Source organism: Flavobacterium oncorhynchi (genome assembly GCF_002217355.1).
Taxonomy (GTDB): domain Bacteria; phylum Bacteroidota; class Bacteroidia; order Flavobacteriales; family Flavobacteriaceae; genus Flavobacterium; species Flavobacterium oncorhynchi.
Genome location: NZ_MUHA01000028.1, coordinates 57,672 through 115,342, shown reverse-complemented (window position 1 = coordinate 115,342; position 57,671 = coordinate 57,672). Strand labels below are relative to the sequence as shown.

The 57,671-nt window shown below is 31.9% G+C and carries 55 protein-coding genes (2 of these 55 cut by a window edge); 27 read left to right on the top strand and 28 right to left on the bottom strand.

The genetic code is table 11. The features are described 5' to 3' along the window. Positions 1-147: the end of a 1-acyl-sn-glycerol-3-phosphate acyltransferase gene (locus B0A75_RS18270; protein ID WP_089055701.1), read on the top strand. It extends 405 nt beyond the left edge of the window; the window shows 147 of its 552 coding nt (coding positions 406-552); its start codon lies beyond the left edge, outside the window; its stop codon occupies positions 145-147. 84 nt (positions 148-231) lie between these two features. Here the strand turns inward: B0A75_RS18270 and B0A75_RS18265 are convergent, their stop codons facing one another. Continuing rightward, positions 232-705: a helix-turn-helix domain-containing protein gene (locus B0A75_RS18265; protein ID WP_089055700.1), complete on the bottom strand. Its 474-nt coding sequence runs from the start codon at positions 703-705 to the stop codon at positions 232-234. A gap of 313 nt (positions 706-1,018) precedes the next feature. Here B0A75_RS18265 and B0A75_RS18260 point away from each other — a divergent pair, with 313 nt between their 5' ends. The 4 genes from B0A75_RS18260 (at position 1,019) to B0A75_RS18245 (ending at position 5,955) form a co-directional block, all read left to right on the top strand. Then, positions 1,019-2,173: a M14 family metallopeptidase gene (locus tag B0A75_RS18260; RefSeq protein WP_089055699.1), complete on the top strand. Its 1,155-nt coding sequence runs from the start codon at positions 1,019-1,021 to the stop codon at positions 2,171-2,173. Between the two features lie 77 nt (positions 2,174-2,250). Beyond that, the gene (locus B0A75_RS18255; RefSeq protein WP_007805990.1) at positions 2,251-2,730 is read left to right on the top strand and encodes an Lrp/AsnC family transcriptional regulator; all 480 of its coding nucleotides are present in this window, start codon (positions 2,251-2,253) and stop codon (positions 2,728-2,730) included. Between the two features lie 93 nt (positions 2,731-2,823). Then, positions 2,824-5,409 (top strand): phosphoenolpyruvate carboxylase, encoded by a 2,586-nt coding sequence (locus B0A75_RS18250; RefSeq protein WP_089055698.1) that lies wholly within the window; start codon positions 2,824-2,826, stop codon positions 5,407-5,409. Positions 5,410-5,439: 30 nt separating this feature from the next. Continuing rightward, positions 5,440-5,955, top strand: a complete 516-nt coding sequence (locus B0A75_RS18245) for a DinB family protein (RefSeq protein WP_089055697.1) — start codon at positions 5,440-5,442, stop codon at positions 5,953-5,955. Positions 5,956-6,117: 162 nt separating this feature from the next. Here B0A75_RS18245 and recQ read toward each other — a convergent pair whose 3' ends face one another. The 5 genes from recQ to aroB all read right to left on the bottom strand — a co-directional run bounded on the left by recQ (position 6,118) and on the right by aroB (position 12,640). Next, the gene (gene recQ / locus B0A75_RS18240) at positions 6,118-8,241 is read right to left on the bottom strand and encodes a DNA helicase RecQ (RefSeq protein ID WP_089055696.1); all 2,124 of its coding nucleotides are present in this window, start codon (positions 8,239-8,241) and stop codon (positions 6,118-6,120) included. A gap of 133 nt (positions 8,242-8,374) precedes the next feature. Then, positions 8,375-8,782, bottom strand: coding sequence for a DNA primase (locus B0A75_RS18235; protein ID WP_089055695.1), 408 nt, complete (start codon positions 8,780-8,782; stop codon positions 8,375-8,377). 9 nt (positions 8,783-8,791) lie between these two features. Beyond that, positions 8,792-9,760, bottom strand: coding sequence for a deoxyhypusine synthase family protein (locus B0A75_RS18230; protein ID WP_089055694.1), 969 nt, complete (start codon positions 9,758-9,760; stop codon positions 8,792-8,794). Between the two features lie 110 nt (positions 9,761-9,870). Then, positions 9,871-11,274 (bottom strand): type III PLP-dependent enzyme domain-containing protein, encoded by a 1,404-nt coding sequence (locus B0A75_RS18225; protein WP_089055693.1) that lies wholly within the window; start codon positions 11,272-11,274, stop codon positions 9,871-9,873. 298 nt (positions 11,275-11,572) lie between these two features. Next, positions 11,573-12,640 carry a 3-dehydroquinate synthase gene (gene aroB / locus B0A75_RS18215; RefSeq protein WP_089055692.1) on the bottom strand — a complete coding sequence of 356 codons (1,068 nt, stop codon included), beginning with the start codon at positions 12,638-12,640 and terminating at the stop codon, positions 11,573-11,575. A 270-nt stretch (positions 12,641-12,910) separates the two neighbouring features. Here aroB and B0A75_RS18210 point away from each other — a divergent pair, with 270 nt between their 5' ends. Further along, the gene (locus tag B0A75_RS18210; RefSeq protein WP_089055691.1) at positions 12,911-14,080 is read left to right on the top strand and encodes a proline dehydrogenase family protein; all 1,170 of its coding nucleotides are present in this window, start codon (positions 12,911-12,913) and stop codon (positions 14,078-14,080) included. A 67-nt stretch (positions 14,081-14,147) separates the two neighbouring features. Here the strand turns inward: B0A75_RS18210 and B0A75_RS18205 are convergent, their stop codons facing one another. Then, positions 14,148-14,744, bottom strand: coding sequence for a 3'-5' exonuclease (locus B0A75_RS18205; RefSeq protein WP_089055690.1), 597 nt, complete (start codon positions 14,742-14,744; stop codon positions 14,148-14,150). Between the two features lie 2 nt (positions 14,745-14,746). Further along, positions 14,747-16,660, bottom strand: a complete 1,914-nt coding sequence (locus B0A75_RS18200; protein ID WP_089055689.1) for a DUF294 nucleotidyltransferase-like domain-containing protein — start codon at positions 16,658-16,660, stop codon at positions 14,747-14,749. Between the two features lie 445 nt (positions 16,661-17,105). On the opposite strand from B0A75_RS18200, the gene B0A75_RS18195 reads away from it, so the two are divergent. From B0A75_RS18195 to B0A75_RS18160, 10 genes are all read left to right on the top strand, one after another. Next, complete coding sequence (locus B0A75_RS18195; protein WP_089055688.1) at positions 17,106-18,182, top strand: protein rep; 1,077 nt, start codon at positions 17,106-17,108, stop codon at positions 18,180-18,182. After that, positions 18,179-18,457 carry a hypothetical protein gene (locus B0A75_RS18190; protein WP_089055687.1) on the top strand — a complete coding sequence of 93 codons (279 nt, stop codon included), beginning with the start codon at positions 18,179-18,181 and terminating at the stop codon, positions 18,455-18,457. Before B0A75_RS18195 ends, B0A75_RS18190 begins: the two co-directional genes overlap by 4 nt. Before the next feature lie 52 nt (positions 18,458-18,509). Next, complete coding sequence (locus B0A75_RS20550; protein WP_165765143.1) at positions 18,510-18,683, top strand: hypothetical protein; 174 nt, start codon at positions 18,510-18,512, stop codon at positions 18,681-18,683. 122 nt (positions 18,684-18,805) lie between these two features. Then, positions 18,806-19,528, top strand: a complete 723-nt coding sequence (locus tag B0A75_RS18185; protein WP_089055686.1) for a hypothetical protein — start codon at positions 18,806-18,808, stop codon at positions 19,526-19,528. A gap of 3 nt (positions 19,529-19,531) precedes the next feature. Then, the gene (locus tag B0A75_RS18180) at positions 19,532-20,044 is read left to right on the top strand and encodes a hypothetical protein (protein WP_089055685.1); all 513 of its coding nucleotides are present in this window, start codon (positions 19,532-19,534) and stop codon (positions 20,042-20,044) included. 117 nt (positions 20,045-20,161) lie between these two features. Next, positions 20,162-20,380, top strand: coding sequence for a hypothetical protein (locus B0A75_RS18175; protein WP_089055684.1), 219 nt, complete (start codon positions 20,162-20,164; stop codon positions 20,378-20,380). A gap of 120 nt (positions 20,381-20,500) precedes the next feature. Beyond that, positions 20,501-20,674 (top strand): hypothetical protein, encoded by a 174-nt coding sequence (locus tag B0A75_RS20545; RefSeq protein ID WP_165765142.1) that lies wholly within the window; start codon positions 20,501-20,503, stop codon positions 20,672-20,674. Then, positions 20,652-21,209 carry a hypothetical protein gene (locus B0A75_RS18170; RefSeq protein ID WP_123872400.1) on the top strand — a complete coding sequence of 186 codons (558 nt, stop codon included), beginning with the start codon at positions 20,652-20,654 and terminating at the stop codon, positions 21,207-21,209. The genes B0A75_RS20545 and B0A75_RS18170 overlap by 23 nt, the downstream gene beginning before the upstream one ends. A 119-nt stretch (positions 21,210-21,328) precedes the next feature. After that, positions 21,329-21,901 (top strand): hypothetical protein, encoded by a 573-nt coding sequence (locus tag B0A75_RS18165; RefSeq protein ID WP_089055682.1) that lies wholly within the window; start codon positions 21,329-21,331, stop codon positions 21,899-21,901. A gap of 16 nt (positions 21,902-21,917) precedes the next feature. After that, the gene (locus B0A75_RS18160) at positions 21,918-22,430 is read left to right on the top strand and encodes a hypothetical protein (RefSeq protein WP_089055681.1); all 513 of its coding nucleotides are present in this window, start codon (positions 21,918-21,920) and stop codon (positions 22,428-22,430) included. A gap of 751 nt (positions 22,431-23,181) precedes the next feature. On the opposite strand, the gene B0A75_RS18150 is transcribed toward B0A75_RS18160, so the two are convergent. Then, entirely contained in the window at positions 23,182-23,604 is a 423-nt protein-coding gene (locus tag B0A75_RS18150; RefSeq protein ID WP_089055679.1) for a hypothetical protein, read from the bottom strand. Between the two features lie 117 nt (positions 23,605-23,721). Between B0A75_RS18150 and B0A75_RS18145 the strand changes: the two genes are divergently transcribed. Further along, positions 23,722-24,951: a multidrug effflux MFS transporter gene (locus tag B0A75_RS18145; protein WP_089055749.1), complete on the top strand. Its 1,230-nt coding sequence runs from the start codon at positions 23,722-23,724 to the stop codon at positions 24,949-24,951. Between the two features lie 139 nt (positions 24,952-25,090). On the opposite strand, the gene B0A75_RS18140 is transcribed toward B0A75_RS18145, so the two are convergent. The 4 genes from B0A75_RS18140 to B0A75_RS18125 form a co-directional block, all read right to left on the bottom strand. Beyond that, positions 25,091-26,350: an NAD(P)/FAD-dependent oxidoreductase gene (locus B0A75_RS18140; RefSeq protein WP_089055678.1), complete on the bottom strand. Its 1,260-nt coding sequence runs from the start codon at positions 26,348-26,350 to the stop codon at positions 25,091-25,093. Positions 26,351-26,434: 84 nt separating this feature from the next. Next, positions 26,435-27,769 carry a DEAD/DEAH box helicase gene (locus B0A75_RS18135; protein WP_089055677.1) on the bottom strand — a complete coding sequence of 445 codons (1,335 nt, stop codon included), beginning with the start codon at positions 27,767-27,769 and terminating at the stop codon, positions 26,435-26,437. Between the two features lie 205 nt (positions 27,770-27,974). Further along, complete coding sequence (locus B0A75_RS18130) at positions 27,975-29,513, bottom strand: DEAD/DEAH box helicase (protein WP_089055676.1); 1,539 nt, start codon at positions 29,511-29,513, stop codon at positions 27,975-27,977. A gap of 109 nt (positions 29,514-29,622) precedes the next feature. Continuing rightward, a complete protein-coding gene (locus tag B0A75_RS18125) occupies positions 29,623-30,156 on the bottom strand; it encodes a DUF6155 family protein (RefSeq protein WP_089055675.1) in 534 nt (177 codons plus the stop codon). 104 nt (positions 30,157-30,260) lie between these two features. On the opposite strand from B0A75_RS18125, the gene B0A75_RS18120 reads away from it, so the two are divergent. Together B0A75_RS18120 and B0A75_RS18115 are read left to right on the top strand one after the other, a co-directional pair. Further along, positions 30,261-30,548: a DUF3817 domain-containing protein gene (locus B0A75_RS18120; RefSeq protein ID WP_089055674.1), complete on the top strand. Its 288-nt coding sequence runs from the start codon at positions 30,261-30,263 to the stop codon at positions 30,546-30,548. Continuing rightward, the gene (locus B0A75_RS18115; protein ID WP_089055673.1) at positions 30,541-31,800 is read left to right on the top strand and encodes a mechanosensitive ion channel family protein; all 1,260 of its coding nucleotides are present in this window, start codon (positions 30,541-30,543) and stop codon (positions 31,798-31,800) included. The genes B0A75_RS18120 and B0A75_RS18115 overlap by 8 nt, the downstream gene beginning before the upstream one ends. A gap of 80 nt (positions 31,801-31,880) precedes the next feature. Here the strand turns inward: B0A75_RS18115 and ettA are convergent, their stop codons facing one another. From ettA to holA, 3 genes are all read right to left on the bottom strand, one after another. Then, positions 31,881-33,572 carry an energy-dependent translational throttle protein EttA gene (gene ettA, locus B0A75_RS18110; RefSeq protein ID WP_089055672.1) on the bottom strand — a complete coding sequence of 564 codons (1,692 nt, stop codon included), beginning with the start codon at positions 33,570-33,572 and terminating at the stop codon, positions 31,881-31,883. A 62-nt stretch (positions 33,573-33,634) separates the two neighbouring features. After that, positions 33,635-33,817, bottom strand: a complete 183-nt coding sequence (locus tag B0A75_RS18105) for a CAL67264 family membrane protein (protein WP_071637907.1) — start codon at positions 33,815-33,817, stop codon at positions 33,635-33,637. A gap of 66 nt (positions 33,818-33,883) precedes the next feature. Next, complete coding sequence (gene holA, locus B0A75_RS18100; protein WP_089055671.1) at positions 33,884-34,888, bottom strand: DNA polymerase III subunit delta; 1,005 nt, start codon at positions 34,886-34,888, stop codon at positions 33,884-33,886. Between the two features lie 98 nt (positions 34,889-34,986). Here holA and B0A75_RS18095 point away from each other — a divergent pair, with 98 nt between their 5' ends. The 3 genes from B0A75_RS18095 to B0A75_RS18085 are packed head-to-tail and all read left to right on the top strand — an operon-like array spanning position 34,987 to position 37,350. Next, positions 34,987-35,433, top strand: coding sequence for a type I restriction enzyme HsdR N-terminal domain-containing protein (locus tag B0A75_RS18095; protein ID WP_089055670.1), 447 nt, complete (start codon positions 34,987-34,989; stop codon positions 35,431-35,433). Positions 35,434-35,462: 29 nt separating this feature from the next. Next, positions 35,463-36,482 (top strand): glycosyltransferase family 2 protein, encoded by a 1,020-nt coding sequence (locus tag B0A75_RS18090; protein WP_089055669.1) that lies wholly within the window; start codon positions 35,463-35,465, stop codon positions 36,480-36,482. Positions 36,483-36,516: 34 nt separating this feature from the next. Beyond that, complete coding sequence (locus B0A75_RS18085) at positions 36,517-37,350, top strand: OmpA/MotB family protein (protein WP_089055668.1); 834 nt, start codon at positions 36,517-36,519, stop codon at positions 37,348-37,350. A 243-nt stretch (positions 37,351-37,593) separates the two neighbouring features. On the opposite strand, the gene B0A75_RS18080 is transcribed toward B0A75_RS18085, so the two are convergent. The 4 genes from B0A75_RS18080 to B0A75_RS18065 form a co-directional block, all read right to left on the bottom strand. Then, on the bottom strand, positions 37,594-38,631 hold the full coding sequence (locus B0A75_RS18080; RefSeq protein WP_089055667.1) for a carboxypeptidase-like regulatory domain-containing protein: 1,038 nt from the start codon (positions 38,629-38,631) through the stop codon (positions 37,594-37,596). Between the two features lie 80 nt (positions 38,632-38,711). Continuing rightward, positions 38,712-39,332 (bottom strand): L-threonylcarbamoyladenylate synthase, encoded by a 621-nt coding sequence (locus tag B0A75_RS18075; protein ID WP_089055666.1) that lies wholly within the window; start codon positions 39,330-39,332, stop codon positions 38,712-38,714. A 129-nt stretch (positions 39,333-39,461) separates the two neighbouring features. Beyond that, positions 39,462-41,798, bottom strand: coding sequence for an ATP-dependent helicase (locus B0A75_RS18070; RefSeq protein ID WP_089055665.1), 2,337 nt, complete (start codon positions 41,796-41,798; stop codon positions 39,462-39,464). 363 nt (positions 41,799-42,161) lie between these two features. After that, on the bottom strand, positions 42,162-42,929 hold the full coding sequence (locus tag B0A75_RS18065) for a sulfite exporter TauE/SafE family protein (protein WP_089055664.1): 768 nt from the start codon (positions 42,927-42,929) through the stop codon (positions 42,162-42,164). A 127-nt stretch (positions 42,930-43,056) separates the two neighbouring features. Here B0A75_RS18065 and B0A75_RS18060 point away from each other — a divergent pair, with 127 nt between their 5' ends. After that, positions 43,057-43,578: a DUF7935 family protein gene (locus B0A75_RS18060; protein WP_089055663.1), complete on the top strand. Its 522-nt coding sequence runs from the start codon at positions 43,057-43,059 to the stop codon at positions 43,576-43,578. Positions 43,579-43,628: 50 nt separating this feature from the next. Here the strand turns inward: B0A75_RS18060 and B0A75_RS18055 are convergent, their stop codons facing one another. The 3 genes from B0A75_RS18055 to B0A75_RS18045 form a co-directional block, all read right to left on the bottom strand. Beyond that, positions 43,629-44,357, bottom strand: coding sequence for an SIMPL domain-containing protein (locus B0A75_RS18055; protein ID WP_089055662.1), 729 nt, complete (start codon positions 44,355-44,357; stop codon positions 43,629-43,631). A 48-nt stretch (positions 44,358-44,405) separates the two neighbouring features. Beyond that, a complete protein-coding gene (locus tag B0A75_RS18050) occupies positions 44,406-45,305 on the bottom strand; it encodes a patatin-like phospholipase family protein (protein WP_089055661.1) in 900 nt (299 codons plus the stop codon). A gap of 114 nt (positions 45,306-45,419) precedes the next feature. Further along, positions 45,420-47,480, bottom strand: a complete 2,061-nt coding sequence (locus B0A75_RS18045) for a M1 family aminopeptidase (RefSeq protein WP_089055660.1) — start codon at positions 47,478-47,480, stop codon at positions 45,420-45,422. A gap of 95 nt (positions 47,481-47,575) precedes the next feature. Here B0A75_RS18045 and B0A75_RS18040 point away from each other — a divergent pair, with 95 nt between their 5' ends. Beyond that, entirely contained in the window at positions 47,576-48,319 is a 744-nt protein-coding gene (locus B0A75_RS18040; RefSeq protein ID WP_089055659.1) for a Dph6-related ATP pyrophosphatase, read from the top strand. 140 nt (positions 48,320-48,459) lie between these two features. Here the strand turns inward: B0A75_RS18040 and B0A75_RS18035 are convergent, their stop codons facing one another. Then, a complete protein-coding gene (locus B0A75_RS18035; protein WP_089055658.1) occupies positions 48,460-49,002 on the bottom strand; it encodes a DUF1697 domain-containing protein in 543 nt (180 codons plus the stop codon). 159 nt (positions 49,003-49,161) lie between these two features. Beyond that, positions 49,162-49,596 carry a hypothetical protein gene (locus B0A75_RS18030; protein ID WP_089055657.1) on the bottom strand — a complete coding sequence of 145 codons (435 nt, stop codon included), beginning with the start codon at positions 49,594-49,596 and terminating at the stop codon, positions 49,162-49,164. A 263-nt stretch (positions 49,597-49,859) separates the two neighbouring features. Here B0A75_RS18030 and recG point away from each other — a divergent pair, with 263 nt between their 5' ends. After that, positions 49,860-51,968: an ATP-dependent DNA helicase RecG gene (recG, locus tag B0A75_RS18025; RefSeq protein WP_089055656.1), complete on the top strand. Its 2,109-nt coding sequence runs from the start codon at positions 49,860-49,862 to the stop codon at positions 51,966-51,968. A 241-nt stretch (positions 51,969-52,209) separates the two neighbouring features. Here recG and B0A75_RS18020 read toward each other — a convergent pair whose 3' ends face one another. The 3 genes from B0A75_RS18020 to B0A75_RS18010 all read right to left on the bottom strand — a co-directional run bounded on the left by B0A75_RS18020 (position 52,210) and on the right by B0A75_RS18010 (position 54,418). After that, positions 52,210-52,812, bottom strand: a complete 603-nt coding sequence (locus B0A75_RS18020) for a PAS domain-containing protein (protein ID WP_089055655.1) — start codon at positions 52,810-52,812, stop codon at positions 52,210-52,212. Positions 52,813-52,935: 123 nt separating this feature from the next. Continuing rightward, positions 52,936-53,790, bottom strand: a complete 855-nt coding sequence (locus B0A75_RS18015; protein WP_089055654.1) for a hypothetical protein — start codon at positions 53,788-53,790, stop codon at positions 52,936-52,938. A gap of 28 nt (positions 53,791-53,818) precedes the next feature. Beyond that, the gene (locus B0A75_RS18010; RefSeq protein WP_089055653.1) at positions 53,819-54,418 is read right to left on the bottom strand and encodes a DUF6436 domain-containing protein; all 600 of its coding nucleotides are present in this window, start codon (positions 54,416-54,418) and stop codon (positions 53,819-53,821) included. Between the two features lie 578 nt (positions 54,419-54,996). Between B0A75_RS18010 and B0A75_RS18005 the strand changes: the two genes are divergently transcribed. Together B0A75_RS18005 and B0A75_RS18000 are read left to right on the top strand one after the other, a co-directional pair. Next, a complete protein-coding gene (locus tag B0A75_RS18005) occupies positions 54,997-56,055 on the top strand; it encodes an efflux RND transporter periplasmic adaptor subunit (RefSeq protein WP_089055748.1) in 1,059 nt (352 codons plus the stop codon). A 121-nt stretch (positions 56,056-56,176) separates the two neighbouring features. Continuing rightward, a protein-coding gene (locus tag B0A75_RS18000; protein WP_089055652.1) for an efflux RND transporter permease subunit crosses the window boundary here: on the top strand, positions 56,177-57,671 show its beginning. It continues 1,604 nt past the right edge of the window; the window shows 1,495 of its 3,099 coding nt (coding positions 1-1,495); its start codon is at positions 56,177-56,179; its stop codon lies off the right edge, out of view.

Below are 57,671 nucleotides of genomic sequence, written 5' to 3'. Positions count from 1 at the left end.
CCAGTCGCTTTTGATTGGGGAAAGAAAATAGTTGATCTAGGGAAAGCTTTTTTTCCAACTGGAAATTACGAAGCTGATCTCGAAATCTTAAAACAACACTATAAAGGTGTTTTAGGAAAGATTCCTGAAAACGGAATTCAAATCTAAATTTTAGATATTTTCTTTAATTGCGTGAGAATCGCTTAAATCAAAAATAATTTTAAAATTTTTCAAATACGCGAAAATTTCAAATTAAGGTGTGTACACTTTAAAAGTTCCGTTTTTATAGAAAAAGACTATTTTTTCTATTTCATCTTCCTCAACATTGAAATTAGAGTTTTTGTTTAACTCTATTTTTTTTGTCTGAGGATTTTCTGCTTTATATTCGATTTGAGAAAATAAATTCTCCCCGGCAGAATTTTCAGTCGACGGAGCAGGGGAGTTTTGATTTTTATTTTCTACAAAATTCTCTGCTTTTGAAACTACATCTCCATCATCTGATTTTGGAAAATTTCCTTTCCCATTTAAAATCCAGTATAAATCTACATCAGGAAAAACATCCAAAATTTTCATTACAAAATCTAAACTTGGTTTATTTCTTCCAGAGAGCAGGTGAGACATACTTGATCGCTGCACACCAATTTTATCTGCAAATGAAGAAGCATTTAAACCATAATAATCCAGTATACTCTCCAGTCGTTTTACAAAATCATCTATGTTTACCATTGTAAATTACAATTTAAAATTAACTTGTTTACAAATGTAACTAATTTGCAATGATTTAGCAATTTTAGAGCTGTAAATATCTAAACAAACAACTATATATCGACATAAATACTTTAAATAAAACATCATAAAATATTGAAAATAAGTAACTACATCAACAAAATTAACTTTTGTAATTTTCAATCCAGTATTCAACTTAAAAAGACCATAAAGCTTTGAAATATCTGTTTACAATTCTGAATTTTATTTCTTTTTATGAATTTACAATTGTAAAAATAAAGATGTTTACTTTTGTAAACTAATCACAAAGACAATGAATTTAGAAGAATTATTCATCCAAAATAAAGAAGAATCTATTTCAGGACGTTACCTGACATTAGATCATATCAAGCCGCTTTTAGAAAAACTAAACACCAATAATCAAGTTAAAATTATTGGTAAATCTGTTTTAGGAGAACCTATATATAGCTACGAAATAGGAACAGGAAAAACTCGTATTTATTTATGGTCACAAATGCACGGTAACGAAAGTACAACTACCAAAGCACTTTTTGATTTCATAAATGTTCTAAACAACAAATCTGAGTTTGCCGAAAAATTACTTAATACTTTTACATTCTATAGTATTCCAATTCTAAATCCAGATGGAGCACGTCTTTACACACGTGAAAATGCTAATAAAATTGATCTAAATAGAGATTCTCAAAATCTAACGCAGCCAGAAAGCAATGTTTTGCGAGAAGTTTTTGAAGCTTTCAAACCAGATTACTGCTTTAACCTGCACGATCAACGTACTATCTTTGGTGTAGCCGATACAGGAAAACCTGCAACAGTCTCTTTTTTAGCACCTTCTTATAATGAAGAACGCGAAATAAATGACAATAGATTAAAAGCAATCAACCTAATTGCTGGTATCAATGACGAATTACAAAAACACATTCCTGGTCAAATAGGCCGATTTGACGATTCGTTTAATATAAATTGTATTGGTGATACTTTTCAGTTTTTAGGAGTACCGACTATTTTATTTGAGGCTGGACATTTTGCGGGAGATTATGAGCGCGAAATCACTAGAAAGTTCATATTTTTCTCACTTATTCAGAGTTTTAAACTGCTTAGCGAAAACGATTTAGTTTACAATAGAATTAATGATTATTTGAATATTTCACAAAATAAACCTGTTTTTTATGATTTTATGTATAAAAACATCAAAATAAATTATGATGGTATCGAAATTATTACGAATTTTGTCGCACAATACAAAGAAGAATTGATTGAAAATAAGATTCATTTTAATGCCTACATAGTTGAAGCAGGCGATTTGGAAAATTATTTTGGACATTACGAATATGATGGAAATGGTGCTGTTTATTCTGATGACTATAGTGGTTTTCCGAAATTGAATCAAAAAGCAGATTTTTATTTAAATAAAAATATTAAATTTGTTAACGGGTTGATAAAAAGTTAATTTTTATGTGAATTTGTTGTTTTTTATATATATTTTTATACTTTGTAATAGCAATTAGTAATATTAATTAAAGAATTATGAGTAAATTTCGTTTAGATGAAGTAGATCACCAGATTTTAGATATGTTAATAGACAATACGAGAGTTCCGTTTACTGACATTGCAAAAAAATTATTGATATCTGCTGGTACAGTACATGTTAGAGTAAAAAAAATGGAGGATGCAGGAATAATCATGGGATCTTCATTAGCCTTAGATTACGATAAATTAGGGTATTCATTTATTGCTTACGTTGGGGTATTTCTTAATAATACATCTCAAACTAAATTTGTATTAGAGCGAATCAACCAAATTCCGTTCGTAACAGTTGCATCTGTAACGACAGGAAAATTTAATATCTTTTGTAAAATTAGAGCAAAAGATACAAAACATGCAAAAGAAGTTATTTTCATGATCGATGACATTGAAGGTGTTTACAGAACTGAAACTATGATTTCATTAGAAGAAAGTATTAACGACAAGAAGCGTTTGATGCATACTATTTTCAAAAATATGTAAGAATTCCTCTTGAATGCTATATTAAAAATATAACCTCAAGTTTATTCTTGGGGTTTTTTTATGACTAATTAACCAACCAACTACAACACAATTATGTACACGTTGCCAAAAATTGAACGTTTTAATCGAGATGTTCTTTCTAAATATCACATTTACAACAGTGTTTTTATAACATTACCTTTTGATTCTATAGATAATACAGGCGTTTTACTGCCATTATTTACAGAAACTTGCGAAACTGGTTTTAAAAAACAAGAAACACCAAAAGAAATTTTTGATTTCTTTTCAAACAAATTCCTAAATAACGCTTCTGAAACTGAAAAAATCGACTTAATGTTTCGATTTATTCAATATATAGAGCGTCAAATTGTATTGTTTGATGCAATTGAAGATGCCGCTTTTCCAGAAGTAAACAATATGGAAGGAAGAGGTTCTTTGAGAGATATCAAAGAAAAATCAGATGCTAAGGAGAAAGACGACGAATTAATTCAGTTTCTAGAAGATTTTAATGTAAGAACTGTTTTAACAGCGCATCCAACTCAATTTTACCCAGGACCAGTTCTTGGGATTATTAATGATTTGACTGAAGCAATTCGTCAGAATGATTTATTACAGATAAAACAATTACTGGCGCAGCTTGGTAAAACTCCTTTTATTCAAAATGAAAAACCAAATCCTTACGATGAAGCTGTAAGTTTGATCTGGTATCTTGAAAATGTATTTTACGCTACATCTGGAGAAATTGTACATTATCTTCAAAAAAACATACTTAACGGAAATGCGATTCAAAATCAATTAATCAAATTAGGATTTTGGCCGGGCGGAGATAGAGATGGAAATCCTTTTGTAACTACCGAAATAACCCTTAAAGTAGCAGAACGTTTGCGTACTTCTATTTTAAAGTGTTATTATGTTGAAATGCGAAACCTTAAACGTAAGTTAACATTCTCAGGAGTAGACACTTTAGTAGCAGAACTTGAACATAAACTTTATCGTTCTGTTTTCTATTCAAAAGGTGAAATTTACATTACTTTAGATGAACTTTTAAGTCAGTTGAATAAAATTAGAAGTATAATTATTGAAAAACATCAATCATTATATCTAGATGAATTGGAAGCTCTTTTAGTAAAAATCAATTTATTCGGATTCCATTTTGCGACATTAGACATTCGCCAGAACAGTAAAATTCACAACGTTGTTTTCAAAGACGTTGTCAATTTCTACTTAAACTCTGATTCAAATGTATTTCCAAAAAATTATTTTGAATTAACGGAAAATGAAAAAATTAGCATTTTATCTAAAGTAAAAGGAGATTTAAATCCAAGCGATTTCGAGAATGAAATTACAAGATCTACTTTAGAATCTGTACAGGCGATAAAAACGATTCAAGAAAATAATGGAGAGGAAGGAGCCAATCGTTATATTATCAGCAATAATGAAAGTGCTTTAAATGTAATGGAAACTTTTGCAATGATTCGTTTGAATGATTGGGAAGATCCAACAGTTGATATTATTCCGCTTTTTGAATCAGTTGATGATTTACAAAATGCACATTCTATTATGGAGCAGTTGTATACTAATCCAGAATACTCTAAACATTTACAAGCTAGAGGAAATAAACAAACTATAATGCTTGGTTTCTCTGATGGAACAAAAGACGGCGGCTATTTAATGGCGAACTGGAGTATTTATCAAGCTAAAATTTCACTAACTGAAATTTCTAGAAAATACGGAATTAAAGCTATTTTCTTTGATGGACGTGGCGGCCCTCCAGCTCGTGGTGGTGGAAAAACACATAAATTTTATGCTTCTCTAGGTCCAAAAATCGAAAACAACGAAATTCAAATTACGGTTCAAGGTCAAACCATTAGTTCTAATTTTGGAACTTTAGATTCTTGTCGTTACAATATCGAAAACTTATTAAGTGCGGGTGTTACAAATCAAGTATTTAGCAAAGAAAAGAACGAACTTACTGCTGAAGAAACTCAAATTTTAACTCAATTAGCTGATTTAGGATATGAGAAATATTTAAACTTTAAGAATCATCCAAAGTTTATTCCGTATTTAGAAAAGATGAGTACTTTGAAATATTACTCTAAAACAAATATTGGAAGCCGTCCTTCAAAAAGAAGTAAATCAGAATCATTAGATTTTGCTGATCTTAGAGCAATTCCATTTGTAGGTTCTTGGAGTCAGTTAAAACAAAACGTACCTGGATTCTTTGGAGTTGGTACTGCTTTGAAACATTTTGAAGACACTAACCAATGGGATAAAGTAAGCGATTTGTACCATAATTCTTTATTCTTTAAAACACTGCTGGAAAATAGTATGATGTCGTTGGCAAAATCATTTTTACCATTGACGGCTTACATGAGAAATGACCCTGAATTTGGTGAGTTTTGGCAGATTATCTACGACGAATTTTCAGAAACAAAACGTATGTTATTGAAAATTGCTGGTCATAAAACCCTTATGGAAAATTATCCTGATGGTATAGCATCGATTCAAATAAGAGAGCGTATCGTATTGCCTTTGTTGACAATACAACAATATGCTTTATTAAGAATTAATGAATTAAATAAAGACGCAGCTAAGAATGAAGAGCTTATTAAAGTTTACGAAAAAATTGTAACTAGATCACTTTTCGGAAATACAAACGCAAGTAGAAATTCAGCATAAATTAAATTTAGACCTTTAATTTTTATAAAAATGTACAGCAATCAATTAGCAGAAAATGAATATTCAGGGCATTTCGGTACGTATATCAAACAAGCTGGTGACGGAAAATTAATAGAGGAATTAGAGATTTCATTACATGAATTTATAAGATTTGTTCAAAATATACCGCTTGATAAATTTGATTACCAATATGCAGAAGGTAAATGGACAATCAAAGATATTATTCAGCACATTATAGATTCTGAACGTGTTTTTGCTTATCGCGCTTTGAGGTTTTCAAGAAATGACAAAACACCTTTGTCTAGTTTTGAAGAAAATGATTATGCCGATAACGCAAATTCAAACAAAAGAAGTATTCAAGATTTATTGACAGAATTGTCTGCATTGAGACATTCCACTTTATTGTTTTATAAAAGCTTATCTGAAGAGCAACTTAAAAATATTGGAACAGCATCGAACAATCAAATTTCTGTTCGCGCTTTGGGTTTTGTAATAATTGGACATCAAAAACACCATCAAAAAGTTTTTGAAGAAAGATATTTGTAAAAGCTTGAAATAATTTTAAACAAAAAATCCTGTGAAGTATTTCACAGGATTTTTTTATTTCACCTCAATCTTGTCATTTCGACTGAAAGGAGAAATCACACTAGAAATTCCACAAAGATTGGCAATTAACTTTGTCGAATTTCTAGTGTGATCTTTCCTTCGTCAAGATGACAAAATAGACTTGTTATGTTTTCTTTCTAAAAACGCCAAACCAAACCGAATTTTATCATAAGACATTTTTTCTTCAAAATAATCAAAATACGGTTTTAAAGCACTTGGTTTTTCTAATTCTATTTGGGCTTTTTCAATTGCTGCAATTTCGTCTTCAGAAACAAATTGGCTTAAATCGAAATCTTGACCATCTACATATAGTTTTGCTAGATGCGAAACTATCGTTGTTTTACTTACGCTTCTTCGTTCAGCAATTTCTTCAACCGAAAGTCCGCTTAAAAAAAGTTCTAAAGTTTTAGCGTAGGTACTTTCTTTTTTTTCTTTTTTTACTGATTTATTTTTATGAAACTCAATTATTGCATTTATAAAATCTGAACCATATTTTTCGAGCTTAACTTTTCCAACACCATCAACAGCAAGAAAATCATCATCAGTCATCGGTCTTAAAATTTCCATTTGTCTTAAAGCAGCATCACTAAAAATTACGTAAGCAGGAACTTCTTCTTCCTGTGCTATTTCATAGCGTAATTTTCGAAGCGTTTCAAAAAGAGAATTTTTGACTGGTTTTGCTTTTGCTTCTTTAATTTCATTTTTATCGATTACTTTTTTGACAACGGTTGTTAGTTTTACCTTTTCACCTTCAAATAAAACTTTCTTTGCAAAAGGAGTCAATAAGATCTTGTTATGCTGGTGAAATGCAATTTCGCAATAACCAAGATTTATTAACTGAATTAAATATTGATTCCAATCGTACCAAGAAATGTCAGCGCCAATTCCGTACGTTTTTAGCGTTTGATAATTTTTTTCATAGATATACGCGTTTCTCGAGCCTCTTAAAAAATCTACAATTACTGCCAAAGGTTCTGATTCTTGTAAACGAGTAATAGCCGATAGTGCTTTTTGTGCTAAAACAGTTCCGTCAAAAAATGTTGGAGGATTTTTGCATATATCACAATTACCGCAATTTTCGATTACTAGTTCTCCAAAATACGAAAGAAGAATTTTTCGTCTGCAGCTTACAGCATCTGCATATTGTTTCATTCGTTCTAATTTTGCGAGCTGCACATCAGAGTTTAATCCTTCAGATGCAAATTTCTGAAGTTGTATTACATCTGCATAACTTTCAAAGAGAACCGTTTCAGCTGGAAGTCCATCACGACCGGCACGACCAATTTCCTGATAATAACCTTCAATATTTTTTGGAAGATTATAATGAATTACCCAGCGAACATTCGATTTATCGATTCCCATTCCAAAGGCAATTGTGGCACAAACAACCGAACAATCATCATTTATAAATTCATCTTGTGTTTTTGCACGAAGCTTATTATCTAAACCTGCATGATACGCTTTTGCTGTAATTCCATTTTTTTGAAGTTTTTCTGCGAGCTCTTCCGTAGTTTTTCGGCTTAAGCAATAAATTATTCCAGATTCATTTGGTTTTCTTTCGACAAAATCAATAATTTGTTTTACACGATCTAAAGCCGGACGCACTTCTAAACTTAAATTTTTCCGATCAAAAGAGGCAACAAATGTTTTTGGATTTTTAAGATTAAGCTGTTTTGTAATATCAGTTCGCGTTGCTTTATCGGCCGTTGCCGTTAATGCTAAAACTGGAGTAGAAGGGAAGCGGCTTTTTAAATAACCCAAATTTGTATATGCAGGACGAAAGTCATGACCCCAGGAAGAAATACAGTGCGCTTCATCAATCGCTATCAAGCTAATTGTCAATTCATTGAAAACTGAATCTAAGTAAGATAAACTTTCGGGTGCAATATATACCAGCTTAAAAGTATTAGATCTTAGATTGTCAATATAAAATTGCTGTTCTTCACTTGATTGACTGCTGTTGATATAACATGCCGAAATTCCGTTGGTTTTCAAACTATCAACTTGATCTTTCATTAAGGCAATCAAGGGTGAAATTACGATTGTAATTCCTGGTAAAACTAAAGCCGGCAATTGAAAACAAATCGATTTCCCGCCGCCAGTTGGCATAATTGCCAATGTGTCCTGACCAGAAAGTATCGTTTTAATAATCGTTTCTTGGTTTGGTCTGAATTTTTCGAAACCGAAATTCTCTTTTAATTTGGCGTGTAGTAATTCTGAAGTCATATGGTAGATAATTTATGTTTTGCGAATAGTACAAAACAATAAATATAGTAATTTTCTTATATTTAAATTATTATGAGTAATAAAAAAAAGGAACCCTAAAAGAGTTCCCTTATTTTATTTAAAAAGAAAATGACTAATCTTCATCATCTTCGTCTTCGTCGTCGTCAGCTATATCATCTTTGTCTTCATCATCCTCGTCATCGCCGCCATCTGAATCAGGTTTGTCTTGATTATCATCATCTTCGTCATCATCGTCGTCATCATTATCAAGATCAATTCCTTTTACCGGCTCGATTGTATCTACATCAAGATCGATATCGTCATCTTCGTCGTAATTTTCGATTCTATCTGCAAGTTTAGTACTAATTTTTACTAAATAAATAGTGTCTTCAGTACGAACTTCAACAGCTTCTACTAATTCGTTTTTAGCGTTTCTAAAACGGATAACATCCGAATCATCATAACCATCAGGAAATTTTTCTACTAAAAGGTTTAAAATTTCATTGGTAAGTTTAGCGTAGTCTACTATAACTCTCTTCATAAAAATATCCTATAAATCTAATAAATATGCAAAAATTAATGGAGCAACAATTGTAGCATCCGACTCAATAATAAATTTTGGAGTTTTAATATCTAATTTACCCCAAGTAATTTTTTCATTTGGAACTGCTCCAGAATATGAACCATAACTTGTTGTAGAATCTGATATTTGACAGAAGTAACTCCAGAATGGAACGTCATGCATTTCCATATCTTGGTAAAGCATTGGTACAACGCAGATAGGGAAATCTCCTGCAATACCACCACCAATTTGGAAAAACCCGATACCGTTTTGGCTGTTTTTTGAGTACCAGTCCGCTAGGAAAGTCATGTACTCAATACCTGATTTCATTGTTGAGGCTTTTAATTCTCCTTTAATAACATATGATGCGAAAATATTTCCCATTGTACTATCTTCCCATCCTGGAACGATAATTGGAAGATTTTTTTCGGCAGCTGCATACATCCAGCTGTCTTTTAAGTCAATTTCGTAGTATTCTTCAAGAACGCCTGATAATAACATTTTGTACATGAATTCATGTGGAAAATAACGTTCTCCATTATCATCAGCATCTTTCCAAATTTTGTAAATGTGCTTTTGTAAACGTCTAAAAGCTTCATGCTCAGGAATACAAGTATCTGTAACACGATTCAAGCCTTTTTCAAGCAAAGCCCATTCGTCTTCTGGTGTCAAATCACGGTAGTTAGGAACTCTTTCGTAATGCGAATGAGCTACTAAATTCATAATATCCTCTTCTAGATTGGCTCCAGTACATGAAATAATTTGTACTTTATCTTGTCTAATTATTTCAGCAAAAATTTTACCAATTTCTGCAGTACTCATTGCTCCAGCCATACTTACCAACATCTTAGATCCATTTGCTAATTGTTGCTCGTACTCTTTGGCTGCATCTACTAGTGAAGCAGAATTAAAGTGTAAATAATGTTTTTCAATAAACTGACTGATTGGTCCTTTCATTTGTTTTTGTTTTTTATTTTTTTTTTGAATTAAAAGCTTTTAACCTTCTTACGTTGTTATGCAAATTAATAATTTTTTAAGTATGAACTTTTAATTTGCATTCTTTTTTTTTACAATTTTTTCTTGTACCCTAAAATCTTCAATACATCGTCTGAAGTCTGCTGTTCAGAGAAAACCTCTGTAGCCAGTATACCATTTTCATCACGATCAATTAAAATATGTTTAGGCTGTGGAATTAAACAGTGGTGTAAACCTCCGTAACCTCCAATAGTTTCTTGATACGCACCAGTATTAAAGAAACCAATATAAAGCGGTTTTTCTTTGTTGTATTTAGGCAGATAAATCGCGTTCATATTCTGCTCTGAATTGTAATAATCGTCACTATCACAAGTCAAACCACCTAATAAAACCCGTTCGTAAGTATCATTCCAGCGGTTAATTGCCAGCATAATAAAACGTTTGTTTATAGCCCAAGTATCTGGCAAAGTTGTAATGAATGATGAGTCGATCATATTCCATTTTTCTCTATCATTTTGTTGTTTTTGATACAAGATTTGATAGATAGCTCCGCCGCTTTCGCCTACTGTAAACGAACCAAATTCAGTGAAAATATTTGGCACATCAACTTCGGCTTCATCACAAGCAATTTTAATTTGATTGATAATTTCATCAATCATATATTGATAATCATATTCGAATGCAAGTGAGTTTTTAATAGGGAAACCGCCTCCAATGTTCAAACCATCTAGAGTAGGACATTCCTTTTTAAGTGCAATGTATACTTTAATACATTTTACAAGCTCATTCCAGTAGTATGATGTATCATTAATTCCGGTATTAATGAAAAAGTGAAGCATTTTAAGCTCTAATTTATCATTTTCCTGAATCTGTTTTTTGTAGAATGAAACGATATTTTTGTAACCAATCCCTAATCTAGAAGTATAAAACTCAAATTTAGGCTCTTCTTCGGCAGCGATACGAATTCCAATTTTGAATTTTCCTTTGATTTCACCCTGAAGTAAATCAAGTTCTTCGTAGTTATCAATAATCGGAATAGTATTTTTATGCCCGTTATTGATTAATCTAGCGATATTAGTAATATACTCGTCTCTTTTAAAACCATTACAAATTACATAAGTACTTTTGTTGATTTTTCCGTTTTCTAATAAGTTCTCAACTATGTTAACATCAAAAGCAGACGATGTTTCGATATGAATATTGTTTTTGAAAGCTTCATTCATGATATATTCAAAATGAGAACTTTTTGTACAATAACAATAGTAATACTTTGCTTCGTATTTGTTTTTTTCCATTGATTTTCTGAACCAAGCTTTTGCTTTATTGATGTTTTCAGAAATCTGAGGAAGATAAGTAAACTTTAATGGCGTACCATATTGTTCTACCAATTTCATCAAATCGATATTGTGAAACTGAAGATTGTCTTTGTTTAATTTAAACTCCGCTTGTGGAAAGTAGTATGTTTGATTTATTAGATCAGAATATTTTGTATTCATTTATTTTTCAATATTTTAAGTTGTAATTTTTTAATTTAGGATACTGTGCTAAATCTAAAATTCAAACTCTAATATTGGCAAATATAATTTGCAGTTTTTCGTGTTCGGCTTTTGAACATTGGAAAACATCAAAACAGAACGGACTTTTACTATTATAAAAACGGTTCAACATTCTTAGTAAAGAACTGTTGAGACGGTTTCTGTAAGAGCTGAATTGTCTTTGTTTATTGTTTGTTTTCATCGTGGCAAATGTAAAAAATAATATATACCTAAAGCAATGCTTTTTATTAAAAAAAGTTTAAGATTTATAATCTTGAAACGCCTCTAGAATCAATTTATTTTCAACGGATTGATTAATTTTTATTTTACCGATTCCTTCAATCAAGGCAAATTGAATTAAACCGTATTCATTTTTTTTGTCGTGAACGAGCAATTCAAGGATCGGATCTATGTCATTTTCTTCTACTTTTACATCATCATAAATACTCTTAATTGCAGTTTTAATCTCGTTGTATTCAGCTTCAGAAATTAAGTTTTTATGTAAAGAAATATAGCTTTCTAGTATCATACCAATTGCAATTGCTTCACCGTGCAATAAAGTTGTTTTATTTTCACTTTCTAAAAAGTAACTTTCTATCGCATGACCTAAAGTATGACCAAAATTCAATGCTTTACGTATGTTTTTTTCTGTTGGATCCTGAATTACGATTTCATTTTTAATCTCTACAGAACGATAAATCAGTTGATCTAGAGCCTCGTAATCAATCTCTTTTAAGTCTAAAAATTGTTTCCAATATGCTGCATCGTATATTAAGCCGTGTTTTAACATTTCGGCCAAACCTGAACGCATTTCACTTTGTGGCAGAGTTTGAAGGTAATCTGTATCGATTAAAACCATTTGCGGTACATTAATAACACCTATCTGGTTTTTTAGATTCCCTAAATCTACTCCCGTTTTTCCTCCAACCGAAGCATCTACCATAGACAATAAGGTAGTTGGAATATTAATAAAATCGACACCTCTTTTAAAAGTACAAGCTACAAAACCGCCTAAATCTGTAACAACACCACCACCAAGATTAATTACAAGTGATTTTCTGTCGGCACCAAGTTCAGTAAGCACATTCCAGATTTGAATACAAGTTTCTATATTTTTGTTAGCTTCTCCAGCCTCAAACTCAATAATTTCGATATTAAGATCTGTTTCAATTACCGGCAAAAGCTTAGGCAGACAAAATTCATTTGTTTTATCATCTACAATTATAAAAAGATTAGAATATTTGTTCTCTTTTAAATGTTTATTTAAAGCTTCGTATGCATTTTGGTTAAAATGTACCAGATAATTATTGGCTTGAATAGACTTCATAAGTTCTTAGGTTAATTGAAAGCGCAAAATAAGGCATTTTTAAGCAATAATTATTCAATTTTTGATGCTATTTTGTTTTAAAATCAAGCTTTACGACAGTTCTAAAAGCAGAAAACGGACACTTTTATAAATACATATTTCTTTAAAAGTAATTTTTTACTTAAATAATTCAATATTTCTAAGAATGTTATTAACGATACCGAAAAATTTGCCCCTGTTTAGTAAATAATATTCAAAACACTCTTTATATTTGCATAAAAACTAAACTTAATGGAAAAAATATTCGATAACACACAAGTTGCATTTTCACTTAAAAGTGATACTGAACTTGATAGGGCTTATTTTCTTTTTAAAATGATTGACAGTGAGCCTTTAGTAAGAATTGGAACTGCTGTTACTAATTTTGCAATCAAAGCACATCTTCCTGTTGAAGGATTAATCCGTGCTACTGTTTTTGACCATTTTTGCGGTGGTGTAAACGAAGACGATTGTATTACAGTAGTAGATAAAATGTTTACAAAAGGAGTTTCATCTGTACTAGATTACTCTGTTGAAGGAAAAGAAGAGGAAGAGCAGTTTGATGCTGCTTTACAAATGACCTTAAAAACTATTGAATTTGCAAAAGAACGTTTAGCAATTCCTTTTGCCGTTTTTAAACCAACTGGTTTAGGACGTTTTGAATTATATGAAAAACTAGGAGAAAAACAAACATTGTCTCCTACAGAGCAAACTGAATGGGATAGAGTAGTAGCTCGTTTTGACCAAGTTTGCAGCGAAGCACATAAAAAAGATGTTGCATTATTAATTGATGGTGAAGAAAGCTGGATGCAAGATGCAGCTGATGATCTAGTAACCGAAATGATGCGTAAATACAATAAAGAGAAAGCAATTGTATTTAACACATTGCAAATGTATCGTTGGGATCGTTTGGACTATTTGAAAAAACTACATGAAATTGCTAAACAAGAAGGCTTTTTTATTGGAATGAAATTGGTTCGCGGTGCTTACATGGAAAAAGAAAACAAGCGTGCAGAAGAAAAAGGTTATGTTTCGCCAATTTGTGTTTCTAAAGAAGCAACAGATGTGAATTATGACAGCGCTGTACATTATATGTTAGATCATTTAGAAACGATGTCAATTTTTGCAGGTACTCATAACGAATTAAGCTCTTATAAACTTATGGAAATGATGGCTCAAAGAGGTATTGCAAAAAATGATAACAAAATTTGGTTTGGACAGTTGTACGGAATGAGCGATAATATTAGTTACAACTTAGCCGAAAACGGTTATAATGTTGCTAAATACCTTCCTTTTGGACCTGTAAAAGATGTTATGCCATACTTGATTCGTCGTGCTGAAGAAAATACTTCGGTTGCAGGACAAACAAGCCGTGAATTATCAATGATAAAAGCTGAGCGCAAACGCAGAAAAGGGAAATAATCTTCGTTTAAATACAAATAAAAAGCCTCTTAAATTTAAGAGGCTTTTTATTATACTATTTTTAAAACTATTTTATTCCTAATCGAGATTTCAATTTCAGAAATAAAAGTCCGATTTTATAAGCATCTTCAGCTGAAGAATTTCGATCGCTTTTTGGAATTTTGTAAATTTCGCATAGATCATTTAATGAAAACTGCTTGTCATTAATGTCCGTTAATTTGCGATACATAACATCTACATCTAAAGCTTCATTTTTAAGTCTGCCGCAATTTAGTCGTTCAAGCGCCGCATTAAGCATTTCTATATCAAAATTGATATGATGCCCCACTAGAATTGCGTTTCCAATAAAGTTAACAAAAGCTTCAACAGCATCAGGCTCCGGCATTTTCATCATTTTACTTTCAATGATAAACTCATTTGAGAGTCCGTTATCCTGCAGAAATTTGTATTGAAGTAAAACGGCTTCAAAATTTTCTTTAATTAAAATACTGTCTTCCACAACAGAAAATGCTCCCAAAGACAGAATGACGTCTTTGTTTGGATTTAAACCAGATGTTTCAGTCGACAACACCACAAACTTGGACGGTTTCGTTTCTAATTTAGTCAAATAATCCTTCCAAAAATCCGGATATTCTTTATTAATATTTTTAAGCCAGTCTAGCATATTTACGAGAATTGTGTAAGTTGAAATTTACTCTTAATCAGTTCCTCAAGGTCTTTCATTGGGGTTAAAGCATTTTTTAACTTTTCTTTGTCTGTTTTAGACATTTCTCTTAGATTAATGTATTGTCCAGAATCATCATTCTTTAAACCTTCGACCGTTCTAAACTTTGAAAGTGTTAGAAAAGCTTCAGCACAACTTAAATATATTTCGGCATTTTTAGAATCGGTAATTGCTAATTGTTTGAATCTTAAATAGGTATTTTTGATTCCTTTTATATTCGCATTCAAAATTAACAAGCGCGCGCCATCAATCAACGGCATTAAAGCACGGGTTTTAATATCAAATTTAGTTTTATGCGGGCCGTCTTCTTCTACAATGAATTTTTTGAAAAAGCTTAAAGGAGAATTTCTCTTTAAAGCATCGTTTCCTAAAAAGTCGAAGAACAAAGTATTGTTTACAGCATTTTTAAAAATTACATTTTCAATCACTTCTTCAATCTTTGGTTCGCCAAAAACGATCTCATAATCAAAGAAAATCGAACTTAAATCATTACTGTTTTCACCTGGAGTATTCATCCAGCTGTTGTATTGTTTTGTCCAGTCTGTCAATGATTTACACCAAAGCATATTGCTGCCCATATGTCCGTTTGGACAATATTCATAACCTACTTTTTCAAGAATAGAAGTCGTTCTTTTTGCCAGTCTTAAAAAATAATCTTTTACTTCTCTATATTTTTCTGGAGCCACATCTTCAAAGATCAAAATACTGTCTTGATCTGTTAACAAAAGCTGTTCTTTACGACCTTGACTTCCTATACTTAACCACGCAAATCGAGCAGGAGGTGAGCCTAAATCTAAAATTGATAATTCGACAGCACGTTTTATGATCGCCAAATTAATTTCACTCGCAATATTGCTGATATGAGAAATTGGTATGTTTTTTTGAATCGAATTCTGAATTAAATCTGATAATCGATCGCGTATTTGTTTTAGATCTTTTGGCAGTTGCGAACGTTTAATCTCTTTAATTAAAACACCAGGGTTACTTGCTTGAGCCACAATTAAATCGTGCTCAGAAATAATTCCTTTTACCGCAGATTTACTTGTACCGTCTTTTGTTACGCATAAATGTGATACATTATGTTTCAGCATTAGTAACTGTGCTTCGGCTAAAGAAACATTCTCAATTACGGTAACAACTGGCGAGGACATAATTTTATCTATAGTTTCTGATATTGGATAACGACCAGTTGCAATTTTTGAAGACAAATCGGCATTTGTAACAATACCAATTGGTTTTGTTTTTTCAGTAACTACAATATTATCTACCATAGATTCCGTCATTAAAATGGCAACATCTTTTACAATATGATGCGCCTCAGTTGTTAACGGCGAATTATTATACGCTAGAGACTGTATATACTGCATTTCTGACTGCTGATCTATATAGCTGTTGTCAGCATCTAATTTTCCATTAGAACGCACATTATCTTTAGTATGTCTTGAATTTATTGCAAAACTTTCCAATAAAAAATTCAAAACGTCAGGATTATTAGCCACAAATGGTCTAAAAACAGCGATAGGAATAGCATAAATTATACTTTCTTCACGTGCTTTTGCAGTCATCATGTAGTTATTTTTGGCAAAAAACGGACGTAAACCAAAAATATCGCCTTCATGACATTTATTTATAATTGTTTCCTCAGCATCAGCAATTGTTGTCAAATTAATGATACCAGAAGCAACAACATAAAAACTGTCGTGCAATAAATCATTATTTTGAAACAATACAGCATGTTTTTCTAAATTGATAACACGAATATTAGTTGCAATTTCTGATAATTCTTGAAAAGTCAAATTATCAAACGGCGGGTATTCTTTTAAAAAATCTGCAATATGCTCAGCAATTGTATTCATAGAGTTGATATTTTTTTTAAAGTATCTAATGTAAAAATAATAAAATTTAGTTTCACTTTGAACGCATCTTGATTAGAAAGTTATTATTTTAAAGAAATGTTAAGATTTAGCAAATTCAAGGCTTTAAAATGCATTTTGTCATTTCAAAAATATTTTTTTTTGTAATAGACTTTATAAGGAATGTATACTATGAGTAGTCGCTGAGATTTGAATATTTACAAAATTTTAATACAGAAGTGCATTTATGAGATTCTCACTGCTTAAATTTTCTATTTTACATAATATAAATTATAGTTCAAATGAATTGGCTCAAATATTTGATAATCAGTACTTTAAATCTGAACGTTATAAGCTGGCGAAGCCCCTTGATAATAATACGGTTTTGGTACGCCACATAGAACATCAAACGGATATATCTTCGGTGTATAAAACTTTACTACATAGAATGAGAAATATTGCTAAGAAAAATTACACTTTAAAAGAAACAAAAGAAAAAAGAAAACCAAGAATTCAATTTTGCGGATATTCGGTTACTGCAAATACAAATACACCTGTAAATCTCTGCAAGAACAGCAATGGCGGGTTTTTCTTTAATGGCGTTGCCAATTGTGGCGGTTATTGGCGTTGTCCTGTATGTGCGCTTAAAATTTCAGAAAATAAAAAAGATTTATTGAGCGGACTAATTACAGCGCATCAGGAAAAAGGCTATTCTATTGGTTTTCTGACTCTTACCGTGAGACACGGAAAATTTGACACATTAAAAAAATCTTTAGAAAAAATTTCAAATAATTACAGAAGTTTTCAAAATCAAAGATTTTTCTCACGAAGTAAATTGGATTTGGGCTTTATGGGTCAAGTAAAAACACTCGAAATTACTTACTCAATGGATAATGGTTGGCATCCTCATTTACATTTATTGTTTTTTTACAATCATTCGAATGTAAAAAAAATTGAAAGCTTTCAAAAAGAGTTTATACGTAAATGGTCTGATTACAAAGATAATGATGGTCTTTTAAAGGCACAAAACCAAAAAATTCTTACTGCAGATATTTCTCAATATCTAGCTAAATATGATATAACAAGCGAAATGACTAAAGGACAAATAAAAGGTTCTAAAGGGCTCACTCCTTTTACAGCTTTGGCAAAATTAGCGTGCGGAGATTATTCTGATCATGCCGAAAAAAGAAGATTATACGGTGTATATAGCTGTTATGTGGAACAAACTCAAGGAAAGCACTTTGTAAATATCTCCAATTCATTGCGTAAAGAATATGCTGAATTTATGGACGAATTTGACAAATCAGACGAAGAAATCGTAAATGAAACGGACATAGACGAAATTTTGTTAAAAATCTCATTACCAATCTGGAAAAAGATTTGCAAAAATGATTTACAGCCTTTAGTACTTAATAAGTTCAAGCAAAATGGCTTAGAGGGCGTTTACAATCTTCTTACGTATTTCCGAGATTTCAATGAATTAGATATAGAAATAGATAAAAACGAATACCCAATGTTAATATGAGAAATATACCAACTTTTCAATGTTACTCGTGCGGTAACTGTGAATTAAATTACCACAATGACAAAGAATCAAACAAAGACAATGGTTTTTGTGTAAGATTTTTTGAAAATGTGAACCTTGAAGAAAAGAATATAGCTTGCTGGACTTCAAAACAAAATACATATTATGAAGATTTAGGAAAATTAAAGCCTGAACTTATGAAAAATGAGCATTTTAGAAATTTCAATAAAGGAAAAAAATTAAAAATTGATTTAAACCAACCAACATTATTTTAAAAAGGAGGGGAATGCACTCCCCTCCTATCAAAACCCCAAAAACAAGTAACCTATGGAAACATTACGAGTAATTACGGCCAAAGATTTAGCTAATACAATGGGAATCAGTATAAAAACAGCCCAAAAATATCTACAAGACGTAAAAAAAGAATACGAAATTAAATTAGTATTAGGCGATCACGTTAATAGATATTTCAAAGTTAATGCCACAAGTGGTAAAAACTAGCAAAAAAGGTCAAAAAAGCGCAAAATGCAGTAAACCCTCTATTTGAGGGTTTTTTTATGCCCAATTTTGTGATGTAAGAAATATTAATTGTCGGATAAATACCGACCTAAAAAAAATAATTAATGGAAATTTTTAAAGGAACAAACAAAACTGAGACAGGTACAATTTTGTTGACTAAAAGTATTTCTACTTTAATTATTGGTTCTAGTAAAGCTTTCGATGAACTAACTACGGAAACTATCCGAGTGGAAGTAGAACGTGCAAACGGTTCAAACTTTGAAATTACAAAAGGTTCAATGTTTTTGAAAGATTTTATTTTAGCTAATACTTATGGTAGCGATGCAATTATCAGTGACGGCGCACGAACTTTGGATTTGGTGGCGGTATGTGAGATTTGTAACAACGGTTCTATTCATTTATTTGAAAAGGACGTTATTAAAGTAGAATTAAGAGGTTTAATTCCAGCAGAAACTTATGTTATCAATGGAATTGAAGAACCTGAAACATCTACTGAAATTTATTCTTTTGAGCACAAAAGTATGAGTGCTGAGGACACAAACAAAGATTTTAACGTAGAGGGTTACGATGTTCTTGTTTTGGACAAATCGGCTACAATTGAAGAAATTAATTACACGTTTGAAAACGGTCAGGTAGTTAAATATTCGTTGTTCGAACTGGAATCTATGAGTAAATCTATTGACCCAGTTGCATACGTGAAAACGGATGGTACTGTAAAAAGTGCTTACTCTGATAAAATTCAATTGCCTCTTTACGCGGTAAGAAATTTGAATATCAGAAAAGCACAAGGTGCTGTTATCAATTTAACTCTTAGAAACCACTTGTAAAATATGGGATTTTTTAAAAACATCGGCAAAGCCATTAAGAAAAATGTTTCGTTTAAAAATCTTGTAAAAATTGCAACTCCAATTATGGGAGCAATTCCGATAGTTGGCGGTGCTGTACAAAATGTTTCGCAAAAATTACAGGATGCACACCAAGCGAAGAAAGACGCTCAAAACGCACAAAACGAGTATGATAGACAAGTTGCAGAGGCTAATGCACTAGCCTTACAGCAACAAGCTTATCAAACTGCTGGTCAAACAATTGGCGCAGGTGTTAACGCTGGGGCTTCTATGTTTGCAAAAGGTGTAACGGAAGGAATGTACGCAGGTGCTTCAACTGGCGTTAAAGAAGGTCTTGGAACGGTTGGCGCAGAGGTTGCTGATTCAACTATAAAAGCGTGGTTTAAAAAGCATTGGAAACACATTTTAATTGGGCTTTCTATCATCGGTGCAATTTATTTGATTAAAAAGCACAACGACGATAAAAACCCTCGCAGACGTTTTCAAAGACGAAGATAAATTTAAAATGAAGTATTATCGTGTGTACGGTTTGATTTTCCTGATAGATACGGTAATACTTCTACTAAAAAAATTAGGCGATTTAATCGCAATTGTAAAACAAATATTTTAAAAAAGATGTCACAACGTAAAGGTAGAATTAGTACAGATAGATTTGGTAACCCTTATCAATTAATAGGCTGTAAAGACAAAAAAGGTAACGGTTTTTCTCATGGTTATGTTGAGTTAGGCGGTAAATTATACAAAATTGAGCCGTCAGTTGCACAAAAGGACGGTGTAGAATTTTGGGTAAAAATTACTGCAGTAAAAAAACAGGCTCAACATTCTTCAATGTAATGCTTAGGGGTTTAGCAAAATTATTACCTCTATTAATTCACGAAATAGCAGAGATAATTATCGACCGTTTAAAAGAGCGCAGAGAGCGCAAAGAATTAGAAAAACAAATCAAAAACGCAGATGAAAAGCATTAGCACCATTACCAATATTTTGAAAGTTGTCGTAAAATACGGTGCTTTCATTGCTGTAGCTGTAAAAGTTGTACAGTTTGCTCACGATGAATTTTCAAAGTTGAGCGAAGAAAATAAAGAAACTCCAAAAACAAAGGAAAATGTCGAAGAGTTATCTGAATAATCACAATGTAAGAGGGTTACGCAATAATAATCCGGGTAACTTAATTCGAACTAATATTGCGTGGCAGGGTAAAATACCACACGGTACTAATCCCGACAAACAATTTGAGCAGTTTGAAAATGTTTATTACGGTCTTAGAGCAATGCTCAAAGACTTAATTAATGACATTAACAAAGGAAAAAACACCGTTAAATCTTTAATTTCAGAGTATGCACCGCCAAGTGAGAACGATACAAATGCTTATATTAATTCTGTGGCTAGAACACTTGGGGTCTCTCCTACGCAAAAGCTTACAGAAATTAATGCGAGTTTTTTACTAAAACTAGTTAGAGCAATTCTAAAAGTTGAACTTGGAAACGCACACACGGAGTTAAAAGATTCCGACATTATGAAAGCAATTACAATGCTGGGCGATGTCTCAACCGAAAAACTAACGGTTACTATTGATAAATTAAGCATAGTTAAAAAGTACTTAATACCTACTTTAATCACAATCGGGCTTTTTTTTTATTCATACGTGACCATAACACTTTAAAAAACAAAAAATTAAGATGGAAAAATTAAAATTATTTTGGCAGGAAAACACTAAGGCTATTTTAATCGTAGTCGGTTTATTAGCGACTTATTTTATTTACACTAAAATCAAGCAAAACAATGAGAAACGCTAGAAACAAACCTAGCTTCTTAAATACGAAAATAATCCCGTTCTTTAAGAAGTACGGGATTTTTTTAATAGTTCTTTTTCTTGTATTTCCATACGCATACAAGTATTTAAAAAGAGGTATTGAAACGGTAAAAGATGCAAATCTAGAAGCTGAGAAAATACGGAACTCAAACGAAAATGCAAAGGCAGACCCTATTATTGTCAAGCAAAAAGTTGTAGATATAAAAAAGAAATATCCAACTATTGCAGCTAAAACGATGGATACAATAGTCGCATCAGCTTTTAAAATTGCCGAAGCTTTCGGTACAAATGTCGATGATAATCACGTTTTATTAGGCGGCTCAGTTGATTTATATAATATTAATGCATGGGTGGAAGATGAAGAAAGTGCAATTAAGTACTTAAAAAAGCATCTTGGAACTTTTCCAATATTGGAAGATGTTTATTATAGAACGGCTACTAAATCTAAGAATTTGCGTAACGATATTATGAGATATCTATCAAAACAGCAATACAATGAGTTAGCTAGATTTTACAAATCAAAAGGCTATAACTGGCTTTAAAACAAAAAACTGAATTATGTACACTTTATATTATTTAAATAGAAATTTACAATTAGGAACGATAAAAGCGGATAGCTTAGACGTTCCAATTTTAGTTCCTGAAGATCTAATTTTTTGTGATCTTCGAAAAGATATTAACTTCATAAAAGAACCGCATAAATGTATTGATTTTACTGATATTGAAAGATTAATTATTCAATCTCAGTTTAATGATGTTTCGTTAATAAAAGAGGGAGATTACAGAAAACAAAATACTTATTTGAACCCTCTTTGTCAAATCGATATAAACGCACGATTGGTTTTAAGTCAAATGTTTACTAGTTGGTGTGAGTGGTCTTATCCTGCAGGTGTTCAGGTTTATTGGTCAACTACGGAAAATGGAACTTACACTTTAATCCCTGCATTTACTCCTATTCAGAGATTTTATAATAGAGCAGATATCCCTGCAGATACACGCTATTGGGTAAAGCTTTATGACCCTGAAAGAGAATTGTTCAGTAACGCTTTGGAACATTACCCTGCTGAATAAAATTTTAACAGATAAAATAAAAATTATATGTATATTTGGCAAAACTTCAAGGAGAGATAATAAGTAGTGGAATACTTCTCTCGGCGATAAATTCAAGTATATGGAACAATCATTCAACTATATGAAAGATAGTGCGGTGTATGCTGTACTATCTTTTTTTTCTACAACTGTAATTTTTTTTTTATCTCTTACCCCTATTTTGTAGATGGAAGATTTTAAAAACAAGAATGATTACTCAATTACAGTATATCACAATCAAGAAAAGAGACTTTTTACCGAATATGTACACTCAGTATATAGTTACACGCAATGGCTGACTAAAGAAGCTATTCCTTGGGATTATATTTTAGTGTATGTGAGACGTTCTAGGGCGGTTCTATGCTATTATAAAAATGGCGATTTCATAGATTCTAGGCCTAATTTCGTTATTCGAGGAAGAATAAAACAAGGGTGGTAAGTATTAAAAAAGAGCTAACGACTAAAAAAATAGTACAGTTAGCCCTTTCCATGAAACAGTACTAATGTACAAAAAATATTTAGTTCATTTTATAAAATAAAAAAAGAGCCTCAAACGCTGGTGGAACAGCTCGGCTCTCATTGATAAATTCATATGACAAATATACAAAAAAAATCGAATTCAAAGCTACATACTATAAATTATAGTTCAAATTGCATATAACTAATAAATCAACCGTAGAACGGCTGATAATCTAAAAAGCACCACAATTGTGATGCTTTTTACTAATATTGTTTATTGTTTTAATTTCTTCAGATAAACTGACTTGCCATTTAAAGAAACGTTTATTTCGTTATTCTTTTCTGAAAAAGTTGTTCTTAAAGCATTTCCTTTAAAAATTGAAACATCACCGTAAACTTTTCCAGTTTCGTCAGAAACATATTCAAATGATAATTTTTTATTTCCCGGTTCAATACCAATTTTATAGCTTGAAAATTTTGACGAACTTACGTCAAATTCTTGCTGAGAATCGATTATATTTCCGTCAGCGTAAAAATTTGTAATTGTCTTGTTTAATGTGATATCAGGATAATACTGATTTACTTTTTTTAATAATTCGTACTGTTCAATACTCACATCTTCTTTTTTTGATGTAATTGTTTGTGCAAATGAAACAGCTGTAAAAGCTAACGATAACAACAAAATATACTTCTTCATAATTACTTAATTTTTAGGATTAATAATGTTTTGTTTTAGATATAAATGTGTTTAATTCTATTACAAGATATGAAATCTTTACCTTTGCAAAAAATTAAACGCCTTTTATTTCAAAAAATGACTACAAAAAAATATATTAAACTCATACTTATTTTAGGTTCTTTAACTGCACTCGGTCCGTTTTCAATCGATATGTATTTACCAGGCTTCTCTGATATTGCAAAAGATTTGAACACAACTGTTGCAAAAGTTTCTATGAGTTTGTCTAGTTATTTTGTTGGAATTTCAGCTGGGCAATTGCTTTACGGGCCATTATTGGATAGATTTGGACGAAAAAAACCATTATTTATTGGTTTATTAGTCTATATTTTAGCCTCATTAGGCTGTATATATGTGACTAATATTGATTCGTTTATATTCTTACGTTTTGTTCAAGCTATTGGAAGTTGTGCTGCCACAGTTGCATCAGTTGCAATGGTTAGAGATTTATTTCCGGTTAAAGATATTCCTAAAGTTTTTTCGTTATTAATGCTTGTCGTTGGGCTTTCGCCAATGTTAGCACCAACAGTTGGTGGATATGTTACTGAGGATTTTGGCTGGCATACCGTATTTTTGATTTTAATGTTTATGGGGATTTTTATTTTGACTGCTTCGCAAATTGGCCTGCCAAACACCTATAAACCAGATCCGTCAATATCTTTAAAACCAAAACCTATTATTACCAATTTTCTGAAAGTATTAAAAGAACCACAGTTTTATACTTATGCTTTTACTGGAGCAATCGCTTTTTCTGGATTATTTTCGTATGTAGCAGCCTCTCCTATTATTTTTATGGATATTTACCATGTCGATGCTAAAACTTATGGTTGGATTTTTGCATTTATGTCTGTAAGTTTTATTGGTTCTAGTCAATTAAATTCTATTTTATTGAAACGCTTTTCGAGCGAACAAATGATATATGGCGCTTTGATTTCACAATCTGTAGTGAGCATTGTTTTTCTAATCTTATCTTTAAATAATCTTTTAGGATTATATGAAACTATTGGAATGTTGTTTTTATTCTTGGCTTGTTTAGGAATTTCAAATCCAAATACAGCTGGTTTAACTTTAGCTCCGTTTGCAAAAAATACTGGAAGTGCTTCTGCATTAATGGGCGCAATTCAATTAGGAATTGGTGCTTTTGCATCATTTGCGATTGGTGTTTTTGTAAAAGATTCTATTGCACCAATGGTTGCTATTATGACTACAACAACAATAACAGCTTTTATTGTTCTAAATATTGGAAAGCGCTTTATTAAACATAAAGTAGAATTATCTGGAAATGATGATGTGGTGATTGGGCACTAACTTTTTAAATTCCAATACTTAAATTCCAAAAATTTCGTTTACTTATAAAAAAAAACAGAATCTAAAAAGATTCTGTTTTTTTTATGCTCGTTCCAGTTCTGGAATTTGGAATTTTTAATATTGAAATTATATTTACTTTTTAAGATCTTTTATCAGGTCTAATAATCATTCTAAGTGACTGATCCCTTGCAAAATAAGCAACCATCCAATTCCAGAAAGTATTCAATCTATTTCTATATGTAATTAAGGAAATTAAGTGAATAAACAACCAAATTACCCAAGCAAAAAATCCTTTAAAATGCCATTTAGGACTTGGTAAATCTACTACTGCTTTATTTTTTCCAATAATCGCCATTGATCCTTTGTCTATATAAGCAAATGCTTTTAAAGGTTTGTTCTGTGCTATTGCTTTAAAGTTTTTAGCTAGGTTTAATCCTTGTTGTATAGCAACTTGAGCAACTTGCGGGTGCCCGTCAGGAAAGTTTTTATCTCCAGCTAAAATTGCGGTATCACCAATTGCATAAATATTTTCAAAACCGTTTACTTTATTGTATTCATTTGTTGCCATACGTCTGCCTCGCCCGTAGCTTTCTTGTGGAATTCCGTCAAAAAGCTTTGCAGAAACTCCAGCTGCCCAAATTAAGTTTTTGGTTTGAATCTTTTCTCCGTTTTCGAAAAAGACAGTATCATCAACATAATCCGTTACTCTTGTGTGCAATTTTACAACAACTCCTAAATTTGTAAGCGCCTCTAAAGTATCTTTTTGCGAAGCTTTACTCATTGGCGAAAGGAGAGCGTCTCCCCCATCGACTAAATAAACATTGCTGGCAGATGTTTCTAGTTCGGGATATTCTTTTAGCAGAATATTTTTTCGCATTTCAGCAAACATCCCAGATACTTCTACTCCTGTTGGTCCGCCACCTGCAACAACAATAGTTAATAATTTACGACGTTTGCGAATATCTTTTGTAATTGCAGCTTTTTCAAGATTTTTAAGCAGTGTATTACGCATTTCGATGGCATCATTTAAGGTTTTCATCGGAATAGCGTTTTTCATTACATTCTCCATTCCAAAGTAGCTTGTTTCAGCTCCAGTTGCAAAAACCAAATGATCGTAGGTCAATTCACCGTTATTAAGGATAATTTTATTTTCAGCAGGCACTACTGAAAGTAATTCGCCTAAACGGAACTGCAGGTTTTTCTTTCCTGCAAAAAATTTTCTAAAAGGATAACTAATGCTTGAAGGTTCTAAAAAAGCTGTAGCAACTTGATATATAAGCGGTGGAAAAAAGTTATAATTGTTTTTATCTACAAGAGTAACCTGTATTTGAGGGTGGTTTACAAGTTCCTTTGCTAGATTGATTCCTGCAAAACCACCTCCTATGATGACTATCTTCATATTATATGTTGTTATTAAGTAGGATTATAGAATAATACCTTATAAATATACAACTTTAATATGCAATGATAAATGTCATGCTTGTTACTTTTTGAATTTTTTAACAGGTTTTTCAACTACATCGATTTTGTTTTGAAGGACATAATTGGCTAACAACTTTTCTATCAATTCATCTTTTGTAAGATGATGAAAAACCGTTTTAACTTTTGTTTTTAAATCATCTGAAATATCATGATTAGGTTTCGTTTTGAAGATCTGTTTTGCCCATAAAAGTGTATTATTTTCTTCAATACTTAATGCCGAAGGCTTTTTAAACTCAGAAAACTTTAATCCCAATTCTCTTTCGAAATCGGCAATTTCTGAAACTTCTTCTTCCTGCAAAACGGTTAAAGAAAGTCCCTTTGCTCCTGCTCTCGCTGTTCTTCCGCTTCTATGAACATACGTTTCGTAAGCATCTGGCAAATGGTAATTTACAACATAAGAAATCTCTTTTACATCAATTCCTCTCGCAGCTAAATCAGTCGCTACTAATATATTGATATGTCCTTCACGAAACTGCTCCATAATTCTGTCACGAATTCCCTGCGATAAACTCCCGTGAATTGCTCCAGAAGAGAAACGATTTATAGCCAGATTTTTAGCTAATTTATTGACGGCAGCTTTAGTTTTACAGAAGATAATACCACGTTCACCATCTTTTGAATTAAGAAAATGCATCAAAACATCTAATTTTTCAATTGGATCTACTACAATATATTCATGATCAATACCTTGGTTTCCAATTACTTCCATACTAGCACTTACCTGAACTACATTTTTATTTAAGTAATTCTGAATCAATTGCTTAATTGTTCCCGGTAAAGTAGCTGAAAATAATAAAGTACGGTGTTTTTTAGGAAGTTCAGCAACGATTTCATCTAAACTTTCTTTTAGAATCGAAACCATTTCATCGGCTTCATCCAAAACTAAATATTGAGTTTGTTTTAAATCAACTGCTTTTCTTTGAATTAAATCAATTAGACGTCCAGGTGTTGCCACAACAATATGTGTTGGCGAAGTAAGACGCTCGATTTGAGGTTTTATAGGGATTCCACCGCAAGTTGCAGCAATTGAAATATTTGGAATATGTTTTGAGAAATCTTCTAAATTTCTAAAAATCTGATGACCAAGCTCTCTTGTCGGTACCAGAATAACAGCTTGAACAACTGGTAATTCAGTATCAATTAATTGTAATAAAGGCAATCCGAAAGCAGCAGTTTTTCCGGTTCCTGTTTTGGCTAAACCTACAACATCATGGGTTTCAGTCAATAAAAGTGGAATTGTTTTTTGTTGTATTTCTGTAGGTTCAACAATGTTTAATTCGCCTAAAGCTTTTAAAATTGGTGCTGATAGACCTAATGTTGAGAATTGTTTAGACATGATTTATCTTTGTTTGTTTTGTTTTTATTTGTTTCAAGTTTCAGGTTACTTTCAAAACTTAAAAATAAGTTTTATTAATTCGAAAAGGAGAAATCACAATAGAATGAATTACTCTGAAATGTGATTTCTCCTTTTAAGATCATTATTTTGTTTAGATTCCAATAACTTGAAACATGAAATCTGAAACAAATAGAACTTCAAATTATCAATCTGGTTCGTTCATGATTTTTTCACGATATTTTTTACCTACTAATAAGGTCAATCTCTGCTTGTAATCATCAAGAAGCCATTCGCGGTAGTTTTTACTGCATTGGCTTAAACATTTTGCATAACGCTTAATACGACACTCAATATCGTCATCTAATTCTTTAGACAATGATTTTGCTTCTTGAAGTGTTTCTGTATTATCGACACACATTGCTGCATGCTGATCTAATGATTTGTCTAATACAATTTTAGAACGTAAATTTTGTTTTATCGCCAATTTATGTTCTTCATCCACATCAAAAGTAACTTCAGCTGTTTTGCTGAATTTTGCTCTTAACTCAGGTGGCATGGTGTATTTAAAAAACATTTCAATCTCAGTATCGTCTCTTAGATTTTCAAGATAAAATTCTGGAGATTTGAAAATGTGCTGCCAGTTTACTGGTTCGCTCCATAATCCAAAACGAGCTGCATTGTTACCTAAATCAATAACCGTAAATTCATCTTTACCAGGTAATTTACGAGAACCACGACCAATCATCTGATAATATAAAGTTAATGATTTTGTTGCTCTGTTTAGAATAATAGTTTCAACTGTAGGTTCATCAAATCCAGTTGTCAAAATTCCAACCGAAGTTAAAATCGCATCTGGAGTTTTCTTGAACCACTGCAAAATATCTTTACGTTCTTCAGAACTGCTCGTGTTGTCTAGGTGTCTAATATCATATCCTGCTTCTCTAAAAGTTTCATATACATATAAAGAAGTATGGATACCGTTATTAAAAATCAACGTTTTTTTACCTAAAGAGCGTTCAGTGTAAGCATGCAGTAACTTCTCCTGCATTAAAGTATTAGTATATAAATCATCAGATGATTTTACGGTATAATCACCATTTATACCAACTTTAAGCGAAGTTAAACCAACATCATAACTATAAGTTGTTGCTCTAGCCAAAAATCCTTGATCAATCAATGAACCAATAGTATCACCTACAATAAGTTCATCATAACTTTGATGCATTGGTAATTTTATATTCGAACTCAAAGGTGTTGCAGTTACTCCAAGAATAAAAGCATTTTTAAATGAGTTTAATAATTTTCTAAATGAGTTATAATGCGCTTCGTCAATAATAACCAAACCAATATTATCAAGATGCAGTTTTTCATCGTTGATACGGTTTTTTAAAGTTTCGACCATCGCCACAAAACATGAAAAATCGTTTTGGTCAGGAAGTTCTTTTACTTTACTGTTAATGATTTTATTGCTTACACCAAAACCTTTCAACATTTTTGAGGTTTGTTTACAAAGTTCAATACGGTGTGTTAGTACCACTACTTTTTTATCATTATTAGATAAATAGCGACGAACGATTTCAGAAAAAATCACAGTTTTCCCACCGCCAGTAGGCAATTGATATAATAAATGATGTTTTGAAGGAGCATTATCTAGACGTTCAAAAATGGCATCGATATCGCCTTTTTGGTATGCATAAAGTTCTTTTTTCTCTTCTCTTTCTATTTCTAAAGTGTTTTGAGACATTGTTTATTTTTGGATTTTTGCAAAAATACACCGAAAAAACAGTTATTCATCTTATTTTAACCTAAAATAAATGTTTTTTTATAAATAAGATTTTTTATGGGAATGCATTTTAAAGGCTTAATTTGTCTAAAATAGCTTCAAAATCGTACTTATTTCTCCATTTTTGTTCTAAAACTATTTCATTTATTCCTTCAATTCTTGTTTTAAATTCTGCTAAAATTCCATTTGAAATTATAAAGTTAACTGCTTGTTCAAATGAATTTAATATGCTTTTGTAAAACAATTCTTGCTTTACAAAATTTTGAGAAGAATAAGTTTGTGCAATTTCGATATTATACAACATTATATCGGCTGTAATAAATGGATCTACTCCCAGCATGATAAAATGTTTTATAATTTTTTGAGCTACAGAACGACGCATTTTTGCTTTTGGATACCGTTTTGTACCTGCCTTTTTTACAGGAAAATATTCTTGCGAAATCTTAACCTTAGATTCTTGTAAAAGTTTGTCTTCCTTTGGGTTAAAAACAAAATCATAATACACTTTTACGGGACTGAATTTTTCGTAAAGCTCCATAAGCTGCTCCTCAAGTTGTTCTTTACTCAATTCGGTTAAATATTTTTTTAAATCACGCTTGCTCATTATCAAAGTTTAAGATTGTAAAAGTAAATTACTTTATTGATACATAACCCAAAAACCAACCAGAATCCTTAATTTTGCTGCTATAATTTCAAAAAAACAGATATATGCTCAAGATTTTTAAAGTTACTGCGATTTTAGAGGGAATCTCTTATTTAGTATTGTTTGCTAATATGCTTTTTATTAAAACTAACAACCCAGAACTATATCATACTTTATTACGCCCGTTAGGAATGACACACGGTGTTTTATTTATTGGTTACATTATATTAGCAGTATTATTGAGAAAATCTCAAAATTGGGATTTTAAAACCTTTTTAATTATTCTTGTTGCATCATTAATTCCTTTTGGAACATTCTATATTGAGAAAAAGTATTTAGAAAGTAATGCATAAATTTTTGGATAAAATATTTAATTTTTTATATCCGCTTTTTAGAGATTGGGGGATGAACCGCAATGTTGCGTCGTACATCAGCCTGATTTTTAATATTGTCGTTCTGATAGCTTTGGCTTATGCCATTTATTATGCCGCAAAATTTGTTCTAGTTACCTTAACGGCAGTTTTTGCACAGCGTACAAAAACAAAATTTGATGATTATTTAATTCACAATAAAACAACCAAATACACCGCCTATTTAATTCCGTTTTTCTTTATTTATAAAGCTGTTCCAATTATTCTAGATAAATATGAGTATTGGGAATTGATGTTTGGAAAAATAGTCGGAATTTATATTGTTTTGATTAGTTTATGGATCATTAGAACTATTTTTAATGCGCTACGTGATTATTTAAAGCAAAAACCAGAATACAGCGACAAACCAATTGACAGTTTTGTTCAGGTTATTATGATCGTGCTTTGGATTTTTGGTGTTGCCATGATTATTTCGACTTTATTCGGAATTAAGAAAGGTGAATTGCTAACTATTCTAGGAACACTTTCGGCAATTATTATTTTAATTTTTAGAGATACAATTTTAGGATTTGTTTCAAGTGTTCAGGTTGCTATTAACGACATGGTTCGTATTGGTGACTGGATTACAATGGACAAATTTGGTGCCGATGGTGATGTTATCGAAATTAATTTGACAACTGTAAAAGTTCGAAATTTTGACAATACGATAACAACGATTCCAACGTATGCTTTGAGTTCTGATTCTTTTCAAAACTGGCGCGGAATGCAAAAATCTGACGGAAGACGTATAAAAAGACACGTTTTGATAAAAAGCAGCAGCATTCGCTTTTTGAATAATGATGATCTAAATCATATGAAAAAAGTACAGCTGATAAGTTCTTATATCGAAACAAGGCAAGCTGAAATTGAAAAGTATAATGATCTTCGAGAAATAGATAAATCTCTTGCCCTTAACGGTCGTAATATGACAAACTTAGGGTTGTTTAGAAAATATATTATGCAATACCTTGTAACACATCCGGGATTGAATAAGGACATGCATATTATGTGTAGACAATTGCAATCTAGTGCTCATGGCGTGCCATTAGAAATCTATGCGTTTTCGAGTGATAAACGCTGGGCAAACTATGAGTATATTATGTCTGATATTTTTGACCACATAATGGCTTCAGTTATTTATTTTGATCTTGAAATATTTGAACTGCCGTCGCAGATTGGTCATTTAGACAGATAGTTTACTTATAAAAATTAGACATTAAAAAAAGCCTCAAATTCAATTGAACTTGAGGCTTTTTACATTCTTAGAATTAATTATTATCTAATTAATTTTCTGTATTTCAAACGTTTTGGAGTTAAATCACCGCCAAGACGTTTCTTTTTATTTTCTTCATAATCAGAGAAACTTCCTTCGAAGAAATAGACTTCTGAATCTCCTTCAAAAGCTAAAATGTGTGTACAAATTCTGTCTAAGAACCATCTGTCGTGCGAAATAATTACCGCACAACCAGCAAAATTCTCTAAACCTTCTTCTAGAGCACGAAGTGTATTCACATCCAAGTCATTCGTTGGCTCATCCAGTAAAAGCACGTTTCCTTCTTCTTTCAAAGTCATTGCTAAGTGCAAACGGTTACGCTCACCACCTGATAACATTGAAACTTTTTTATTTTGTTCACCTCCACCAAAATTGAAACGAGATAAATAAGCTCTTGAATTAACCTGCTTTCCGCCCATCATAATCAATTCCTGACCATCAGCAAAGTTCTCCCAAATAGATTTATTCGGATCTATGTTTGAGTGAGATTGATCTACATAAGCGATTTTTACAGTATCTCCAACAGAAAATTCCCCGCTGTCTGTTGCTTGTTCTCCCATGATCATTTTAAAAATGGTCGATTTACCAGCACCGTTTGGTCCAATAATTCCAACAATACCAGCTTGCGGCAAAGTAAAGTTCAAATTATCGTATAATAATTTATCTCCAAAAGCTTTGGCAACATTCTTGGCTTCGATAACATTTGTACCTAAACGCGGACCATTTGGAATGTAGATTTCCAAGTTTTCATCCAATTGTTTTTGGTCTTCATTTAATAATTTATCGTAATTCTGTAAACGTGCTTTTTGTTTGGTTTGACGGCCTTTTGCACCTTGACGAACCCATTCTAACTCACGCTCTAACGTTTTTCTGCGTTTTGAAGCTACTTTTTCTTCCTGAGCCATACGGTTTGATTTTTGATCTAACCAAGAAGAATAATTTCCTTTCCATGGAATACCTTCTCCTCTATCCAACTCAAGAATCCAACCAGCAACATTATCAAGGAAATAACGGTCGTGCGTTACCGCAATAACAGTTCCTGAATACTGTGCTAAATGCTGCTCTAACCAAAGTACAGATTCAGCATCAAGGTGGTTGGTAGGCTCATCTAAAAGCAATACATCTGGCTGCTGCAACAACAAACGACATAAAGCTACACGACGACGCTCACCTCCAGAAAGGTTTTTAATTGGTGTATCACCTTCCGGTGTACGCAGCGCATCCATTGCGATTTCTAATTTAGTATCGATTTCCCAAGCACCAAGAGCATCAATTTTATCTTGTAAAGCTGCCTGACGATCCATCAATTTATCCATTTTATCTGGATCTGAGTAGTTCTCTTCAAGACCAAATAAATCATTAATTTGATTGTATTCTTCTAGAACAGCCATAGTTTCAGCCGCTCCTTCACGAACAATTTCGATAACCGTTTTAGAGTCATCAAGAATTGGTTCTTGTTCTAAATAACCTACTGTGTAGCCAGGCTGAAAAACTACATCTCCTTGATAGTTTTTATCAACTCCAGCAATAATTTTTAAAAGAGAAGATTTTCCAGAACCGTTAAGTCCTAAAATACCAATTTTAGCTCCGTAAAAGAAACTTAAATAAATATTCTTAAGTACCGGTTTGTCTGCTCCTTGATAGGTTTTACTCAATTTCTGCATTGAGAAAATTACTTTCTTATCGTCTGACATTCTATTTATTTTTAATTATTTATTTTCTATGATTTTAAACAGCAATTATATTGCAAATACTCTTAAACTCTGCCTTTTAATGCATTAAAAACCCAAGCATTAGCAAAAAAACCAACACCTGCTGCAGCAAACCCCCAGCCAGAAACATCTCTGTATCTAAAAGCTCCAAGACCTATAAGCAACAATCCCATAAGTACCATTATAAAAGTAGCCCATCCTAAAACGGTATTTTTATTCATTCCCATAATTGTGTAATTATTATTTTAAGTAGTATTTTTTTTAGAAAGGCAAATATCGTGAATTTTAACGGCTTAATTAAATATTTTATACAGCATTTCTTTTAGCAAATCCGACTGTGGTAAAGCATTCGCTCCAACCCCTTTACTTTTTACATCAATATCACGTAATGCACCAACAATTTGACTTACTTTTCGCATTGGATAATTTTTTACAGCCAAATCATATTCTTTTAAAAAATAAGGATTTACACCAATCGCCGCAGCAACATTTTTAGGATTTTTATCTTTAAGTCCGTGGTATTTTAAAAGCTGAATAAAAAATCCAAAAACCAATCCTGTGGTCATAACTAATGGATATTCTTTTGGATTGTGCGCAAAATTTTCAGCAATTTTATAGGCTTTTAACTGATTACGTTCTCCAATTGCTTTACGAAGTTCAAAAACATTATAATCTTTACTAAAACCAATATTCTCTTCAATATGCTGCGGCGTAATCATAGTTCCTTGCGGCAAAATAATCTGCAGTTTTTCTAACTCATTATTGATTTTACTCAAATCAGTTCCTAAAAACTCAACAAGCATTGCATTTGCTTTTGGATCAATAGTGTATTTTTTCCCCGCAAGAATACGTTTTATCCAATCTCCAACTTGATTTTCGTATAATTTTTTACTCTCGAAAACAATTCCGTTTTGAGCTAAGAGTTTAGTCACTTTTTTTCGCTTATCAAGAGTTTTGTACTTATAACAAAAAACCAAAACCGTAGTTTCCATCGGATTATTAACATACGCTTCTATTTTGTCAATTGTTCGTGATAAATCTTGTGCTTCTTTTACAATAACAACCTGACGATCAGCCATCATAGGATAGCGCTTGGCCGTTGAAACAATATCTTCTACAGAAACATCTCTTCCATATAAAACAGTTTGATTAAATCCTCTCTCTTCTTCAGCCAGTACATTTTGTTCTATATATTCAGACAGCTTATCTATATAATAAGGTTCTTCACCCATTAAAAAGTAAATAGGTTTTATATTTCCCGCCTTGATATCATTAACAATTTTTATAACTTCGTCCATTCAATATTTTTTATTTCAAGTTTCAAGCTTCAAATTTCCCGTCTCAATAACTTGCAACTTTAAATTTGAAACCTGAAACTATTTTATATTTTTGCTTTATGTTAAAGCTAAATTTCCCTTCTTACACTTTCCGATTCAAAAATAGCGAAAATAAAGTGTCTATTTTTGATGAAATCAGGAAAAAATTTATCATTCTTACTCCAGAAGAATGGGTTCGTCAGCATGTAGTTCATTATTTAATGAACGAGAAAAAATATCCAAAATCACTTATAAATGTAGAGAAAGTTTTAACAGTCAATGGTTTGCGAAAAAGATATGATGTAGTCGTTTTTAATTCAGACGGAACTATACATATATTAGTAGAGTGCAAAGCTCCAGAGGTTAAGATATCACAAACAACTTTTGATCAAATTGCACGTTACAATATGACAATGCAGGCACGGTTTTTGAATGTAACAAATGGACTGAGTCATTTTTATTGTCAAATGGATTTTGAAAATGAAAAATATCAGTTTTTAAGAGGTCTGCCTAATTACGGCGAATAAAATAATATTAAAATAAATAAAAATTACTTTTGGATAAAATAGCTGTTGTCATTTTAAACTGGAACGGAGTAAAATTGTTAGAGCAATTTTTACCGTCTATTTTACAGTATTCAGAAGAGGCCTCTATATATGTAGCAGATAATGCTTCGACGGATGATTCTATTGATTTCGTAAAGAAAAATTTCCCAACGATAAAGATTGTACAAAATAACGGCAACCATGGTTTTGCAAAGGGTTACAATGATGCGCTTCAGCATATAGATGCAGAAATTTATGCATTAGTAAATTCTGATATTGAAGTAACCGAGAACTGGCTGCAGCCAATAGTTGATACTTTTGAGAAAGAAAAGCAAACAGCCATAATTCAGCCTAAAATTCTTGATTTCAAGAACAAAGAATACTTTGAATATGCAGGAGCAGCTGGAGGCTTTATTGATAAATATGGTTTTCCTTTTTGCAGAGGAAGAATTTTTGATACAATAGAAAAAGACAATGGTCAATACGATGACAATTGCGAATTATTCTGGGCTTCAGGTGCTTGTTTTTTTATAAGAAAGAAAGTTTACCACGAATTAGGCGGTTTTGACGAGACATTTTTCGCTCATCAAGAAGAAATCGACTTATGCTGGCGCGCCGCAAATGAAGGACATGTAATAAAGTACAATTCAAAATCTGTAGTGTATCACGTTGGAGGTGCTACATTACAGCAAGGAAATCCGAAAAAAACTTTCTTGAATTTTAGAAATTCCCTATTAATGCTGGTTAAAAACCTGCCTAAAAAAGGATTGTTTTTTGTGATTTTCTTTAGAATGGTTTTAGACGGAATTGCGGGTATTCGTTTTCTTACACAAGGTAAGTTCAAACATACTTTCGCCATTGTAAAAGCACATTTTTCATTTTATTGCATATCTTTAAAGTATCTAAGACACCGCAAAGATTTTCAAATACAACAATACTATACCGTAAAAAGTATCGTTTACTTGTATTACATAAAGAAATTACTGGTTTTTAAAGAAATCTTTAACAGTAATCAAAATATTAAAAACTAAATTTGTAATCAACGTTTAATTAAATATAATACCTATGAGAAAAATAGTTATCGCACTATCAGTATTAATGGCCTTAACTTCGTGTGTATCGAAAAAGCAATACGCAGCATTAGAAGCTAAGAACAAAGAAACTCAAGACTTATTAAACTCTTGTACTGTTAAGTTAAATACTTGTTTGACTGAAAAAGCTGCATTGGCTGCTACAGCAGACAGCTATAAACAACACAATCAAGATTTAATCAGTACTTCTAAAGACTTAACTGTTTTAACTACCAAAGGAGCTGAAAACCTTGAAAAATCTTTAGAAAGCTTGAAAGAAAAAGATTTAAAAATCTCTAGACTTCAAGATGCACTTACTAAAAAAGACAGTGTAACTTTAGCTTTAGTTACAAGCTTGAAAGGTGCAGTTGGAATCAATGATCCAGATATCGAAATCAACGTAGAAAAAGGAGTTGTATTTATTTCTATCGCAGATAAATTATTATTCAAAAGTGGTAGCTATGATGTAACTGACAAAGCTAAAGGTGTTTTAGCTAAAGTTGCAAAAGTAGTAAACGATAAACCTGATTTTGAATGTATGGTTGAAGGTCATACAGATAATGTACCATACAAAAGCAACGGAATCTTGTTAGACAACTGGGATTTAAGTGTTAAACGTTCAACTTCTATTGTACGTGTATTAACAAATGACCTTGGTGTTAACCCTGCAAAATTAATCGCAGCTGGTAGAAGTTCTTATGTACCATTAGTAGCTAATGATACTCCAGATGACAGAGCTCGTAACAGAAGAACTCGTATTGTTGTTATGCCAAAAATCGATCAGTTCTATGACATGATTGAAAAAGAAATGAAAAAGCAAGCAAAATAATTTAAAGTAACATACTTTATTATACAGAAAAAGCAGGTCAATTGACCTGCTTTTATGTATCCCTAATTTTTTTAATAACCAATTAAATATAAATCAAGAATAGCATTATTTTTAAATTAACTAACTAAATAATAACTTTATTAAAGTTAGTTATTTATTTTAAACTTTTATAGTATTTAAGTTTTTTTTTACAAATACCCCTCTTCACATTTCTTTGCACAAGATAATAAAAAAATATAAAACTTATTTTATACCATAATTTAAAGGCAGCATATCTCCTACTTTTTTCTCAGAAATTTTTCCTGAAAACAGTATACTTTCGATATTAGAGTTATTTCCGTATTTATAAATATAAAAACTATCTGTTTGAAAAGTAATTTTAGATTCTTCATGTCTATTGTAAGCAATATTATAAGAAGCTACAACATCTTTTAAATTATCGTTTTTAACTTCGCCTTTTGGCTGCGGAAGTATTTCTACTTTTACATAATCTTCCTCTTCAATGATTTTAAATCTTTTAAGTGGATCGACACTCTGATCATCATTCAATAAAATAAACTTTTTGATTCCCCACTCTTTTTTAGCAAAGTTTCTAAAAAACTGAATTTGAGATCCTTGAAACGTCTTCTCTCTTCGTTCTAAAATTGCAGCCGAGTTATCAATTTCTTCAAATTTACTTACTCCGCCATAAAAATTCTTTATAACATCTTTTGAGTTTATACTCAATTTATTAAATGCAATTTCAAACACAACCAACTCAAAATCTATTTTATAGCCTAAAAATGCATTTACAATAATCAAAGGTTTATTTGAAGTGGCAGTAAAAACTAAATTATCCTTATCATATTTAAACTGAAGATCACCTTCATTTTGTATTATTGATGATTTTCCATTTGCTGTTTTTCCTAAAAAATACTCTCTGAATAATTTTAATTTTTGTGCTCTTGTAAACAATTCATTTTTAGTAATAACAACTTCTTTGAGTTCATTTTTTGAAACTGTCATAACAACATTCAGCGGCTTCGAGACATCTAAACCTGTAAGATATTCAGTTTGATATCCCATAGAACTTATCACAACAATATTATTTGCATTAGGTTCGTATTTTATGGCAAAATTTCCATTAGCATCAGAAATAGTAGAAATAGTCGTTCCGTCTAAATAAATATTGACACCATCGAGCGGAACATTGTCCTTGTTAGAAATTTTTCCTTTCAGAATGTTTTGCGAAAAAAGAGTAACAGTAAAAAATAAAAAGAAAAGCAAACAAAGATTTTTCATAAAACAGAAATGGTTTAGTTAAATTACAAGCTAATTAACCACAAATTTTTACAATAACCTAAAGAATCAATAAATTACTCTTACAAAATATCGATATCTCCTTTTCCTTCTCTTACAATAACCGGCTCATGTTCTGATAAGTCAATAATAGTTGAACCTACATTATCTCCATAACCACCATCAATTACTAAATCTACAATATTTTGCCATTTTTCAAAAATTAACTCAGGATCAGTAGTATACTCAATTACATCATCTTCATCTCGAATAGAAGTTGAAACCACAGGATTCCCTAACTGACGAACAATTTCTAAAATAATATTATTATCAGGAACACGGATACCAACAGTAGTTTTCTTTTTAAACTCTTTAGGCAAATTATTATTTCCTGGCAAAATAAATGTATAAGGTCCTGGTAAAGCCCTTTTTAGTATTTTAAAAGTCGATGTATTAATTTGACGTACATAATCTGATAAATTACTTAAATCATGACAGATAAATGAAAAATTTGCTTTCTCTAATTTAACACCTTTAATTTTTGCAATTTTTTCTAAAGCACGTGAATTGGTAATATCACAACCTAAACCATAAACAGTATCTGTTGGATAAATTACCAAACCTCCATTTTGAAGCACTTTTACAACCTTTGCAATCGCAGCTTCACTAGGTTTATCTGGATATATTTTTATAAATTCTGCCATAGTTTTTTATTTTGTTTTTAACTTTCAGGTCTCTGCTGTCAGGCTGAGCGAAGTCGAAGCCCACGTCCAATTGGAGCGCCCTTCGACTTCGCTCAGGGTGACAAATGTTTTCAAAACTTGAAATTTTATTTATCCAACAACATCTAATTTAGCAAATCTCAGTAAAAGCTTTTTAATACCTCCTACTTCAAATTTAATTTCTGCTTTTTTATCAGCTCCAACACCCTCAAGATTAACCACTTCGCCTTTTCCAAAACGTTCGTGCATTACTACATTTCCAACCGTCAATTTATTATCAAACAAATTAGCACTTGAACTTACGGGCGCATTTCCAGCAACAGGTTTTAGTTTACGAATATTTAAATCTGGTTTCGGATTATTATCTGTAACATGTTTTGGCGGTGTACCTCCTATTGGTTTTGCCAATCTCAATTTCGATTTATCAATATCTCCAAAAATATCTCCGTCGATAGGTGACTTATAGCGATAGTTAGTTTCAGCAGGAGTCAAATATTCTAAAAATTGTCCGTCGATTTCTTCAATAAAACGAGAAGGCTCACTATCTGTCAATTTCCCCCAGCGGTAACGAGATTGTGCATAGGTTAAATAAGCTTGATGTTCTGCACGTGTTAAAGCTACGTAAAATAATCGACGTTCTTCTTCTAATTCACTTCTAGTACTCATACTCATCGCACTCGGAAACAAATCTTCTTCCATACCTACAACAAAAACATGAGGAAACTCAAGTCCTTTTGCTAAGTGAATTGTCATCAATGCTACACGATCATCATCATTAGTATCTTTATCTAAATCTGTTGCCAGCGCAACATCTTCCATAAATTCAGCCAAAGCACCTCTTGCGCCGTCAATTTCTTTTTGCCCTTCAGTAAAATCTTTAATACCGTTTAAAAGTTCTTCGATATTCTGAATTTTTGCCATTCCTTCTGGAGTAGCATCTTTTTTCAATTCCTGAACAAGACCTGTTTTTTTCGCAACATGGTCCGTTATATAAAACGCATCCTGATTTTGATCAATAACCTGAAAACTTTGAATCATTGTTACAAAATCCTTCAGTTTATTCTTCGTTCCTGCATTCAGTTTTAAGTCAATTTTATCAATATTAACCATTACTTCCCAAATCGAGCGTTTGTAATGATTGGCTGCAATAGTAAGTTTTTCTACAGTTGTATCTCCAATTCCACGAGCAGGATAATTGATAACACGAATTAAGGCTTCTTCATCTTTTGGATTAATTACTAAACGTAAATAACACAAAACATCTTTTATTTCCTTACGTTGATAGAACGATAATCCACCATAAATTCTATATGGAATATCACGTTTTCTTAGCGCATCTTCCATTGCACGCGATTGTGCATTTGTACGATACAAAATTGCAAAAGAGCCATTATGAAGCTGATTTTGCATTTTTTGTTCAAAAATTGTGCTTGCTACAAAACGTCCTTCTTCTGCATCGGTCAAACTTCTGTGGACTTTAATCTTTGGTCCAAAATCATTTGCTGTCCAAACTACTTTGTCAAGTTTCGTTTTATTATGCTCCATTACCGTATTTGCAGCTTCAACAATATTACGAGTTGAACGGTAATTTTGCTCTAAACGAAACATGATAACACCCTCGTAATCTTTCTGGAAATTCAGAATGTTGTTAATATTTGCTCCACGGAATGCATAGATACTCTGTGCATCATCTCCAACCACACAAATATTCTGAAATTTATCAGATAAAGCTCTTACAATCAAATACTGCGAGTGATTGGTATCTTGGTACTCATCAACCAGAATATAGCGAAAACGGTTTTGATATTTAGCCAAAACCTCTGGAAAACGAGTCAATAATTCATTGGTTTTCAATAATAAATCATCAAAATCCATTGCACCAGCTTTGAAACAACGCTCTACATATTGCTGATAAATATCTCCTAATCTTGGTCTTTTTGCCATTGCATCGGCTTCAACCAATTCTGGATTGTTGAAATAGGCTTTTACTGTAATCAAGCTGTTTTTATAACTTGAAATTCGACCCAAAATTTGTTTTGGTTTATAAACATCACGATCCAGCTGCATTTCTTTAATAATTGAAGAAATTAATCTGGCAGAATCCTGCGAATCATAAATAGTAAAATTTGATGGATAACCTAAATGATCTGATTCTGAACGCAGGATACGAGCAAAAATGGAGTGAAAAGTTCCCATCCAAAGGTTTTTGGCTTCAGATGCTCCCACAATATCTGAAATCCTGTGCTTCATTTCACGAGCTGCCTTATTGGTAAAAGTCAGCGATAAAATATTGAAAGCGTCAATACCTTGAGCCATCAAATAAGCAATTCTAATTGTTAAAACACGGGTTTTCCCCGAACCTGCACCTGCAATAATAATCATTGGCCCGTCTTTTTTCAGAACGGGTTGTCGTTGCGCTTCATTGAGTTGATCAATGTACTTTTGCATGAAATTTTTCTCCATATGATGCAAAAATAAGAATTATAGATTTAATAAGCTACTAAGATTCTAAGGTTCTAAGGGGCTAAGTTTCTTGATCAGAATTAGGAGCACAACAGAAGGCATTTTATCAAACATAGTTCCCGCTTTCGGCTTTATCTCTCCGCTTCTCTGCGAGGATATCGCCTCTATCGGGGCTGAACTCAAACAATTGGCTTTCTTTAAATATTTTGAACCCTATAAGTGATATGAGTTCATTTAATTCTATAGTTAAGCAAAACATTGAAAATGTTTATATTAATTGCAATTTTGAAAAACATATTAAAAATAAAGCTTATAATTTCTTATATCACTGATATGGTTTAAAAAAAACTATTTAAAGAAAACGTCGTAAGCAAAACGAATCAACGTTCCAACCACAACAACTAAAAAGAAAATTCTAATAAAACCATTTCCTTTATTAATAGCCAATTTTGCACCAAGCCAGCCTCCAAGTCCATTGCTAATTGCCATTGGAATCGCAATTGCCCAAATAATCTTTCCTTTGATCATAAATAAACAAATTGAACCAAAATTTGTTGCCAAATTTACCATTTTAGCATTTGCAGAAGCATGCAAAAAGTCAAAACCCAAAAGCGCAATAAAAGCTACGACAAAAAAGCTTCCGGTTCCAGGACCAATAAAACCGTCATAAAAGCCAACAATTGTACTAATTACAACAGCATAAATTATTTGGGTTGTTTCTGAATGATCTTTCGCAGCATGCTGACCAAAGTTTTTCTTAGCATACGTATATATAAACAGCAATGATAAAACAACAAGTAAAAGCGGTTTCATAAAATCATTGCTGACCATAGTTAATATTGTAGATCCCAAAAATGCCGAAGGGACAGCCAAACACATCATAATCAAGAGTAATTTCCATTGAATTACTACTTTTTTTAAATATTGAAATGCAGCGAAAGCGGTTCCTGTAAAAGCCGGAATTTTTAAACTTCCAATAACTGTTGAAACTGGAAGATTTGGCAATAAGATTAGCCCCATTGGAGTTTGAATTAATCCGCCGCCGCCCACAATAGCATCGATAAATCCTGCTGCAAACGCAGCCAAACAAAGAAAAAGTATTATGTATGAATCCATTTAAAGTATATTTCCGGTAGATTTTGAGAATCTGAATGCAAAAGTAAAGTTTACATTTTGTTTATTGCGATAAATTTAAACTAGATTTTTACTCAAAAAGTATATTTTTGCTAAAAAAATTACCCAAATGGATTTTACAAAAATTATAGAATTAGCCAGTTATACGTTACCTGCAATTGTAACTGGGTTTGTTGCATACCGTTTTTTTGAACTGCACATTAAAAATAACGATAAAAAGCGTGCTTTTTTATTGAATCGAGAATATCAAAAACAATCTCTTCCTATACGTTTACAAGCCTACGAGCGTATGACTTTGTTTTTAGAACGTATTAATTTGACGAAATTATTAATTAGAATTTCTCCTATTTCAAACGATAAGCATGATTATGAAAATTACGTAATCGATCAAATTGAACAAGAGTTTGAACATAATTTAACGCAGCAAATTTATATGTCTGACGAATGTTGGACAATTATCACTACAGCCAAAAATGCTACAATCCAAATGATTCGTAAAGCTGCAATGAGCGATAAAGTAGAAAATGCTGATAAATTGCGTGAAGTAATTTTAAATGATTTGCTAGAAAAACAATCTCCTAGTAATGCAGCTTTGGGATATATTAAAAATGAGGTTGCTGAACTTTGGTAAAAAACATAGAGTTCAGATTTAAGATTAAATCTGAACTCTATATTTTTATCTTATTTTTTGTTTTTGGTGATCCTATAAATAATATTTATTGTTTCCTCTAACTCTTTTTCTTCAACTTCAAATTTATCAAATGACGTTTTAGGACTTGAAGCTGCTGCTGCCATGACTCGACCTGCTTTTACTTCATTTACTCTTTCATAAGCAACCATATCTCGCAAAGCATATTTCGATACTTGTTTTACATTTACAATTTTTACGTCTAATGCTTTTGCGATATTATCAGCATTATTCTTAGCATCATTAATTGCATTCTGAACTAATTTCAATCTCGAAGCTTTTTCCAATTCTTCAGAGAGAAAAGTTTCAAATTCAACGTCCAAATCTTTAATGTTTTCACTTTGTATTTCCTGATAAAATGCTTCAATTATCTTATTATCCAAAGCAAAATTTATCGACAAGGAATTAGTAACAGTATATTCCTTTTTGTTATCATTATTCTCACTGCTGGATATTCTGTATTCAGAAATTTTTATATTTTTTTCAGTAAAACCAATATTAAAAAGCCCTTTTTGAAGTTTTTCAATTTCTTCATTTAACTCCTTAATGGCTATTTTTTCAATTAAATTTCGTTTCTCAATTGTAACTCTAAATCTTGCACAATCAGGTTTAACTTTGATTTTAGAATTTCCTTCAGCGGTTATTTCACTTCCTGCATTTACTTGTGAAAATACTGGAATTACATAAGCAAGAAAAATTAAAACTGTAATTATTTTTCTCATTATCAATACTATTTAAATGTTGTTATTTCATATTGTAAACTCTAAAAATCATCTATTATCACTCATAACCTCAGATTTATTCTGAGCATATTCATAGCCTTGTTCCCACCATTCTTTCATCACTTCTTTATTAAAAATCAAAGCATTATCTGTCAATTTAGTTGGTGTGTAATATAAATTTAGCTTCACATCTTTATTGTTTGCCATAAGCTTTCCTATTGCGATATCGTGCTTTTCGACTTGATCTAAGGCAATTCGAAACAAATCAATCATCAATGAAAACGGATTTTTACCAATTACTGTCTTTGTTGTATTAACTTCGGTTTCTAGAATAATAACATCAATTTCGGTTGCGCCGCGATTAATAGCCTCACGAATGGGAACTAAACTTGAAAATCCTCCATCGCCATATTCCGAATTGTTTTTAGTAACCAAACTCATAAACGGAACATAATTACTAGAAATCCACGACCATTCACAAAACTCTTCGTAGCTGCAGTCTTTAACCGATTTGTACTCCGATTCGTTTTTAGTAAAATTGGTTACCGTTACAATAACATCGGTATCTAGTTTTTTTAACTTATTAAAATCGGACAACGAGAAATTATTCTGAATATATTTTCTTAAACCTTTACTTTCGCCAAAAGTTCTTTTTCCTTTAAAAAACTGACGTAATACATTGAAGTGATTGATAGTAACAATATCTATTCCTTCTTTTACTTTAACTACAAACGGACAAATATTAAAAATACTTGTCATGGTAACATTGGTATAAACGGAATGGATTTTTTTAATATGACCAAGCGCCAAATGCGGAATTAGAAGACTTCCTGTAGATGTTCCGATAAACAAATCATATTCATTTCTTTTTTCTTCAATCAAATATTGTGCAACTCCGCCGGCAAATGCGCCTTTACTTCCACCGCCAGAAATAACTAATGCTTTCATAAAATTTAATGTAGGTTTGTTTTTTGATTTTTTTTAAAGAAAATAGAAGCAAGAATAAAGACTTCTTTTAATCGCTAATTTCTTGCATCTCTCTTCTTGCTTCTATTTTCTATTCTACTCTTTCAGCAAACGATTCAATTGATATTGTTCATCGGGGTTTAAATTAGGTAAAATTCTATTAAACGAAGCACGCATTTCTGAATTTTTTAATAAAATCCTAATGGAATCTCTTCCAAATTTTGAAAACTGCCACATATGATGCGTTGTTGCATTTACTAAATTAGTTAAAACCTGATCGTTAATAATTTTAAATGCAATCAGTTTTTCAAGCGCATTCTGACGTGTTGGAGCTTCGTATTTAGTTGATGAAAAAGCAATTAGTTCATTTATTAATTCTTCTGAATTTGTGCTGTAATCTGGTGTTGACAAAGCCAGCGAAAGCCATAATGTTCGAAGATTAAAGTCGTTAAACCCAATCCAGTTTTTAGATTTATTTAAATAATCTTGTCTATGATTTGGAAAGTTTTTCCACAAATAAAACAGAGCTGCTTCTTGTGTTTGATAGGATTTGTCATCAAGTAGAGTTTCATATTCAACTCTAAAATCTTCTGGAATCTTAGCCAATGAACTTGCAACGGCTTGTCTGACTTGAGTATTATTTGTTTTTAATGCCGTTTGTAAAAGTGTTTTCTTTACTTCATATTTTTCGTTTTCTAATTGATCTACAATTGCTTCTTTTACAGATTCGTAAACATTAGATTCTAAAGTTTTCCTTAAAAAATCTTCTTTCTCAGAGAATGGCGTTTTTTTAAGTTTATCAATTTCTAAGCGAGTTTGAATCGCTTTATTTTTACTGAGTAAAACATTTGCTGTCGGCGTATCAAAAACAGTTGATTCTAACCAGGTTCTTTGAAATTTATCAAGATCAAAATCAGATACTTTTTTTATTTCGTCAAAGAAATCTTGAGTTGTTACGGTTTGATAAGCAAACTTTTTCAAATAGCTTTTTATTGCTTTTTTAAAAGCCTTCTCTCCAATTGATTCATGCAGTACAAATAATGCCCAAGCTCCTTTTTCATAAAAAGTAAGTGAACTAGCTTTTGCATTTAAAACCGGAATAGAATCTGTTCGTGAGGCAAATTTTATTTGCTGCGCCGTATTGTATAATTTAGAATAGAAGAAATCGTCTCCATAAATTTCTCTTTCTGCCAAAGCAGCAAAATAAGTCGCAAAACCTTCTTGAAGCCAATGATGTTTACTGCTTTCGGCTGTAATTAGATCTCCAAACCAATGATGCGCCAACTCATGGGCATCAACATTGGTATAATTTCGATCTTCAAAACCAATAGAATCTACTACATAGCGAGTTGCCAAAAGTGTCGAAGTTGTGTTTTCCATTCCTGCATATAAAAAATCACGAACAGGAATTTGTCTATAAATTTTCCAAGGATACTTTACTCCGATTTCTTTCTCTAAAAAATCAAAAATACGTTTAGAATAACGATACGTTGGCTCAAAACGCTTTTTATCTTTTGGTTCTAGATAATATTCTAACGGAATTCTAGACTTTGAGAGCATTTCCGTTTTATCATATTTACCAATTGCAAGCATCAATAAATAAGAACTCATTGGTTTCTCCATTGCGTATTGCCAGTGAAACAAATCTCCGCTGCTTATTTTTTCTTTTAAAACACCGTTTGAAATTACCTGATACTGATTATTGTAAGTAATGCCTAAATTAAAAATCAATTTCTCATTGACATCATCAAAACTCGGAAACCAATTACTGGTGTATCTTCCCTGCCCTTGCGTCCAGATTTGAACGTCATCATTTTCAATTTCAACAAAGTACAATGCTTGTTTTGGTTTTACAGTATAATTGAATGTCAGTTTCTTATTTCCTTTTTCAAAATGACTAACAATTTGTAATTCTTTACCCGTATTTACAAAAACAGCATTCTCTCCATTTATTTGGATATTAGAGAATTCCATATTTTTAGCATCAATTTTTATCGTATCAACAGACTGCAAAACGCTAAAATCGTAATCAACTTTTCCTGCAATTGTTTTTTGAGCATTATCAATAGTCAATTGTGCATTAACCGATTTAAAATCGACAAATTTAGTTTGCTGCGCAAAAAGAAAAGTGGTAAATAATAAGAATATATATTTCATTGAAATAAATTTGAAGGCGAAAATTCCAAAGTTACAAAGGTTTCATCAACAAATCGAATCAAATTTGTAAGTTTACTGCACAAAAATTCCAAAACGTGTTTACACCAAAAAAAGCCTTATTTAATTGGAGCAGCGGAAAAGATTCGGCTCTTGCATTATACAAAATCCTTCAAGATTCTGAGTACAAAATTGACTGCTTACTAACGAGCGTAAATCAACAATACCAACGAATTTCAATGCACGGCGTTCGTGTTGAACTGCTGAATGCACAAGCCAAAAGCATTGGGCTTCCTCTAAAAGTCATGCAAATTCCAGAAATGCCTACTATGGAAGTCTATGAAAATGTAATGACTAAAACTTTGACAGAACTAAAAGATAGCGGTATTACACATTCTGTTTTTGGAGATATTTTTTTGGAAGATTTACGAAAGTATCGTGAAGATCAATTGGCAAAAATGGATTTCCAAGGTGTTTTTCCACTTTGGAAAATACCAACAAAAGATTTAATTCAAGAATTTATTTCTTTGGGATTTAAAACTATTGTCGTTTGTGTAAACGAGCGTTACTTAGATAAAAGTTTTGTCGGCCGAATTATAGATCAGGATTTTATCAACGATTTACCCGAGAATGTTGACGTTTGCGGAGAAAATGGAGAGTTTCACACTTTTGCCTTTGATGGTCCAATTTTTTCGAAGCCGATAGATTTTGAAATAGAAGAAATTGTTTATCGCAAATATGAAAAACCTGAAAAAGAAGATTCATCAGATACTGCCTGCGATACCAGTGCTTCTGATGCTTTCGATTTTGGATTTTGGTATTGCGATTTGATTCCTAAATAGTCTGTCAGGCTGAGCGAAGTCGAAGCCACTTAATATTTTTTTGCCGCGAATTTCACGAATTTTCACCAATTGATTTGTGTTAATTCGTGAAATTCGTGGCTACACTTCGACTTCGCTCAGTGTGACATCATTAAATTCTTTTACTCTTCAGAATACATTGCCAATAAATTAGTAACTGTATTCCAGTTTCTAATTGTTGCTGTTACATTAAGTTTTTTCTCTATATATTTTTGGTCAAAACGGGTTTTTCCAGCACCAACAGCGTATTTAATAAAAATTCTATTTCCGTCAATACTTGCTTCATCAGGCTTAAACTGGCTGATTTTTAAATCGTTTATATTTTCCTTTTTCAATTGCGTTGAAACAAAAGCTACATAAAGTTTTTTAGTGTCAATATCTTTTTCTTTTAAAAAAGGACTATTCTTAAAGCATAATTCTAAATCTTCCTTTGTTATTACAATCGTTGGAACTTCATGTCCAAAAACTTTAAATATTTCTTGTTTGATCATAAAACCAACTTTCGAAGCATCTTCTTCGCTGTCTACAAAAACATTTCCCGATTGCAGATAAGTTCGAATATTCTGAAAACCAATATTTTCTAACATCATTTTCAAAGCGTCCATTTTCATCATGTTATGGCCAGAAACATTAATTCCTCGTAAAAGAGCTAAGTGTGTTGTCATTTTTAAAATTTTATTCAAAGATAAAAATTCATTTTAGTTTTATATGACTATTCCTTCCGATAGAACTTTATTTAAAAAAAGCTTCTTTACTAAAGTAAAAACTCCGCCAGATAACCGACGGAGCCAAACAATTTGAATTAGTAAGCATTGTTTAAAATATTACTTTAATTTATCATATACAAGTAAAGGTCCATCACATGCTGCCCAAGTACTGTACAATTTTCCAGTAGCATAAATTATATATAGATTCTCTATTAAATCCTCAGTACAAGTTCCTATTATATCATTTTGAGTGCTATAAATTAATTTAAATTGAGTTTGCTCTAAAGTTTCTACAACAGAAAAAGTTCCTGATATACTAGAAGTTTTGTTGTCTCTAATTCTTGTTTTAGTAAACTTCCCGTCAGAGCTAAAAACATAGCTTTCTTCCCATTCCATAACACCAATAGAATTTGCTGCTGGATTTTTATTTCTATTCATGCTCGATAATTTCCATTTCCCATGATAATCTTCAGTTGGTTTATTGTTATTATCATCATTAGAACAAGAAACAAGAGAAATAAACAAAACTATTAAAAGTCCAAGTTTTTTCATTTTTTTTAAGTTTTAAAGGTTAATTATTATTAAGATTAATCACCCTTAAAATGGTTGCGTTTATTTTTACAGCTTAACAATAACTTAATATTCAAAATCCTAAGAAGTTAATTCATTTCCAAATTTCCTAATTAAAATCTATCTTCGCTTTTCCAAAAGAATGATAGAAAAATATAGAATCAAGAGAATAGATTTTTCTCTTTATTCTTTGTTCTATTTTCTAAAATCTAAGCCAGTCTAAAAATCTAAGAAGTCTAAAAAAAATGTCTAATAATCTGCTTGAAACTCCTATCGAATACTTAAAAGGTGTCGGCCCAAGTCGTGGTCAGCTGCTTCGTAAGGAATTAGGAATTCATAAGTATGGAGATTTGGTAAACTTTTTTCCAAATAGATATATTGACAGAACTCGTTATTACAAAATAAACGAACTTCAAAATACAGGTTCTGAAGTTCAGATCATTGGCAAAATCATCAATATAAAAACAGTTGAATTTGCTAAGAATAAAAAACGTTTAGTCGCCACATTTGTAGATGATACAGGACAATTAGACCTTAATTGGTTTCAAGGACATAAATGGATTCGCGAGAGTTTAAAATTGAATGAACCTTGTGTAATTTTTGGAAAATGTTCTTTGTATGGAAGCCAATTCAGCATGGCGCATCCCGAAATTGAGTTGCTGAAAGAACATGAAAAAAGTCTGCGTTCTGCCATGCAGCCAGTTTATCCATCTACGGAAACATTAACAAACAGAGGCATTTCAAATAGAACGATTAACAAATTAATGGAACAATTGTTTATCGAAACTCAAGCTTTGTTTACCGAAACTTTTCCATTATACTTAATCGAAGAATTAAAGTTAATCTCAAAAAGAGCTGCTTTATTTAATATACATTTCCCAAAAAGCACCGATGCTTTGGCGAAAGCTCAATTTAGAATGAAGTTTGAAGAATTGTTTTTTATTCAGTTACAGTTAATTACTAAAAATCTAATTAGAAAGCACAAAATAAAAGGGCATCCTTTTACCAAAGTGGGCGATTTTTTTACTGAATTTTACCAAAATCACCTTCCTTTTGAACTTACTAATGCTCAAAAAAGAGTAGTTAAAGAAATTCGTTCAGATATGGGAAGCAATGCCCAAATGAACCGATTATTACAGGGAGATGTTGGTTCTGGAAAAACAATTGTGGCTTTTATGAGTATGCTTTTAGCAATGGATAATGGTTTTCAGGCCTGCTTAATGGCACCGACGGAGATTCTTGCCAATCAACATTTTATTGGTTTATCAGAATTTGCTAATACTTTGAATATTAATATAAAAATATTAACAGGTTCAACAAAAACTGCAGCTCGAAAAATTATTCACGAGGAGCTTGAAAATGGTACTTTACAGATTTTGATTGGTACGCATGCTTTATTGGAAGATAAAGTGAAGTTTCAAAATCTTGGACTTGCTGTTATTGACGAACAACATCGTTTTGGTGTTGAGCAGCGCTCGAAATTGTGGAAGAAAAACGAAATTCCTCCGCACGTTTTGGTTATGACGGCAACACCAATTCCGAGAACTTTAGCAATGAGCTTGTACGGAGATCTTGATATTTCTGTAATTGATGAACTTCCGCCGGGACGAAAACCAATACAAACGGTTCACCGTTTTGATAGTAACCGATTAAAAGTTTGGAAGTTTCTACGTGATGAAATTGCACTTGGAAGACAAATTTATATTGTATATCCGCTAATTCAGGAATCGGAAAAAATGGATTACAAGGATTTAATGGACGGTTATGAGAGTATTTCTCGCGATTTTCCTTTGCCTCAATATTCGATTTCGATTTTGCACGGAAAAATGAAACCAGCCGATAAAGATGCCGAAATGAAACGTTTCTCTGAAGGAAAAACGAATATTATGGTAGCTACAACAGTAATTGAAGTTGGTGTAAATGTGCCAAATGCGAGTGTTATGATTATCGAAAGTGCCGAACGTTTTGGTTTATCTCAATTACATCAATTACGCGGCCGTGTTGGTCGTGGTGCCGAACAGAGTTATTGCATTTTGATGACGGGACATAAGTTAAGTTCTGACAGTAAAACCCGTATGGAAACAATGGTTCAGACAAATGATGGTTTTGAAATTGCCGAAGTTGACTTAAAACTTCGCGGTCCGGGTGATTTAATGGGAACGCAGCAAAGTGGTGTTTTGAATCTGCAAATTGCAGATATTGTTCGAGATAGAGATATTTTAGGCCTTGCTAGAAACTATGCAATGAAGATCCTAAAAGAAGACGGTCCTTTAAACAAACCAGAACACGCAATTCTAAAAGCTGTTTTTATTGAGCTTACTAAAAAGAAAAGTATCTGGAATTATATTAGTTAGTTTTTTTTTTAGATTCAAAGATGCAGAGATACAAAGGTTCAAAGATTTCTTGAATTAAAAACAGGTTCGATTACATCATATCTGATGCAATAAATCCTTCAACCTAATATGGCTAAATGTAAAAAAAAAAACATCAAACACATAGAAATATAGTCATGTTTATTAATGCAAGTGAAACGCTTTTCAACAGCAACAAAACCTATACTTCTATGTGTTATAAATAATTCTACAACCAGCTTTATTATTTCTTTGGCGGCGTTTTCTTTTCAAAAAGACCACTGAACAAACCTTTACTAACTTTGTTTTTATCATCTTTTCCTGTAGCAATTAAATGATCGATATATTCCATATACGTTTTTTTACGCTCTTCTAGAAAACCAACCAAATATTCTTCAGAAGCTGTTAATCCGCTTGCTTCTTCTATCTGTAAAAGTTTTTTGTACAATGGCTCTATAAATTTTACGATGATATTTTCAGGAACTGATTTTCTTGTTCCGAAAAAACCAACAATCTCGCCGTCAGTATCTGCAATGATTTTAAATTCGGTGACAACCCAATAATAGCGACCTGTTTTTGCCATGTTTTTTAAAACAACATGAATATTTTGGCTGGACTTAATACTGTCCCATAAAAATTTAAAAATCACCTTAGGCATATCAGGATGCCTCACAATATTGTGAGGCTGCCCTATTAATTCAAACTCATCATAGCCAGAAACATCGATAAAATCTTCATTGGCATACAAAATAGTTCCGTTTTTATCTGTTTTGCTAAGCAATACCTTGCTTTTATTCCAATCGACTTCTCTGTCTGAAGGAGTCGGGCGTGTAGTTCTGGTCTCCATAAAATTTTATATTAAAAATTAATTGGCATGAGTTTTTTTTGCTTGTAAAAGAAACTCTCTAAAAACCTGTTTTTGAAATACCTTTTGAGAGTCTTTTCATTTTTGGAAATTATTTTGTACTTTTTACTTTCTTGTATTAGTTGATTTTACATGAATATCGTTTACGAGATCATCAATTTTTTTAGCACTTTCTCTCATCATATCCAGATAAGTTAAAATTTGATCATTATCTGTATGTCCTTTTGAAACATCAATTAATTTTAGTACTGAAGTTACAGGGAGTTTTAAATCTAAAGTTGTTCTATGAATAAAATCATTGTATTCTTTAGTTGCTGTTAATGAACTGTATTTAGCCGATGCAAGCTTCATATTTTCCAGCTCATATTCGTCAGAAATTTTAGAAATATGATTTTCGCTGTGTTCCTTAAAATAATAAGCCCAATAACCATTCATAAAAAATACAACTGCAGCTAAAACAGTATGAATAATTAAAGTTTCAAGATCAAAATTTACCTGCGAAAAATAAACCTGAAGCCCATTTGCATCATTATAAATATAGTTTTGCAAATATGCTAAACCAGCGTGATGAAGTACTACTAAAAGAGTAAGCGGAATTTGAAGTCTCCAGTTTTGATAAATAATTAAAATCGTGCTGGCAATAAAAACGGTAAAATGCATTTCGAACATACCATGCATTTGATAAATGTACTGAGCCATGAATATAGCCAGAACAACAGACAAAACATACTGATAGAATTTTGAATTTTTAATAAAAAATTTAGCCGAATAATACATCAGAAGATTCAAAGTTCCTACTCCTACTCCAATTTCAAAGGTATCGTACTTGAATGACAATGCGATTCCGAGAAGGAAATAAACTGCAAGAACATAATTAATAATAGTATCAGACTTTTGTGTCATTGTAGACATAAAACTGTGCAAGTAATCTTGCTCATTCAAACTGGCTTTTCTTTTCATAGGTTAAAAATTTTAGTTAGGGATAGATTTATTTAGTGCAATTTGGTAACGAACATCCGTAAGCTCTAAGAGCTAAAGCATTAAAAGAGGGCGAATTAGTCTGCTTTAACAAGGAATCAATAGCCATTTGAGCATAATTACTGTCTGCATCTGTACAATATCTTGTTTTGTTATAATTGCCGCGAAAATATAGATTATGCGATGAGTCTAACAAAACCGCTTGCGGAGTCGAAATAACACCGCATTTTTTAGCAATATTTTGATCAAAATAAACAGGAATTTGTGCATCAAACTTTTTCTGTATTTCTTCGATTGTAAACGTTTTTTGCTTGTTTAAAACAACAATTTTAAAGTTAACTCTGTCACCGTACTTTTTTATCAAACCAGCCACATGCGGCACATTGAATCGTGAGCAGGGACAATCTGGATTAAAGAAATGAAAAAAAACAGGCTTACTATCAAAAGGACAGCATTGAGACAAATCAATTTTGGCTCCCATTGCAATGCTGTGATAATTTTTTGGAATTGGTGTTGGCAGACTATACTTAAACTCATTCTGCCAAAAAAGAAAACCAATTGCAGCAAGTAAAAATGAAAACCATAATGCTAGGAGTATTTTTTTCTTCATCTATTATTATTTTATAATTTGGAACAAAAAACATAAACACTTGTTAAAACAATTAACACTAAATTTCTCTTTAATGCTCAAAAAAACACTACTAAATCTATATTTTAACATTTAATTATACAAAAAGGTACTGATTATACTACTGTATTAATTATTTTGTCTAACGTATCAATGTTACAAATAAAATCGATGAAATGCAATATAAATTCGACAAACTGCGTATTTTTTTTTCAATTCCTTAAATAATAGTTTTTCAATACCTCTTTTGAACTTTAAAATCAAATAATTTCTAAAAAACAGAAAGCAAATAATATTCTAACTAACAGGCTCTTAGGTACAAATCGTACTCTAGTGTTAAAAATTACCCAACAAAATATATAAACATCATTAAACCTTTTGCAAAAATCAATATCTAAGCTGCAAAGTTTTGCAGTTACAGCCAAGAAAAACAGTGCTTTGAAGTTTATTGTATTACAAGTGTTAAATAAAACCTAACGTCAATTGATTTCAGTACAAAAAGTTAAATTTGTGAGTTGCAAAAAACATACACCAAAAAAAATCACATTCACCTAAATTTTATGAAAATTAAACACCTAATCTACGCCTTGATTATCATTATTTTTGGAGGATTTATCACTTATAGGATAGTATCTAACAAAGGTAAAAATGAAGACTCAAAGAAGTTTGGCGATAAAGACAAACCAACCACAGTTACAGGAATAGTAGTTAAAACTTCAACGTTTGACAATAATTTGTCTTTATCTGGTTCTATTGAAGCAAACGAGCAAATTGAGATTCACAGCGAAGTATCAGGAATTGTAGAGGGAATTTTTTTTAATGAAGGCAGCTATGTAAATAAAGGACAAGTTCTTTTAAAAGTAAATGATCTTGAATTAAAAGCACAGTTAAGACAAGCAGTTACAAGAGAAGGCTTAGCCGCTGAGAATGAAAGAAGAGCAAAATTATTATTGCAAAAAGAAGCAATCAGTCAAGAAGAAGCAGATGTTGCCAGAGCAGATCATGCTTCGGCGCAAGCTCAAAGTCAGTTAATCAGAGCGCAAATTGCTAAAACATCTGTAAAAGCGCCTTTTTCAGGAAAAATTGGTTTACGTTCGATTTCTCCAGGTACCTATATTACTCCAACAGTTGTGGTAGCTAAATTGGTAAATACAGGAAAGCTAAAAATTACATTTTCGATTCCAGAAAAATATGCTTCACAAGTAAAAACAGGTTCTATAATCGATTTTACCGTTTCTGGCTCAGATAAAACATATAACGGAAAAATTTATGCTATTGAGCCAGAAGTTGCCGTTGCTACTCGTACACTTCAAATTCGTGCCATTGCTGATAATACAGATGGAAAACTTTTCCCTGGAACTTTTGCCGATATAAAACTGCCGTTAAACATTATTAAAGATGCAATCGTAGTTCCATCAGAAGCTATAGTTCCTGTACAAAGTGGTAAAAAAGTGTATGTAGCCAATATGGGCAAGGCAAAAGAAGTTATGGTTGATGCAACAACAAGAACAGATTCTTCGATTTTGATTTTATCAGGATTAAAAGCAGGAGATACTTTAATTACAAGCGGTGTTATGTCATTAAAAAATGAAGCACCAATAATAGTTAAAGTAAAATAGTCCAAAGTCGAAAGTTTTAAAGTCTAAAATTATTAAGGCTTAAATATAGATTTAAAGATGCAGTAAGATTTAGTAATAAATCCAAAATCTAAAATCAATAATCTAAAATCTAAAATTGCAAATGAGTTTATCAACTACAAGTATAAAAAGACCCGTTTTAACCATTGTACTGAATCTATTAATTATATTATTCGGTTTCATTGGTTATACTTTTTTGGGTGTCCGCGAATTTCCTTCGATAGATCCCGCACAGGTTTCCATTAGAACCAATTATACAGGAGCTAACGCTGACATTATTGAGTCACAAATTACAGAGCCTCTTGAAAAGGCAGTAAATGCGATTGACGGAATCCGAAATATAACTTCATCAAGTAATCAAGGAAGCAGTAACATTACCATCGAGTTTAATTTAGATAAAGATCTAGAAGAAGCTGCAAATGATGTGCGTGATAAAGTTTCTCAAGCCATAAGAAGTTTACCGCAAGATATCGATGCACCGCCTGTTGTATCAAAAGCTGATGCTGATAGTGATGCTATTATTTCGATGACGGTACAAAGTGACAGTCGAAATTCATTAGAATTAAGTGATTATGCCGAGAATGTAATTTCGCAGCGTTTAGAAACAATTCCGGGAGTCAGTGGTGTTCAAATTTGGGGACAAAAGCGCTACGCCATGCGTTTATGGATTGATCCAGTAAAATTAACGGCTTACGGCTGTACTGTTTCAGATGTTCGTAATGCGCTTAACGCTCAAAATGTCGAATTGCCTTCTGGTAAACTTACAGGAAACAACACCGAATTAACAGTAAAAACAGTTGGAAATCTTTCGAAACCAGAAGAATTCAATAATATCATTATTCGTACAGATGGAGACAAAATTGTGCGCTTAAGTGATGTTGGCGGTGCGGAATTGGGTCCAGAAAATATCGAAACCAAATTAAGCCAATCTGGATTACCAATGATTGGACTGGCAATTGTACCAATGCCAGGTGCAAATTATCTAGATATTTCGGCTGAATTTTATAAAAAATACGAAGCTTTAAAAAAGGATCTTCCAAAAGATATTAAACTAAATATTGCACTTGATAATACCATTTTCGTAAAAAAATCGGTACTCGAAGTTGCCGAAACACTGGGAATATCTGTAATCTTAGTAATCATTATTATTTATCTGTTTTTTAGAGACTGGGCAATTGCTTTTAGACCTTTAATAGATATTCCCGTTTCATTAATTGCAACGTTCTTTATAATGTGGCTTTTTGGTTTTTCTATTAATGTATTGACTTTATTAGCGATTGTTTTAGCTACAGGTTTGGTTGTGGATGACGGAATTGTTGTAACCGAAAATATATTTAAGAAAGTCGAAGAAGGAATGTCGCCTATTGAAGCTGCTATTAAAGGATCAAACGAGATTTTTTATGCTGTAATTTCGATTTCGGTAACATTGGCGGCTGTATTCCTGCCCGTAATTTTCTTAGAAGGTTTCGTAGGCCGACTCTTTAGGGAATTTGGGGTGGTAATTGGTGCTGCTGTATTAATCTCGGCATTTGTTTCTCTTACTTTAACACCAATGTTAAATGCCTATTTAATGAAAGGCGGAGAACAGAAAAAATCTA

Excerpts from the sequence above, each read along its gene's own strand:
- B0A75_RS18115 (WP_089055673.1), top strand. The coding sequence starts at position 30,541 with ATGCATAAATTTTTGGATAAAATATTTAATTTTTTATATCCGCTTTTT.
- B0A75_RS18020 (WP_089055655.1), bottom strand. The coding sequence starts at position 52,812 with ATGGAGACCAGAACTACACGCCCGACTCCTTCAGACAGAGAAGTCGAT.
- B0A75_RS18160 (WP_089055681.1), top strand. The coding sequence starts at position 21,918 with ATGTACACTTTATATTATTTAAATAGAAATTTACAATTAGGAACGATA.
- B0A75_RS18070 (WP_089055665.1), bottom strand. The coding sequence starts at position 41,798 with ATGCAAAAGTACATTGATCAACTCAATGAAGCGCAACGACAACCCGTT.
- B0A75_RS18195 (WP_089055688.1), top strand. The coding sequence starts at position 17,106 with ATGAGAAATATTGCTAAGAAAAATTACACTTTAAAAGAAACAAAAGAA.
- B0A75_RS18055 (WP_089055662.1), bottom strand. The coding sequence starts at position 44,357 with ATGAGAAAAATAATTACAGTTTTAATTTTTCTTGCTTATGTAATTCCA.
- B0A75_RS18085 (WP_089055668.1), top strand. The coding sequence starts at position 36,517 with ATGAGAAAAATAGTTATCGCACTATCAGTATTAATGGCCTTAACTTCG.
- B0A75_RS18060 (WP_089055663.1), top strand. The coding sequence starts at position 43,057 with ATGGATTTTACAAAAATTATAGAATTAGCCAGTTATACGTTACCTGCA.
- recQ (WP_089055696.1), bottom strand. The coding sequence starts at position 8,241 with ATGACTTCAGAATTACTACACGCCAAATTAAAAGAGAATTTCGGTTTC.
- B0A75_RS18190 (WP_089055687.1), top strand. The coding sequence starts at position 18,179 with ATGAGAAATATACCAACTTTTCAATGTTACTCGTGCGGTAACTGTGAA.
- B0A75_RS18125 (WP_089055675.1), bottom strand. The coding sequence starts at position 30,156 with ATGAGCAAGCGTGATTTAAAAAAATATTTAACCGAATTGAGTAAAGAA.
- B0A75_RS18050 (WP_089055661.1), bottom strand. The coding sequence starts at position 45,305 with ATGAAAGCATTAGTTATTTCTGGCGGTGGAAGTAAAGGCGCATTTGCC.
- B0A75_RS18170 (WP_123872400.1), top strand. The coding sequence starts at position 20,652 with ATGTCGAAGAGTTATCTGAATAATCACAATGTAAGAGGGTTACGCAAT.
- B0A75_RS18200 (WP_089055689.1), bottom strand. The coding sequence starts at position 16,660 with ATGAATACAATTGCTGAGCATATTGCAGATTTTTTAAAAGAATACCCG.
- ettA (WP_089055672.1), bottom strand. The coding sequence starts at position 33,572 with ATGTCAGACGATAAGAAAGTAATTTTCTCAATGCAGAAATTGAGTAAA.
- B0A75_RS18255 (WP_007805990.1), top strand. The coding sequence starts at position 2,251 with ATGAGTAAATTTCGTTTAGATGAAGTAGATCACCAGATTTTAGATATG.
- B0A75_RS18225 (WP_089055693.1), bottom strand. The coding sequence starts at position 11,274 with ATGAATACAAAATATTCTGATCTAATAAATCAAACATACTACTTTCCA.
- B0A75_RS18130 (WP_089055676.1), bottom strand. The coding sequence starts at position 29,513 with ATGTCTCAAAACACTTTAGAAATAGAAAGAGAAGAGAAAAAAGAACTT.
- B0A75_RS18120 (WP_089055674.1), top strand. The coding sequence starts at position 30,261 with ATGCTCAAGATTTTTAAAGTTACTGCGATTTTAGAGGGAATCTCTTAT.
- B0A75_RS18265 (WP_089055700.1), bottom strand. The coding sequence starts at position 705 with ATGGTAAACATAGATGATTTTGTAAAACGACTGGAGAGTATACTGGAT.
- B0A75_RS18135 (WP_089055677.1), bottom strand. The coding sequence starts at position 27,769 with ATGTCTAAACAATTCTCAACATTAGGTCTATCAGCACCAATTTTAAAA.
- B0A75_RS18260 (WP_089055699.1), top strand. The coding sequence starts at position 1,019 with ATGAATTTAGAAGAATTATTCATCCAAAATAAAGAAGAATCTATTTCA.
- B0A75_RS18075 (WP_089055666.1), bottom strand. The coding sequence starts at position 39,332 with ATGGCAGAATTTATAAAAATATATCCAGATAAACCTAGTGAAGCTGCG.
- B0A75_RS18015 (WP_089055654.1), bottom strand. The coding sequence starts at position 53,790 with ATGAAAAGAAAAGCCAGTTTGAATGAGCAAGATTACTTGCACAGTTTT.
- B0A75_RS18005 (WP_089055748.1), top strand. The coding sequence starts at position 54,997 with ATGAAAATTAAACACCTAATCTACGCCTTGATTATCATTATTTTTGGA.
- B0A75_RS18150 (WP_089055679.1), bottom strand. The coding sequence starts at position 23,604 with ATGAAGAAGTATATTTTGTTGTTATCGTTAGCTTTTACAGCTGTTTCA.
- recG (WP_089055656.1), top strand. The coding sequence starts at position 49,860 with ATGTCTAATAATCTGCTTGAAACTCCTATCGAATACTTAAAAGGTGTC.
- aroB (WP_089055692.1), bottom strand. The coding sequence starts at position 12,640 with ATGAAGTCTATTCAAGCCAATAATTATCTGGTACATTTTAACCAAAAT.
- B0A75_RS18230 (WP_089055694.1), bottom strand. The coding sequence starts at position 9,760 with ATGAAAGGACCAATCAGTCAGTTTATTGAAAAACATTATTTACACTTT.
- B0A75_RS18175 (WP_089055684.1), top strand. The coding sequence starts at position 20,162 with ATGTCACAACGTAAAGGTAGAATTAGTACAGATAGATTTGGTAACCCT.
- B0A75_RS18185 (WP_089055686.1), top strand. The coding sequence starts at position 18,806 with ATGGAAATTTTTAAAGGAACAAACAAAACTGAGACAGGTACAATTTTG.
- B0A75_RS18045 (WP_089055660.1), bottom strand. The coding sequence starts at position 47,480 with ATGAAATATATATTCTTATTATTTACCACTTTTCTTTTTGCGCAGCAA.
- B0A75_RS18245 (WP_089055697.1), top strand. The coding sequence starts at position 5,440 with ATGTACAGCAATCAATTAGCAGAAAATGAATATTCAGGGCATTTCGGT.
- B0A75_RS18035 (WP_089055658.1), bottom strand. The coding sequence starts at position 49,002 with ATGACAACACACTTAGCTCTTTTACGAGGAATTAATGTTTCTGGCCAT.
- B0A75_RS18145 (WP_089055749.1), top strand. The coding sequence starts at position 23,722 with ATGACTACAAAAAAATATATTAAACTCATACTTATTTTAGGTTCTTTA.
- B0A75_RS18165 (WP_089055682.1), top strand. The coding sequence starts at position 21,329 with ATGAGAAACGCTAGAAACAAACCTAGCTTCTTAAATACGAAAATAATC.
- holA (WP_089055671.1), bottom strand. The coding sequence starts at position 34,888 with ATGGACGAAGTTATAAAAATTGTTAATGATATCAAGGCGGGAAATATA.
- B0A75_RS18105 (WP_071637907.1), bottom strand. The coding sequence starts at position 33,817 with ATGGGAATGAATAAAAATACCGTTTTAGGATGGGCTACTTTTATAATG.
- B0A75_RS18080 (WP_089055667.1), bottom strand. The coding sequence starts at position 38,631 with ATGAAAAATCTTTGTTTGCTTTTCTTTTTATTTTTTACTGTTACTCTT.
- B0A75_RS20545 (WP_165765142.1), top strand. The coding sequence starts at position 20,501 with ATGAAAAGCATTAGCACCATTACCAATATTTTGAAAGTTGTCGTAAAA.
- B0A75_RS18010 (WP_089055653.1), bottom strand. The coding sequence starts at position 54,418 with ATGAAGAAAAAAATACTCCTAGCATTATGGTTTTCATTTTTACTTGCT.
- B0A75_RS18140 (WP_089055678.1), bottom strand. The coding sequence starts at position 26,350 with ATGAAGATAGTCATCATAGGAGGTGGTTTTGCAGGAATCAATCTAGCA.
- B0A75_RS18205 (WP_089055690.1), bottom strand. The coding sequence starts at position 14,744 with ATGCTAGACTGGCTTAAAAATATTAATAAAGAATATCCGGATTTTTGG.
- B0A75_RS18065 (WP_089055664.1), bottom strand. The coding sequence starts at position 42,929 with ATGGATTCATACATAATACTTTTTCTTTGTTTGGCTGCGTTTGCAGCA.
- B0A75_RS18095 (WP_089055670.1), top strand. The coding sequence starts at position 34,987 with ATGTTAAAGCTAAATTTCCCTTCTTACACTTTCCGATTCAAAAATAGC.
- B0A75_RS18180 (WP_089055685.1), top strand. The coding sequence starts at position 19,532 with ATGGGATTTTTTAAAAACATCGGCAAAGCCATTAAGAAAAATGTTTCG.
- B0A75_RS18250 (WP_089055698.1), top strand. The coding sequence starts at position 2,824 with ATGTACACGTTGCCAAAAATTGAACGTTTTAATCGAGATGTTCTTTCT.
- B0A75_RS20550 (WP_165765143.1), top strand. The coding sequence starts at position 18,510 with ATGGAAACATTACGAGTAATTACGGCCAAAGATTTAGCTAATACAATG.
- B0A75_RS18030 (WP_089055657.1), bottom strand. The coding sequence starts at position 49,596 with ATGAAAAAACTTGGACTTTTAATAGTTTTGTTTATTTCTCTTGTTTCT.
- B0A75_RS18210 (WP_089055691.1), top strand. The coding sequence starts at position 12,911 with ATGGAAAAAATATTCGATAACACACAAGTTGCATTTTCACTTAAAAGT.
- B0A75_RS18235 (WP_089055695.1), bottom strand. The coding sequence starts at position 8,782 with ATGAAGAGAGTTATAGTAGACTACGCTAAACTTACCAATGAAATTTTA.